Annotated in this window: 46 protein-coding genes and 1 tRNA gene (3 of these 47 cut by a window edge); 36 read left to right on the top strand and 11 right to left on the bottom strand. The window is 43.0% G+C overall.

The window, feature by feature from the left end; all coding sequences use genetic code 11:
* Position 1 carries a 1-nt sliver of a division/cell wall cluster transcriptional repressor MraZ gene (gene mraZ / locus CGC64_RS04885; protein ID WP_005679286.1) on the top strand. 470 nt of this gene lie to the left of the window's left edge, so just 1 of its 471 coding nucleotides falls inside the window; its start codon lies beyond the left edge, outside the window; the stop codon is cut by the window's left edge — 1 of its three bases falls inside, at position 1.
* Positions 1–902, top strand: partial view of a 16S rRNA (cytosine(1402)-N(4))-methyltransferase RsmH gene (gene rsmH, locus CGC64_RS04880; RefSeq protein ID WP_005679285.1) — the 3' portion only. 13 nt of this gene lie to the left of the window's left edge; the window shows 902 of its 915 coding nt (coding positions 14–915); the start codon falls outside the window, past its left edge; the stop codon is at positions 900–902. Before mraZ ends, rsmH begins: the two co-directional genes overlap by 14 nt.
* An 11-nt stretch (positions 903–913) precedes the next feature.
* The gene (locus tag CGC64_RS04875; protein WP_005679284.1) at positions 914–1,267 is read left to right on the top strand and encodes an FtsL-like putative cell division protein; all 354 of its coding nucleotides are present in this window, start codon (positions 914–916) and stop codon (positions 1,265–1,267) included.
* 72 nt (positions 1,268–1,339) lie between these two features.
* Positions 1,340–3,469 (top strand): penicillin-binding protein, encoded by a 2,130-nt coding sequence (locus tag CGC64_RS04870; protein WP_005682297.1) that lies wholly within the window; start codon positions 1,340–1,342, stop codon positions 3,467–3,469.
* 30 nt (positions 3,470–3,499) lie between these two features.
* On the top strand, positions 3,500–4,948 hold the full coding sequence (locus CGC64_RS04865) for a UDP-N-acetylmuramoyl-L-alanyl-D-glutamate--2,6-diaminopimelate ligase (protein WP_005679282.1): 1,449 nt from the start codon (positions 3,500–3,502) through the stop codon (positions 4,946–4,948).
* A gap of 102 nt (positions 4,949–5,050) precedes the next feature.
* A complete protein-coding gene (gene mraY / locus CGC64_RS04860; protein WP_005679280.1) occupies positions 5,051–6,319 on the top strand; it encodes a phospho-N-acetylmuramoyl-pentapeptide-transferase in 1,269 nt (422 codons plus the stop codon).
* A gap of 148 nt (positions 6,320–6,467) precedes the next feature.
* A complete protein-coding gene (gene murD, locus CGC64_RS04855) occupies positions 6,468–7,802 on the top strand; it encodes a UDP-N-acetylmuramoyl-L-alanine--D-glutamate ligase (protein ID WP_005679278.1) in 1,335 nt (444 codons plus the stop codon).
* 47 nt (positions 7,803–7,849) lie between these two features.
* Positions 7,850–9,169 (top strand): FtsW/RodA/SpoVE family cell cycle protein, encoded by a 1,320-nt coding sequence (locus CGC64_RS04850; protein ID WP_005682298.1) that lies wholly within the window; start codon positions 7,850–7,852, stop codon positions 9,167–9,169.
* Positions 9,170–9,242: 73 nt separating this feature from the next.
* Positions 9,243–10,358, top strand: coding sequence for an undecaprenyldiphospho-muramoylpentapeptide beta-N-acetylglucosaminyltransferase (gene murG / locus CGC64_RS04845; protein ID WP_032855517.1), 1,116 nt, complete (start codon positions 9,243–9,245; stop codon positions 10,356–10,358).
* Between the two features lie 11 nt (positions 10,359–10,369).
* Complete coding sequence (gene murC, locus CGC64_RS04840) at positions 10,370–11,746, top strand: UDP-N-acetylmuramate--L-alanine ligase (RefSeq protein WP_005679275.1); 1,377 nt, start codon at positions 10,370–10,372, stop codon at positions 11,744–11,746.
* Between the two features lie 5 nt (positions 11,747–11,751).
* Complete coding sequence (locus tag CGC64_RS04835) at positions 11,752–12,498, top strand: cell division protein FtsQ/DivIB (RefSeq protein WP_005679274.1); 747 nt, start codon at positions 11,752–11,754, stop codon at positions 12,496–12,498.
* 6 nt (positions 12,499–12,504) lie between these two features.
* A complete protein-coding gene (ftsA, locus tag CGC64_RS04830; RefSeq protein WP_005679273.1) occupies positions 12,505–13,950 on the top strand; it encodes a cell division protein FtsA in 1,446 nt (481 codons plus the stop codon).
* A 58-nt stretch (positions 13,951–14,008) separates the two neighbouring features.
* On the top strand, positions 14,009–15,319 hold the full coding sequence (ftsZ, locus tag CGC64_RS04825; protein ID WP_005679272.1) for a cell division protein FtsZ: 1,311 nt from the start codon (positions 14,009–14,011) through the stop codon (positions 15,317–15,319).
* Between the two features lie 21 nt (positions 15,320–15,340).
* On the top strand, positions 15,341–15,790 hold the full coding sequence (locus tag CGC64_RS04820; protein ID WP_005679271.1) for a GatB/YqeY domain-containing protein: 450 nt from the start codon (positions 15,341–15,343) through the stop codon (positions 15,788–15,790).
* A 756-nt stretch (positions 15,791–16,546) separates the two neighbouring features.
* The gene (locus tag CGC64_RS04815; RefSeq protein WP_005679270.1) at positions 16,547–17,506 is read left to right on the top strand and encodes a tyrosine-type DNA invertase cluster 3b; all 960 of its coding nucleotides are present in this window, start codon (positions 16,547–16,549) and stop codon (positions 17,504–17,506) included.
* Between the two features lie 350 nt (positions 17,507–17,856).
* On the top strand, positions 17,857–18,528 hold the full coding sequence (locus CGC64_RS04810) for a DUF3575 domain-containing protein (RefSeq protein WP_005679268.1): 672 nt from the start codon (positions 17,857–17,859) through the stop codon (positions 18,526–18,528).
* Between the two features lie 22 nt (positions 18,529–18,550).
* Entirely contained in the window at positions 18,551–19,609 is a 1,059-nt protein-coding gene (locus tag CGC64_RS04805) for a DUF3868 domain-containing protein (RefSeq protein WP_005679267.1), read from the top strand.
* 12 nt (positions 19,610–19,621) lie between these two features.
* Positions 19,622–20,185: a DUF3575 domain-containing protein gene (locus tag CGC64_RS04800; protein WP_005679266.1), complete on the top strand. Its 564-nt coding sequence runs from the start codon at positions 19,622–19,624 to the stop codon at positions 20,183–20,185.
* 13 nt (positions 20,186–20,198) lie between these two features.
* Positions 20,199–20,390, top strand: coding sequence for a hypothetical protein (locus tag CGC64_RS04795; RefSeq protein ID WP_032855499.1), 192 nt, complete (start codon positions 20,199–20,201; stop codon positions 20,388–20,390).
* Positions 20,391–20,431: 41 nt separating this feature from the next.
* On the top strand, positions 20,432–21,847 hold the full coding sequence (locus CGC64_RS04790) for a DUF3868 domain-containing protein (RefSeq protein ID WP_005679264.1): 1,416 nt from the start codon (positions 20,432–20,434) through the stop codon (positions 21,845–21,847).
* Between the two features lie 24 nt (positions 21,848–21,871).
* On the top strand, positions 21,872–23,368 hold the full coding sequence (locus tag CGC64_RS04785) for an Mfa1 family fimbria major subunit (protein WP_005679262.1): 1,497 nt from the start codon (positions 21,872–21,874) through the stop codon (positions 23,366–23,368).
* A gap of 34 nt (positions 23,369–23,402) precedes the next feature.
* Positions 23,403–24,377, top strand: a complete 975-nt coding sequence (locus tag CGC64_RS04780; protein ID WP_005679261.1) for a FimB/Mfa2 family fimbrial subunit — start codon at positions 23,403–23,405, stop codon at positions 24,375–24,377.
* Positions 24,378–24,671: 294 nt separating this feature from the next.
* Here the strand turns inward: CGC64_RS04780 and CGC64_RS04775 are convergent, their stop codons facing one another.
* The 6 genes from CGC64_RS04775 to CGC64_RS04750 all read right to left on the bottom strand — a co-directional run bounded on the left by CGC64_RS04775 (position 24,672) and on the right by CGC64_RS04750 (position 29,421).
* A complete protein-coding gene (locus CGC64_RS04775; RefSeq protein ID WP_005679260.1) occupies positions 24,672–25,865 on the bottom strand; it encodes an acyloxyacyl hydrolase in 1,194 nt (397 codons plus the stop codon).
* The gene (locus tag CGC64_RS04770; protein ID WP_005679259.1) at positions 25,862–26,806 is read right to left on the bottom strand and encodes a hypothetical protein; all 945 of its coding nucleotides are present in this window, start codon (positions 26,804–26,806) and stop codon (positions 25,862–25,864) included. The genes CGC64_RS04775 and CGC64_RS04770 overlap by 4 nt, the downstream gene beginning before the upstream one ends.
* 117 nt (positions 26,807–26,923) lie before the next feature.
* Entirely contained in the window at positions 26,924–27,652 is a 729-nt protein-coding gene (gene recO, locus CGC64_RS04765) for a DNA repair protein RecO (RefSeq protein ID WP_005679258.1), read from the bottom strand.
* Between the two features lie 60 nt (positions 27,653–27,712).
* Positions 27,713–28,291, bottom strand: a complete 579-nt coding sequence (locus CGC64_RS04760) for a preprotein translocase subunit SecD family protein (RefSeq protein WP_032855496.1) — start codon at positions 28,289–28,291, stop codon at positions 27,713–27,715.
* Between the two features lie 62 nt (positions 28,292–28,353).
* Positions 28,354–28,935 (bottom strand): hypothetical protein, encoded by a 582-nt coding sequence (locus CGC64_RS04755; protein ID WP_005679256.1) that lies wholly within the window; start codon positions 28,933–28,935, stop codon positions 28,354–28,356.
* A 12-nt stretch (positions 28,936–28,947) separates the two neighbouring features.
* On the bottom strand, positions 28,948–29,421 hold the full coding sequence (locus CGC64_RS04750; RefSeq protein ID WP_005679255.1) for an RNA polymerase sigma factor: 474 nt from the start codon (positions 29,419–29,421) through the stop codon (positions 28,948–28,950).
* Positions 29,422–29,839: 418 nt separating this feature from the next.
* On the opposite strand from CGC64_RS04750, the gene CGC64_RS04745 reads away from it, so the two are divergent.
* From CGC64_RS04745 to CGC64_RS04725, 4 genes are all read left to right on the top strand, one after another.
* A tRNA-Glu gene (locus CGC64_RS04745) sits at positions 29,840–29,911 on the top strand.
* 41 nt (positions 29,912–29,952) lie between these two features.
* Positions 29,953–30,207: a 30S ribosomal protein S20 gene (gene rpsT / locus CGC64_RS04740; protein WP_004309474.1), complete on the top strand. Its 255-nt coding sequence runs from the start codon at positions 29,953–29,955 to the stop codon at positions 30,205–30,207.
* A 198-nt stretch (positions 30,208–30,405) separates the two neighbouring features.
* Positions 30,406–32,364: a DNA topoisomerase (ATP-hydrolyzing) subunit B gene (gene gyrB / locus CGC64_RS04735; protein ID WP_005679252.1), complete on the top strand. Its 1,959-nt coding sequence runs from the start codon at positions 30,406–30,408 to the stop codon at positions 32,362–32,364.
* A 182-nt stretch (positions 32,365–32,546) separates the two neighbouring features.
* Positions 32,547–32,732: a hypothetical protein gene (locus tag CGC64_RS04725; protein ID WP_244288421.1), complete on the top strand. Its 186-nt coding sequence runs from the start codon at positions 32,547–32,549 to the stop codon at positions 32,730–32,732.
* 5 nt (positions 32,733–32,737) lie between these two features.
* On the opposite strand, the gene CGC64_RS04720 is transcribed toward CGC64_RS04725, so the two are convergent.
* Positions 32,738–33,319 carry a DUF3109 family protein gene (locus CGC64_RS04720; protein WP_005679250.1) on the bottom strand — a complete coding sequence of 194 codons (582 nt, stop codon included), beginning with the start codon at positions 33,317–33,319 and terminating at the stop codon, positions 32,738–32,740.
* 63 nt (positions 33,320–33,382) lie between these two features.
* Positions 33,383–34,897: a 2,3-bisphosphoglycerate-independent phosphoglycerate mutase gene (gpmI, locus tag CGC64_RS04715; RefSeq protein WP_005679249.1), complete on the bottom strand. Its 1,515-nt coding sequence runs from the start codon at positions 34,895–34,897 to the stop codon at positions 33,383–33,385.
* Between the two features lie 174 nt (positions 34,898–35,071).
* Here gpmI and CGC64_RS04710 point away from each other — a divergent pair, with 174 nt between their 5' ends.
* Positions 35,072–37,555 (top strand): TlpA family protein disulfide reductase, encoded by a 2,484-nt coding sequence (locus CGC64_RS04710; RefSeq protein ID WP_005679248.1) that lies wholly within the window; start codon positions 35,072–35,074, stop codon positions 37,553–37,555.
* A 216-nt stretch (positions 37,556–37,771) separates the two neighbouring features.
* Positions 37,772–38,701, top strand: a complete 930-nt coding sequence (locus tag CGC64_RS04705; RefSeq protein WP_005679247.1) for a magnesium transporter CorA family protein — start codon at positions 37,772–37,774, stop codon at positions 38,699–38,701.
* Between the two features lie 115 nt (positions 38,702–38,816).
* On the opposite strand, the gene CGC64_RS04700 is transcribed toward CGC64_RS04705, so the two are convergent.
* The 3 genes from CGC64_RS04700 to CGC64_RS04690 all read right to left on the bottom strand — a co-directional run bounded on the left by CGC64_RS04700 (position 38,817) and on the right by CGC64_RS04690 (position 43,439).
* Positions 38,817–40,358, bottom strand: a complete 1,542-nt coding sequence (locus tag CGC64_RS04700; RefSeq protein ID WP_005679246.1) for a DUF5723 family protein — start codon at positions 40,356–40,358, stop codon at positions 38,817–38,819.
* Between the two features lie 181 nt (positions 40,359–40,539).
* Complete coding sequence (locus tag CGC64_RS04695; RefSeq protein ID WP_005679245.1) at positions 40,540–41,142, bottom strand: ribonuclease HII; 603 nt, start codon at positions 41,140–41,142, stop codon at positions 40,540–40,542.
* A 92-nt stretch (positions 41,143–41,234) separates the two neighbouring features.
* Positions 41,235–43,439 carry a sodium-translocating pyrophosphatase gene (locus CGC64_RS04690; protein ID WP_005682393.1) on the bottom strand — a complete coding sequence of 735 codons (2,205 nt, stop codon included), beginning with the start codon at positions 43,437–43,439 and terminating at the stop codon, positions 41,235–41,237.
* A gap of 530 nt (positions 43,440–43,969) precedes the next feature.
* Between CGC64_RS04690 and CGC64_RS04685 the strand changes: the two genes are divergently transcribed.
* From CGC64_RS04685 to CGC64_RS04650, 8 genes are all read left to right on the top strand, one after another.
* Positions 43,970–46,159, top strand: coding sequence for an alpha-galactosidase (locus tag CGC64_RS04685; protein WP_005679241.1), 2,190 nt, complete (start codon positions 43,970–43,972; stop codon positions 46,157–46,159).
* Positions 46,160–46,343: 184 nt separating this feature from the next.
* On the top strand, positions 46,344–48,917 hold the full coding sequence (locus CGC64_RS04680; protein WP_005679240.1) for a M60 family metallopeptidase: 2,574 nt from the start codon (positions 46,344–46,346) through the stop codon (positions 48,915–48,917).
* 72 nt (positions 48,918–48,989) lie between these two features.
* Positions 48,990–49,889 carry an alkaline phosphatase gene (locus CGC64_RS04675; RefSeq protein WP_005682396.1) on the top strand — a complete coding sequence of 300 codons (900 nt, stop codon included), beginning with the start codon at positions 48,990–48,992 and terminating at the stop codon, positions 49,887–49,889.
* A 273-nt stretch (positions 49,890–50,162) separates the two neighbouring features.
* Entirely contained in the window at positions 50,163–50,732 is a 570-nt protein-coding gene (locus CGC64_RS04670; RefSeq protein WP_005679238.1) for an RNA polymerase sigma factor, read from the top strand.
* Between the two features lie 61 nt (positions 50,733–50,793).
* Complete coding sequence (locus CGC64_RS04665) at positions 50,794–51,879, top strand: FecR family protein (protein WP_005679236.1); 1,086 nt, start codon at positions 50,794–50,796, stop codon at positions 51,877–51,879.
* A 137-nt stretch (positions 51,880–52,016) separates the two neighbouring features.
* Entirely contained in the window at positions 52,017–55,433 is a 3,417-nt protein-coding gene (locus CGC64_RS04660) for a TonB-dependent receptor (RefSeq protein ID WP_005679235.1), read from the top strand.
* 17 nt (positions 55,434–55,450) lie between these two features.
* Positions 55,451–57,400 (top strand): RagB/SusD family nutrient uptake outer membrane protein, encoded by a 1,950-nt coding sequence (locus tag CGC64_RS04655; protein ID WP_032855492.1) that lies wholly within the window; start codon positions 55,451–55,453, stop codon positions 57,398–57,400.
* A gap of 8 nt (positions 57,401–57,408) precedes the next feature.
* A protein-coding gene (locus CGC64_RS04650) for an arylsulfatase (protein ID WP_005679232.1) crosses the window boundary here: on the top strand, positions 57,409–57,671 show its 5' end (the start). It continues 1,258 nt past the right edge of the window; the window shows 263 of its 1,521 coding nt (coding positions 1–263); the start codon lies at positions 57,409–57,411; its stop codon lies off the right edge, out of view.

Raw genomic sequence — 57,671 nt, 5'->3', positions numbered from 1 at the left:
AATTGACATACCACGTGCCTGTATTGCTAAAAGAGAGCGTTGACGGGATGAATATTCGTCCGGACGGAACGTATGTAGACGTTACGTTTGGAGGAGCAGGTCATTCGCGCGAGATTCTTTCGCGACTCGGAGAAGGCGGACGGTTGCTGGGATTTGATCAGGACGAAGATGCCGAACGGAACATTGTCAACGATCCTCATTTCACCTTTGTACGCAGTAATTTCCGTTACTTGCACAATTTTCTGCGTTATCACAACATTGAACAGGTAGACGCAATTCTTGCCGACCTCGGCGTCTCCTCTCACCACTTCGATGACAGCGAACGTGGTTTCTCCTTCCGTTTCGACGGAGACTTGGACATGCGCATGAATAAACGGGCGGGACTCACAGCGGCTGATATACTTAATACATATGAGGAAGAACGCCTGGCGGATATTTTTTATCTGTATGGCGAACTGAAAAATAGCCGCAAGCTGGCATCAGTAATCGTAAAGGCCAGAAACGGACAGCAGATTCGGACGATCGGTGAATTTCTGGAGATTATCAAACCGCTCTTCGGCCGTGAACGCGAAAAGAAAGAGCTTGCTAAAGTATTTCAGGCATTGCGGATTGAAGTAAATCAGGAAATGGAAGCGTTGAAAGAAATGTTGCTAGCCGCAACCGAAGCATTGAAACCGGGCGGAAGGCTGGTAGTAATCACCTATCATTCATTGGAAGACCGTATGGTAAAGAATATCATGAAGACGGGTAATGTGGAAGGTAAAGCGGAAAGTGATTTCTTCGGAAACCTGCAAACGCCGTTCCGTCTTGTCAACAACAAAGTTATTGTACCCGACCAGGCGGAGATCGAAAGAAATCCACGGTCGAGAAGTGCCAAATTACGAATTGCAGAGAAAAAATAATAAAAGGAAGTATGGAAGAAGCAGTAAACAAGAAGGCAGACGAAAGCAAGAAGAAGAAACGCACTTCACTGAAAAGTATCTTGGGCGGCGACATTCTGGCTACCGACTTTTTCCGTCGCCAGACGAAGTTGCTGGTACTGATTATGGTATTTATTATCTTCTACATCCACAACCGCTACGCCAGTCAGCAGCAGCAGATCGAGATAGACCGGTTGAAAAAAGAATTGACAGATATCAAATATGATGCGCTGACACGTAGTTCGGAACTAATGGAGAAGAGCCGCCAGTCTCGTATCGAAGAGTATATTTCAAGTAAGGAAAGCGATTTGCAGACTTCTACGAATCCTCCTTACCTTATTAAATAAGTGAAGAGTTGAAAATTGAGAGTTGAGAGTTTTTAAAAGACGAGCACTGTGGCAGTTAATAAAAAAAATATAATGACCCGTTACTTCTTCGTCATCCTTTTGATGGCGTTGATAGGCGTGGCAATTGTCGTAAAGGCTGGTATCACCATGTTTGCCGAACGACAATACTGGCAGGACGTAGCCGATCGTTTCGTTAAAGAGAACGTAACTGTGAAACCCAACCGTGGAAACATTATTTCTTCCGACGGAAAACTTATGGCAAGTTCTCTTCCCGAATACAGAATATACATGGACTTTATGTCCGGTGAAAAGGATGAAAAACGCAGAAAAAAGGATCAGGCACGGCGTGATTCTATTCTTACTGCCAATATGGATTCTATCTGCATCGGACTTCATAAGATATTCCCCGACAAAAGCGCGGCCCAATTCAAGGCGCACCTCAAGAAAGGGCGTCAGGCAAAGAGCCGTAATTACCTAATTTATCCGAAACGTATTTCTTATATACAATATAAAGAGGTAAAGAGATTACCCGTTTTCTGTTTGAACCGATACAAAGGCGGATTCAAAGAGTTGGCTTACAACCAGCGCAAAAAGCCTTTCGGTTCACTGGCTGCCCGCACGTTGGGAGATGTATATGCCGACACGGCAAAAGGAGCAAGAAATGGTATTGAGCTTGCCTTTGATACAATACTGAAAGGACGGGATGGATTGACGCACCGACAGAAGGTAATGAACAAATACCTGAATATCGTGGACGTGCCGCCGGTTGACGGCTGCGACCTGATAAGTACGATTGACGTAGGTATGCAGGATATTTGCGAGAAGGCATTGGTGGACAAGTTGAAAGAGTTGAATGCTTTTGTCGGAGTAGTTGTCTTAATGGAGGTTGCTACCGGAGAAGTGAAAGCAATCGTTAATATGACAAAAGGCAAGGACGGTAATTATTATGAAATGCGTAATAATGCGATCAGCGATATGCTTGAACCGGGTTCAACTTTCAAAACAGCCTCTATCATGGTAGCTCTTGAAGACGGGAAAATCACACCTGATTATGTGGTAGATACCGGCAACGGGCAGATGCCGATGCACGGTCGTGTAATGAAAGACTGGAATTGGCGCCGGGGAGGATATGGCAAGCTTACAGTGACCGAAATCCTGGAGGTTTCTTCTAATGTTGGCACATCTTACATCATCGATCATTTCTACGGTAGCAATCCGCAAAAATATATAGATGGACTGAGGCGAATGAGTATTGACCAACCTCTCCATTTACAGATCGCGGGAGAAGGTAAACCAAACATACGCGGGCCGAAAGAAAGAAGTTATTTCTCAAAAACAGCTCTTCCTTGGATGAGTATCGGCTACGAGACACAGGTTCCGCCCCTCAATATCCTCACATTCTATAATGCAATAGCAAACAATGGAGTAAGTATACGTCCGAAATTTGTGAAAGCAGCCGTAAAAGACGGAGAGATAGTAAAAGAATACCCAACAGAGGTTATTAACCCAAAGATTTGTTCGGACAAGACTTTGGCACAGATACGCGAAATCCTGCAAAAAGTGGTAGGAGAAGGACTCGCCAAACCCGCAGGAAGCAAGCAATTCCATGTATCCGGAAAGACTGGTACGGCACAAATATCACAGGGAGCAGCCGGATATAAAGCAGGAGTTACAAATTACCTTGTCAGTTTCTGCGGATATTTTCCTTCGGAAGCTCCCAAATACAGCATGATTGTCTCTATTCAGAAGCCCGGTCCTACCGCTTCGGGCGGTTTAATGGCCGGTAGCGTATTCAGCAAGATTGCAGAAAGAGTCTATGCAAAAGACCTCCGATTACCGCTTACCAGCGCGATTGACACAAACACCGTTGTCATCCCGCACGTGAAGGCTGGAGAGATGAGACAAACGCAACGGGTCTTGGAAGAACTGAATATCAATATACAAGGCAAGATTGCCGATTCCGGAAAAGAAGTTTGGGGAAGTACACACGCTGCTCCGCAAGCTGTTGTTTTGGAAAGTCGGGGAATCATGCAGAATTTTGTGCCGAGCGTAATCGGTATGGGAGCGAAAGATGCAGTTTATCTGTTGGAAAGCAAAGGATTGAAAGTCAATCTGGTCGGAGTGGGGAAAGTGAAAAGCCAGTCGATAGCCAACGGAACGATTATAAGGAAGGGACAGACAATTACCCTTACCATGAATTAAAAGTAAAAATAAGTATTATATAAAAAGAGTATGTTACTAAACAAGTTACTGAAAGCAATCCAACCGGTACAAGTGACCGGAGAGTCAGACATAGAAATCACCGGAATTAACATTGATTCCCGTTTAGTAGAAGCCGGACAACTGTTCATGGCTATGCGCGGTACGCAAGCTGACGGTCATGCTTATATACCTACCGCTATTGAGAAAGGAGCTGTTGCTGTTCTTTGCGAAGATATGCCGGAGGAACCGGTAGCGGGAATCACTTATATACAGGTGAAAGACAGCGAAGACGCCACAGGAAAGATTGCCACAACTTTCTATGGCGACCCGACTTCCAAAATGGAACTGGTCGGCGTCACGGGAACAAATGGAAAAACGACAATTGCCACCTTATTATATAATACATTCCGCTACTTCGGATATAAAGTGGGACTGATTTCTACCGTTTGCAATTATATCGACGATGAAGCAATTCCAACAGAACATACCACCCCCGACCCTATCACACTGAACCGGTTATTGGGAAAAATGGCGGATGAAGGATGCAAGTATGCCTTTATGGAGGTCAGTTCGCACTCTATCGCACAAAAGCGTATCAGCGGATTGAAGTTCGCAGGAGGTATCTTTACCAATCTGACCCGCGATCACCTCGACTATCACAAAACGGTGGAGAACTATCTGAAAGCCAAGAAGAAGTTCTTTGATGATATGCCGAAGAATGCATTCAGTCTGACCAATCTTGACGATAAGAACGGACTAGTAATGACACAAAATACACGTTCCAAGGTTTACACTTATTCATTAAGAAGCCTCAGCAACTTCAAAGGACGGGTACTGGAATCTCATTTCGAAGGAATGCTGCTCGATTTCAACAATCACGAGCTGGCTGTTCAATTTATCGGCAAGTTCAATGCATCCAATCTGTTGGCTGTATTCGGAGCTGCCGTATTGCTTGGCAAGAAAGAGGAAGACGTACTCGTTGCCCTTAGCACACTTCATCCGGTAGCCGGACGCTTCGATGCTGTCCGTTCACCGAAAGGAGTGACAGCAATCGTAGACTATGCACATACACCGGATGCGCTTATCAATGTATTGAATGCGATACACGGAGTGCTCGAAGGCAAAGGAAAAGTAATCACTGTGGTAGGTGCCGGTGGCAACCGCGACAAGGGTAAACGTCCTATCATGGCAAAAGAAGCAGCCAAAGCCAGTGACCGTGTGATTATCACCTCGGATAATCCCCGTTTTGAAGAGCCGCAGGACATCATCAACGATATGCTGGCAGGACTAGACGCGGAAGATATGAGAAAGACATTAAGCATTGCCGACCGTAAGGAAGCGATTCGTACTGCTTGTATGTTGGCAGAAAAGGGAGATGTAATTCTTGTTGCCGGAAAAGGGCACGAAAATTATCAGGAGATAAAAGGAGTGAAACATCATTTTGATGATAAGGAGATATTAAAGGAGATTTTTAAATAATGAAAACAATGTGCTCGTACGCCAATATGCGGTTCGGCTTCGCAAACCGTCCGTAAGGAAACCGGCATATCGACACATTAATAAATTGACAATTTATTTATCATGTTATACTATCTGTTTGAATGGCTGCATAAGCTCAATTTTCCCGGGGCGGGAATGTTCGGTTACACCTCATTCCGCGCCTTAATGGCGGTCCTCATCGCATTGCTTATTTCAAGTATATGGGGTGACAAATTCATCAACCTTCTGAAGAAGAAGCAAATCACGGAGACACAACGTGATGCGAAGATTGACCCGTTCGGTGTCAACAAGGTAGGTGTGCCGAGTATGGGAGGAGTGATTATTATCGTAGCTATTCTCATTCCTTGCCTGTTGCTGGGTAAGTTGCACAATATATATATGATATTAATGTTGATTACAACTGTATGGTTGGGATCACTCGGATTTGCCGACGACTACATCAAGATCTTCCGCAAGAACAAGGAAGGTTTGCATGGTAAGTTTAAAATTATCGGGCAAGTAGGTTTGGGATTAATTGTCGGACTTACCTTGTATTTAAGTCCGGATGTGGTAATCCGTGAAAATATCGAAGTACATACTCCGGGACAGGAGATGGAAGTGATACACGGAACGAATGACTTGAAATCGACTCAAACAACGATTCCTTTCTTCAAGAGCAATAACCTCGACTATGCCGACCTGGTCTCTTTCATGGGTGAACACGCGCAGACAGCCGGATGGATATTGTTCGTTATCATCACAATCTTCGTGGTGACCGCCGTATCAAACGGTGCCAACCTGAATGACGGAATGGATGGAATGGCCGCAGGTAATTCTGCCATAATCGGCGCCACGCTCGGTATCCTGGCATACGTATCGTCGCACATCGAGTTTGCAAGTTATCTGAACATTATGTATATTCCGGGGTCGGAAGAACTCGTAATTTATATCTGCGCCTTCATCGGTGCATTGATCGGCTTCCTGTGGTATAACGCTTATCCAGCACAAGTATTTATGGGAGATACGGGTAGCCTCACTATCGGTGGTATCATTGCCGTTTTCGCTATCATCATCCACAAAGAATTACTCATACCGATTCTTTGCGGTGTATTCCTGGTAGAGAATTTATCGGCTATCCTGCAACGGGTTTACTACAAGCTGGGAAAACGGAAAGGAGTGAAGCAGCGGTTGTTCAAACGGGCACCGATCCACGACCATTTCCGTACTTCCATGAGCCTGATAGAACCGGGATGTACAGTGAAATTTACCAAGCCCGACCAATTGTTTCACGAATCAAAGATTACCGTCCGTTTCTGGATTGTAACGATTGTGCTGGCAGCAATAACAATAATAACGCTTAAGATAAGATAACCTCCGGCCCTTGTCGGTTGCCGGAAGCGGGTTTCCGTTCGGAAATCCAACGATATATAGAGAGTATTAACCCGATTATTAACTTTTAAAAGATGTGCCCAACGAATAAGCAACTCAGCATATTGGAAACAAGAGCACATTATTGTAGATGAAAAGAATTGTAATATTAGGAGCTGGCGAAAGCGGCGCAGGTGCAGCCGTGCTTGCCAAAGTTAAAGGATTTGAGACATTTGTTTCGGACATGTCCGCTATCAAGGACAAGTATAAGGAACTTCTGGACAGCCACGCTATTGCCTGGGAAGAAGGACACCACACCGAAGAACTCATTCTGAATGCCGATGAGGTTGTCAAAAGCCCCGGTATCCCGAATGACGCTCCACTCATCCTGAAACTGAAAGCTCAAGGAACGCCGGTTATCTCAGAAATTGAGTTTGCCGGACGCTATACTGATGCCAAAATGATTTGTATCACCGGTTCTAACGGAAAAACGACCACCACTTCCCTGATTTACCATATTTTCAAGAGTGCAGGTCTGAATGTAGGTTTGGCAGGCAACATCGGCAAGAGCCTTGCTTTGCAGGTAGCCGAAGATCATCATGACTATTATATCATCGAATTGAGTTCTTTCCAGTTGGACAATATGTATAACTTCCGTGCGAATATCGCCGTATTGATGAATATCACACCGGATCATCTGGACCGCTACGACCACTGTATGCAGAATTACATTGATGCCAAATTCCGCATTACACAAAACCAGACACCGGACGATGCCTTCATCTTCTGGAATGACGACCCTATCATCAGACACGAGCTTGCCAAGCACGGTCTGAAAGCTCATTTGTATCCTTTTGCTGCCGTCAAAGAGGACGGAGCTATTGCCTATGTAGAAGACCATGAGGTAAAAATCACCGAACCGATTGCCTTTAACATGGAACAGGAAGAACTGGCATTGACAGGACAGCATAATTTATATAACTCATTAGCTGCCGGTATCTCGGCAAACCTGGCCGGCATTGCCAAAGAGAACATCCGCAAGGCTCTCTCCGACTTCAGGGGAGTGGAACATCGGTTGGAAAAAGTGGCGCGTGTCCGCGGCATTGATTTTATCAATGACTCAAAAGCGACGAATGTCAACTCCTGCTGGTATGCCCTGCAAAGCATGACTACCAAAACGGTATTGATTCTCGGCGGCAAAGACAAAGGCAACGACTATACTGAGATCGAGGATTTGGTACGTGAAAAGTGCTCTGCTCTGGTATACCTGGGACTCCACAACGAGAAACTCCATGACTTCTTCGACCGCTTCGGTTTGCCCGTAGCTGATGTACAAACCGGAATGAAGGATGCCGTAGAAGCAGCCTACAAACTGGCAAAGAAAGGTGAAACCGTATTATTAAGCCCTTGCTGCGCCTCTTTCGACCTCTTCAACAGTTATGAAGACCGTGGCGACCAGTTCAAGAAATACGTAAGGGAGTTGTAATACGAAGAAAGCCGTAATGTTGTAATCAATAATTCGTAATAGACAAAGTGGATTTATTAAAGAACATATTCAAAGGCGACAAGGTAATCTGGATTATCTTCCTCTGTCTCTGCCTCATCTCAATCATTGAGGTGTTTTCGGCAGCTTCGACACTGACCTACAAGAGTGGTGACCACTGGGGACCGATTACACAGCATTCCATCATCCTAATGGTAGGTGCCGTAGTAGTGGTGTTTCTGCACAATGTCCCCTACAAATGGTTTCAGGTATTTCCGGTATTTCTATATCCGGTTTCCCTTGTTCTATTGGCATTCGTCACGTTAATGGGTATCATTACGGGCGACCGTGTCAACGGAGCAGCCCGCTGGATGACCTTCATGGGATTACAGTTCCAACCGTCGGAACTAGCCAAAATGGCTGTCATCATTGCAGTTTCGTTTATCCTGTCGAAGAAACAGGATGAATATGGCGCCAATCCCAAAGCCTTTAAATACATCATGATTCTTACCGGATTGGTATTCATACTTATTGCACCGGAAAACCTGTCGACGGCTATGCTGTTATTCGGTGTAGTGTGCATGATGATGTTCATCGGACGGGTATCCGCAAAAAAACTGTTCGGAATGCTGGGATTGCTGGCACTTGTAGGTGGGGTCGCCGTAGGAATACTAATGGCTATCCCTGCCAAGACACTGCACAACACTCCGGGACTCCACCGTTTCGAAACCTGGCAGAACCGTGTTTCCGGCTTCTTCGATAAGGAAGAGGTTCCCGCCGCCAAGTTCGATATTGATAAAGACGCACAGATTGCACATGCACGTATTGCCATTGCCACCAGCCACGTAGTAGGCAAAGGTCCGGGAAACTCCATACAACGCGACTTCCTCAGCCAGGCTTTTTCTGACTTTATCTTCGCTATTGTAGTCGAAGAAATGGGACTGATAGGAGGCATATTCGTGGTCTTCCTTTATCTATGGCTATTGATGCGCGCCGGACGAATCGCACAGAAATGCGAACGGACTTTCCCCGCCTTCCTCGTCATGGGTATTGCCTTACTGCTAGTATCACAGGCCATATTGAACATGATGGTTGCCGTCGGACTATTCCCCGTCACGGGACAGCCGTTGCCTCTGGTCAGCAAGGGAGGAACAAGTACGTTGATTAACTGCGCTTATATCGGAATGATATTAAGCGTGAGCCGATATACCGCTCATCTGGAAGAACAGAAAGAGCATGATGCACAACTTCAACTGCAAATTGAAACAAATGCCGCAGATTCCGAAGCACAGGCAGCTGCCGAACCGACAGCACAGATTCTGAACAGCGACGCCAAGTTTGAAGATGAAAATGATATCAATAAAGGGTGAACAAGCTCTGTAAACGATGAATGGTGAATGATGAATGGTAAACGGAGAACAACGGATAGAAGAAAGGATTATTATGGAAAAAGAACTTAGAATCATCATTAGCGGTGGAGGTACAGGAGGACATATTTTCCCGGCTGTTTCCATTGCGAACGCTATAACGGAACTGCGTCCTGACGCAAAGATACTCTTTGTAGGAGCCGAAGGGCGTATGGAGATGCAGCGGGTTCCCGATGCAGGCTACGAAATCATCGGTCTGCCGATAGCGGGATTTGACCGCAAACGCTTATGGAAGAATATAGCTGTACTCGTGAAGTTGGCACGCAGCCAATGGAAAGCACGAAGCATTATCAAAAACTTCCGCCCGCAAGTGGCAGTCGGTGTAGGCGGATACGCCAGTGGTCCTACATTAAAGACAGCCAGCATGATGGGAGTTCCTACTTTAATCCAAGAACAGAACTCGTATGCAGGAGTTACCAATAAATTGCTTGCACAGAAAGCGAGAAAGATTTGCGTTGCTTATGACGGAATGGAGAAGTTCTTCCCTGCCGACAAGATTATCATGACGGGAAATCCGGTCCGCCAGAATCTGACGAAGGACATACCTTCTAAAGAGGATGCACTACACTCTTTCCACTTACAGCCGGATAAAAAGACAATCCTGATTGTAGGCGGCAGCTTAGGAGCAGGTACTATCAACAAAACGCTGACCACCGGACTGTCTGCTATCAAAGAGAACAGTGATGTCCAGTTTATCTGGCAAACCGGGAAATACTATTATCCGCAAGTAACGGAAGCCGTAAAAGCGGCGGGAGAAACCCCGAATTTATATGTGACGGATTTCATTAAGGATATGGCAGCAGCGTATGCAGCGGCCGATCTTGTAATCTCCCGTGCCGGAGCCGGTTCTATTTCCGAATTCTGCCTTTTGCACAAGCCGGTTATCCTGGTACCTTCGCCCAACGTAGCAGAAGACCACCAGACCAAAAACGCACTGGCATTGGTAAACAAGCAAGCGGCCATTTATGTAAAAGACAGTGAAGCGGAAACCAATTTATTGGATGTAGCCCTGTCTACAGTCAAAGATGAACAGAAACTGAAAGAACTAAGTGAAAATATTGCCAGATTAGCTTTACCCGATTCTGCAAAAATCATTGCACAGGAGGTTATCAAACTGGCGGAAAAAGAATAATAAAAAAAGCAATGAATATAGAAACGATAAAATCAGTCTATTTCGTAGGTGCCGGCGGCATCGGAATGAGTGCACTTGTACGTTACTTCCTTTTCAAAGGCAAAGTAGTGGCAGGCTACGACCGTACCCCTACTCCACTGACTGAAACCCTGATCGCCGAAGGCGCACAAATACATTACGAAGAAAACATCGACCTGATTCCGGAAGCCTGTAAGGACAAGGAAAGTACGCTCGTCGTATTCACTCCCGCCGTTCCGCAGGAACACGAAGAACTGGTTTATTTCCGTAACAACGGATTCGAAATACAGAAACGCGCCCAAGTGCTGGGAACAATCACTCATTCGAGCAAAGGCTTATGCGTAGCAGGAACTCATGGCAAGACCACCACGTCGACCATGACTGCCCACCTGCTCCACCAGTCGCACGTGGAATGTACCGCCTTCCTCGGAGGAATCTCAAAGAACTACGGCACCAACTTGCTGCTTTCTCAAAAAAGCCCTTACACGGTCATTGAAGCAGACGAGTTCGACCGTTCTTTCCATTGGCTATCCCCTTATATGTCCGTTATCACGGCCACAGATCCCGACCATTTGGATATTTACGGTACAGAACAGGCCTATCTGGAAAGTTTCGAGCATTACACAACTCTCATTCAACCGGGCGGCGCATTGATTATCCGTAAAGGCATCTCCCTACAACCGAAAGTGCAACCCGGCGTCCGTGTCTACAACTATTCACGTGACGAAGGAGACTTCCATGCCGAAAACATCCGCATCGGAAACGGAGAAATATTCATCGACTTCGTAGCCCCGGATACCCGGATCAACGACATCCAGTTAGGAATCCCAGTAAGTATCAACATTGAGAACGGAGTAGCTGCCATGGCATTGGCACACCTGAACGGAGTGACCGATGAAGAAATCAAAAAAGGCATGGCCAGCTTCCGCGGAGTAGACCGCCGGTTCGACTTCAAGATAAAGAACGACCGGGTAGTCTTCCTGAGCGACTATGCACATCATCCCTCTGAAATCAAACAGAGCGTGTTGTCCATGCGCGAACTCTATAAGGACAAGAAGATCACAGCTATCTTCCAGCCACATCTATATACCCGTACACGCGACTTTTATCAAGACTTTGCCGACAGCCTCTCGCTGCTCGACGAAGTAATTCTGGTAGATATCTATCCGGCACGCGAAGCACCGATTCCGGGCATCACCAGCAAACTGATTTATGATAACCTCCGCCCGGGTATCGAAAAAAGTATGTGTAAAAAAGAAGATATACTGAACATTCTGAAAGATAAAAACATTGAAGTATTAATTACTCTGGGAGCAGGAGACATCGACAACTATGTCCCCGAAATATGTAAAATCCTCGAAAACCGATAAAGCTTATGGTAAAGAGAATCCTTCTATCCATTGTCATGCTGGCGCTCATAGCCTACCTTATCGTAGCTATCACCGCCTTCAACCGCAAGCCTGCCGACCAGACCTGCCGTGACATGGAACTTGTCATCAAGGATACCGCTTACGCCGGCTTCATCACTAAAGACGAGCTGAAAGGGATCCTTCAGCAAAAAGGGATCTACCCTATCGGAAAGAAAATGGAACGTATCTCTACCAAATCATTGGAACGGGAACTGAGCAAGCACCCGCTCATCGACCAGGCAGAGTGTTACAAAACTCCCAGCGGCAAAGTTTGCGTAGAAGTAACCCAACGCATCCCTATCCTCCGGGTGATGAGTTCCAACGGCGAGAATTACTATCTCGACAACAAAGGAACTGTGATGCCGCCGGAGGCAAAATGCGTCGCCCACCGGGTAATTGTCACCGGAAACGTAGAAAAGTCGTTTGCAATGAAGGATTTATATAAGTTTGGTGTATTTTTGCATAACAATAAGTTCTGGGATGCTCTGATAGAACAAATCCACGTGTTGCCCGACCGCAACATCGAACTGGTTCCCCGTGTGGGAGACCACCTCGTCTATCTCGGCAAACTGGACAACTTTGAAGACAAGCTGGCACGTCTGAAAGAGTTTTATAAGAAAGGACTCAATCAGGTAGGCTGGAATAAATATTCACGCATCAACCTCGAGTTCAGCAACCAGATAATTTGTACGAAACGAGAAAATAAAAAATAAAGAGATATGGCAACAACAGAATTTATCGCCGCTATTGAACTTGGTTCATCGAAGATAACCGGTGTGGCCGGAAAAAAGAACAGTGACGGAAGTATGCAGGTATTAGCGTATGCCCAGGAAGACTCTTCTACGTTTATCCGTAAAGGGGTGATCTTCAACCTGGACAAGACGGCTCAAAGCCTGACTTCTATCATTAACCGACTGGAAGGTGAGTTGAAGAACTCAATTGCCAAAGTATATGTAGGCATCGGCGGACAGTCACTCCGCACAGTCCGTAATGTAGTAAGTCGCGATCTGGAAGAAGAAGCTATCATATCGGAAGAACTCGTAAGCGCTATCGGCGACGAGAACATTGCCGTTCCGGTGGTCGACATGGATATATTGGACGTAGCCCCGCAGGAATACAAGGTCGGCAACAACCTGCAAGCCAATCCGGTGGGCCTGGTAGGTAGCCACATCGAGGGACGCTTCCTCAATATCGTAGCCCGCACCTCTGTCCGAAAGAATCTGGAGCACTGCTTCCAACAGGCGAAAATCGACATTGCCGACCAATTGATCGCTCCGTTGGTAACTGCCAATGCCGTACTGACCGAAAGCGAACGTCGTTCAGGTTGTGCGCTCGTTGACTTCGGAGCAGATACAACCACTATCTCTGTATATAAAAACAATATACTCCGCTTCCTGACAGTACTACCGTTGGGAGGAAACAGTATCACCCGTGACATCACTTCCCTGCAAATGGAGGAAGAAGAAGCGGAACGTCTGAAAAAAGCATACGGAGACGCCTTCTACGAGGAGGAGGAAGATCAGGAAGAAGCTACCTGCAAACTGGATGACGACAGCCGCACGATCAAAGTAAGCGACCTCAACAATATCGTCGAAGCCCGTGCAGAAGAAATCATTGCCAATGTTTGGAATCAGGTTCAGCTATCCGGCTACGAAGACAAGCTGCTGGCAGGAATCATCATGACAGGAGGAGCCGCCAACCTGAAGAATCTGGACGAAATGTTGCGCAAACGCAGCAAGATAGAAAAGATCAGAATGGCGAAACTTCCACGTAATACAGTCCATGCTCCAAGCAACGTACTGAAAAAGGATGGTTCGCAGAACACACTGTTCGGCCTCCTGTTCGAAGGAAACCAGAACTGTTGTCTGACGGAAACTGCTGCTCCGCAGTCTCCCGTAACTCCGAAACCGGAACCGGAAGTACACAAAACTGTCGATATGTTTGAGGACGACCAGGAACTGAAAGAACAAGCCCGCATCGCCCGGCTCAAGAAAGAGGAAGAAGAAAGAGAGGCCAAGATAGCAGCTAAGGAAGCAGAAAAACTTCGCAAGCAGAAGGAAAAGGAAGAGAAAGAAAGAAGGAAAAGAGAAGCCGGTCCGAGCTGGATTCAGCGCAAGATCGACTCGTTGACAAAAGAGATATTCTCTGACGACGACATGAAATAACTCTCCGAAACGAAGCTTGTAATTTATAATTAGTAATCAGCAATAACCTATAAGAATTATGGACGAGATAGTACAATTCGATTTCCCGACAGACTCACCGAAGATCATTAAAGTAATTGGTGTAGGTGGTGGTGGCGGTAACGCCGTAAACCACATGTACCGGGAAGGCATACATGACGTGACGTTCGTTCTTTGCAATACGGACAATCAGGCACTGGCGGAATCACCCGTTCCGGTGAAACTGCAACTGGGCCGTAGCATCACCCAAGGGCTTGGAGCCGGCAACCGTCCCGAACGGGCACGCGACGCCGCCGAAGAAAGTATAGAAGACATCCGCAACCAATTGAACGACGGCACCAAAATGGTATTTATCACCGCCGGAATGGGAGGAGGAACCGGAACCGGAGCCGCCCCCGTCATTGCCCGCATCGCGAAGGAAATGGATATTCTAACGGTCGGTATTGTCACCATTCCATTCATCTTCGAAGGAGAAAAGAAAATCATTCAGGCACTGGACGGCGTAGAACGCATTGCCCAACATGTTGATGCCTTACTGGTTATCAACAATGAACGCCTGCGCGAAATATATGCCGACCTTACTTTTATGAATGCTTTCGGCAAAGCTGATGACACACTTTCCATTGCTGCCAAGAGTATCGCCGAGATTATTACGATGCGTGGTACAGTCAACTTGGACTTTGCCGATGTGAAGACTATTTTGAAAGATGGTGGTGTGGCAATTATGAGTACCGGATTCGGCGAAGGTGAGAATCGTGTCACCAAAGCTATCGACGACGCCCTGCACTCTCCGCTGCTCAACAATAACGATATTTTCAATGCCAAGAAGGTAATGCTGAACGTTTCTTTCTGCCCGTCGTCCGAGTTGATGATGGAGGAGATGAACGAAATACACGAGTTCATGAGCAAATTCCGCGAAGGTGTGGAAGTCATCTGGGGGGTTGCTATTGACAATTCATTGGAAACGAAGGTTAAGATTACCGTACTTGCCACCGGATTCGGCGTAGAAGACGTTCCCGGCATGGATAGCTTGCATGCTGCACGCAGCCAGGAAGAGGAAGAACGCCAATTACAACTTGAAGAGGAAAAGGAGAAAAACAAAGAACGTATCCGCAAAGCATACGGAGAAAGCGCCAGCGGCATCGGCAGCAAGAGCTTACGCAAACGCCGCCACATCTACCTCTTTAATACAGAGGACTTGGATAACGATGATATCATCGCCATGGTAGAAGATTCTCCTACTTATCAGCGCGACAAGACGACTCTAACCAAAATCAGGACAAAAGCCGCCCTCGAAGAGGAAGTAGCTACGGAAGAAGCTATGGACGACAACGGAGTTATCACTTTCTAAATTAACTTATAACATAAAGATATGGATTTATTTGATCAGGTCAGCGAAGACATTAAAAACGCAATGAAGGCGAAAGACAAAGTAGCCCTCGAAACTTTGAGAAATATAAAGAAGTTCTTTTTGGAAGCAAAAACCGCTCCGGGTGCCAACGATACATTGACGGACGATGCAGCTCTGAAAATCATCCAGAAACTAGTGAAACAAGGAAAAGACTCTGCCGAAATTTATATAGGACAAGGACGTCAAGACCTTGCAGATACAGAATTGGCACAAGTCGCTGTAATGGAAAAGTTCCTTCCGAAACAAATGACCGCTGAAGAGCTGGAAGCTGCACTGAAGGAAATTATTGCCGAGACAGGTGCTACCAGTGGAAAAGACATGGGCAAAGTTATGGGAGTTGCCTCCAAAAAATTGGCAGGACTTGCGGAAGGACGTGCTATTTCTGCCAAAGTAAAAGAGCTTTTGGGATAAATTCCCACTCTTTACAAGAGATTTTATTGGTTCTTCGTCAAATTTGGTGGTAATTTAACCAGTCGGTGGTATCTCCATTCCCCTCCTTCGGGAAGGAGAAATCGATTATCAAATTATTATTTTCCTAATTAATTTTACCACCAAATTTGAAGCAGAACTATTTTATTTCAGTTTTATCTTGCACCTTACACTAATCATGGGTTATCTATTTGATTAATAGCAGCATAATCCAGTGCAAGATACCGTTGCAGATGTGTGCAAGATGTTTTTACCTTACACACATCTGCAACTTTTTTTATAGTGGGAAAACTACTCCCACACTTACCTTTCCAATAAAGACATACGGATAAAGCATTAGTTCAGAGCGTTGAAACACTTTGTTTTAGCAGCTTGAAACAAAATGTTTAGTGCCTTGAAACAATATATTTCTCGGTGTGAAACAAAGTGTTTCTCTACGGGAAACAAATCTTGGCATGGCTGATTAAACAGCCCCAACCGACATTCGCCGTTTCAAAACCCGACAGTAGCAATTATGATCCCTCAAATTAAAACAATCACCAATATAAGGAATCCATTCCTTTTAGTTATGGAGATAATGATAAAAATAATCGAACAAACTTATTTTCCTCATTATCAATCCGGAACAAAATTTCAGAAAAAATGTATGGTATCCGAAGATATTTCATAGGTGTTAACAACAAAAAAGATAACTACTTTTGTTATAGTCTCTGACTAATATGTAAAATAAACAAGCTTATGAAACAAAAAGGTAATAAAAAAGGGTTTACCGGATGTGCCCAAGCCTATATCCGGAAGTTACAAGAAGAAGGCCGCTTTTCGACAGCGCACGTATATAAAAACGCGGTTCTTTCATTCACCAAATTTTGCACTACTCCCAACATTGCATTCGGACAGATCACCCGCGATAATCTGAGACGATACGGACAGTATCTCTATGAACACGGTCTAAAGCCGAACACCGTATCGACGTATATGCGTATGTTACGCAGTATATATAATCGTGGCGTAGAAGCAGGTATTGCCCGCTTCATTCCCCGGCTGTTCCGGGATGTGTACACAGGTGTAGATGTACGCCAAAAGAAAGCACTACCTGCCGGCGAATTGCATACGCTTCTCTATAAGCCTCCTCACTCCGAGCACCTGAAGCAGACACAAGCCATCGCACGGCTGATGTTTCAATTTTGCGGCATGCCATTCGCAGACTTCGCACATTTAGAGAAATCGGCATTAGAACATGGGATCCTCAGGTACAACCGCATAAAAACGGGTACGCCCATGAGCCTCGAAATTCTGGATGTATCAAAGCAAGAAATGAATAAGTTACGCAATAACAACTCACCGAAAGAAAATTATCCGGACTATCTATTTAATATAATGAAAGGTGACAAACAACGGAAAGATGAAGCTATTTATAAGGAATACCAGTCTGCACTCCGCCGGTTCAATAATCAACTGAAAAGCCTGTCAAGAGAATTACGCCTAAAATCAACCGTCACTTCATATACTCTACGACATTCCTGGGCAACAAACGCAAAATATCAAGGAATCTCCATTGAGATGATTAGCGAATCACTAGGACACAAATCCATAAGGACCACGCAGACTTATTTGAAGGGGTTCGGATTAAAAGAAAGGACAGAGGCCAACAAATTGAATTGTTCTTACATCGAATCTTATAAAGCAAGTAATTATTAACTCATAACACTCTAGATACAAACACTTTACCTTATCTGTTACTTCTTAGGTAACGGATATAAATATGGCACAAAGATATATAAAAAGAATCTCACAATCCAAATGAATCATACTTTATTTTAGTTTTTTCTTTGAAAAAATAAAATAACAGGCAAGAACATGAAGCATTCTTCTTTTCATGTTCCAACTTTCTATTACTGACCACCGAACAATTTTCCATCCGAAAGCAGCTAAGTATATTTTATTTATAAAAGACCGCTGTCTTTATCCTATTTTTACTTTGCACGTTCATGTCCTAATATCAGAATTCCGTTACCTAAGAAGTAACAGATACACATAAACAAAAAATTATGACACACAAGCCTAAAATCAATAAATATCTGTGGCTATCTGCCGGCAAAAGTTGGAGATTTACGACAAGCACAAGACATAAGCTGGTCGTCCTTTTTGTCTTTGCTTTATGCATCCTGCCCGCAAACCTCTGCGGACAAAGTTTGGCCATCAAAAGCAATCTGCTTTATGACCTTACTACCTCACTCAATTTAGGAGGAGAAATCCGTTGTGACGATACACACACTTTCAGCCTTTCTGTCAATTACAACCCATGGAATTTCAGTGGAAACAAAAAGATGAAGCATTTCCTCGTGCAACCGGAATACCGCAAATGGCTGAACGAGGCATTTACAGGAGGTTTTATCGGCTTACAAGTTCACTACGCCTTATACAATTTTGGGGGAATGCTCCCTTGGGGATTCGGAAATGGGAAAATGCTGGGCATAGAAAACCGACAAATTGCCAACAACCGTTATCAAGGCAATCTGGCAGGATTCGGGATTTCCTACGGCTATCAATGGATGATTAGCCCGCAATGGAATATGGAAGCAGGAATATCGCTGGGATATGCCCATCTCAACTATAAACGATACGGACAACCCGCAGGTGCCCCCCTGATAGAAAAATCAAACTGTAACTATTGGGGGCTTACACAAATAGGGATATCAGTCGTGTATTTCATCCAATAATTCAACCTAATAAACGCATAAAATGAAAACGAAAACATTCATCCTGCTCAGCTTATTGATATGCAATCTGCTTCCGGCCCAAAACGTCAAGCTGGATATCAAACCCCACTTCCTCGGAGTACGGGCAGACTCATTATTCGTATCAATGGACATATCAGTAGAAATAGAGGACATGAACCCGAAAAACGCCGTCATACTGACCCCCATTCTAACCGGGCAAGACCGGAAAATATTATTACCGGCCATACAACTGAACGGTAAACAGAAACAAAAATTATATGTACGCAACCAGATACTACGTAAAAAGAAAAACAGTAAGGAAAGCAATACAGCATACCTTGTGACAGGCATTGATGATGAAAATTCGCGTACCATAGCCTATCAAACCTCACTACCGGCAGAGCAGTGGATGAATGATGCCGCGCTCTATCTGAGAAGAACGATTGTCAGACCGGAAAGCGAACAGACTCTAAAAGATACATTAATTCTCGCACCACAATATGCAGTGCTTCCACCCAATGTAACGGCAACCGATATACCGGCTCAGGAAATATCTGCCACGACGATGTCCACCAATAGTATGCCCTCCATTTCGCCTACTCCGGTTAATAAAAAACTGAAGTATAAAGGTTCATATATTTCTCCGGCTTCGGACGACGTAGATATCCGCAATCAAAAAGAACTGAACTTCAATCTTGAAGAGGCCAAAATTATGGCTGATATCAATCCGCAGATGTTATCGCTCCGTGAATTATATACGGTAGCATTGTCATACGCGGACAATAAAACGAAATTCTATCAGATTATCAATATCAGTGTCAAGCTGTATCCCGTACATCCCGTTGCCAACCTTAATGCCGCTGCCGCCGCCATTGAACAGGGAGATACGAAATCGGCAAGCAAATTCCTTTCAATGGCACTACACGAGGGACTGGCCTATAAAAGTTGCCGGGGAGTATATGAATTGATGACCGGAAACACGTATGAAGGTATCCGTATATTGAAAGCAGCCAAAGCTGAAGGTTCTGAAGAAGCCGCATATAATCTGAATGTTTTTTTTGAGAACAATAAACGTCCTTAACCGGCAGACACAATGAGATATTTCATAACCCTACTCATATTATTTAGTTGTCTTGACGGCTATTCACAGAAAGTAGCCGTCAGGCTCAATGCGCTTCCGGCAACAGACGGAGCCTTCGGAGCCGGAGTCTCTTATGGGATAGGGAATAAAAGCACTGTCGAATTGGCCGGAAGCTTACGGCCATGGAAGCGAAGCGAAATGTACGTGAACCGTTACTGGTTGATACAACCTGAATATAAATACTGGACTTGCCAAAAGTTCAACGGATTTTTCTGGGGAGGGTATCTCAATGGAGCGCAATTCAACGTCGGAGGGAAAAAACTACCTTTCGGCATATTCGCTGACCTCAAGAAATATCGGTACGAGGGCTGGCTCATCGGGGGTGGCATCAGTTGCGGATACCACTGGATGCTAAATGATCACTGGAACGTAGAAACGAGTCTCGGAGTTGGATATGATTTCATCCGTTACAAGCAGTATAATTGTGTCAGGAAATGTGCAGGACTACGCAATAAAGGACAGTATCATTATATAGGGCCCAGCAAAGCCTCTGTAAGCTTAGTTTATCTATTTTAAAGAGAAGAACAGTATGAGAAGTATATGGAAAGTTTGGTTTTCAAAACGAAGAAAGATTTATTTTCGGATAGCACGCAAATTCCATACTACCCCATGGAAAGTCTATCAGTTGGGACATGGTGGAATGAGCAAGAATAAGAAAGATATAAAAATATTGGAAGAATTACAACGATATGGAGTAATCTCCTATATCTACCCTTGGTGATATTATCACATAAAAATGAAAAAATATAGTTTACTACAAGTATGAAAACAGGAGGTTCTTTTATTATTACGATTATTCTATCCCTTTCGATACAGGCTCAAACGGTTGTAACGAAAGAGACAGGAACTATTCGTACAACTTCCTCCAGTTTGTATAAGGCGGGGAAAGAACTGGTGGTTTCTATTTCAATAGATATCACACGGGATCTCTCGTCCAATGAATCAATGGTACTGGTTCCTATTGTCTGCGATACTTTGGAACATCGGTTGGAACTGCCTCCGATTTATATCAACAGCCGGAAACAACATATTGTTTTCCTACGGGAGACAAGTAAAAAAGAAAAGTCTGCCCAAGCATTACAAAGGAAAAACGGGAATAAGCAGACGATGCATTATTTGCAATCCGTTCCATTCGAGCAATGGATGAATCAGGCTACCCTCTCGCTAATAGAGAAGAGTTGCGGCTGTGGCATTCCCGACGCGGAAGATTTCATCTGCATTGCCCGTTTACATCCACGGCCTACATTCGTTCCGCAACTTGCCTTCCTGACCCCACAAGTTGAAACATCAAAGATCAGAACGGAAAAAGGTTCCGCATTCATTGATTTTCCGGTCAATGTAACTGCTATTCATAAAGAATTCAGCAATAACGTAATAGAACTGAATAAGATCATTGAAACAATCAACACTGTAAAAAACGACAGCAATGTAAGCATCACACGCATCAGCATTCATGGATATGCATCACCCGACGGTCCGCTTCAACTAAACGAGCGACTGGCTCGCGAACGTACCCGGACCTTGAAGGAATATGTATCCCAACTATATCCATTCGACGGCAAATACATACATACGACCTATACACCTGAAGACTGGGAGGGTTTTGAGGCACTTCTTAGCGACACAACTTTTCAAGACAAAGAAGCTATCATGAAAATTGTGACAAGCAATATGCATCCCGACCGTAAAGAAGAAATAATAAGAATGAGGTTTCCGGCATTCTACCGTTTTGTATTGAAACACTGGTTTGTCATACTGAGACATTCCGACTATACCGTCGAGTACCACGTACGTCCGTTTACAATAGAAGAATCACAAGTAGTATTCGATACAAATCCTAAAAATCTCAGTTTGGAAGAGATGTTTCGTCTCGCACTCACATATACACCAGGAAGTGCAACTTACAACAAGATTTTTATGACTGCCGTACAATTGTTTCCGGACAATCCTACGGCCAATCTGAATGCTGCCTGTATAGCATTGATACAAAAAGACACAAAAACCGCAGCCGTCTTTCTCGAAAAAGCTCCGCCATTACCGGAAACGACGCTGGCCAAAGGTGTCTTATGTTTCCTGCAAGGCAACTATAAAGAAGCAGAGGCACTATTCCGGCAGTCGAAAGACGCAGGACTGTTACAAGCCGACGATAACTTAAAACAGATTTTAGAAGTAGAATAATTATTCAATTAAACTCAAAACAAAATGAAAAGATTCACACAACTAATGTCACTGTTGTTTATGGCAGCAGTCACACAGTACAGTTGCATCAATGATGCAGATGTAGCTTTTTCCGATGAGAGCCACACGGATTCAAACGGCAATCTTGCCCTATTCTTTGAAATCCCCAATGAAAACCACACTCGCAGCGCCGAATCATCAGGCGTGACAGAGACTGGCTCAAAGGATGAATATGCAGTAAAAAGTCTGACAGTCTATCTGTTCGATTCGACTACTAAAAGTCTGAAAGACCAACAAGAACTGAAGAACATCAGACAGGTCAAAGGAGAAGGGAGAAATATACAGTATACCGCTGACAGAATTACCGTAAATCCGGGTACATACAATATCTTTGCCATTGCCAACGGGAAAGCAATCAACAAAGAAATCACCATGCAAGACGATTTCTTAAATGCTGTCGATGAAGTAACGTACAGTACAGGAAAGATTCCAAATGTACCCACAGAGGGCTTTGTTATGACAAACCGTGGTGCAGCCAACCTGAACATAGAGATAAGAAAGCCTACTGATTCGGACAAGATAACCAATGTATCTATCAGTCTTGAGCGTGCCGTTGCCAAAATCGAACTAACTCAAAAACAAGAGACTTTTCCCCTGAAAGATCCCAACGGAGAGGTGTATTGTACCATAAAACTCAACACATTCAGAATGTTGAATCTGGCAACTAAATTCTACACATTCCGCCACACAGCCACATTGAATAGCTTTCAGGAGCCGGCTTCGTATACGGAAGAAAACTTTGGTGACATTCCCGATGTCAACGGTTATCTAATCGATCCTTATTTCTTCAAGAAAACAGTGGAAGGTGCCAAAGATTTCACAAATGCCGACGGTTTCTTCGCACAAGCATTAGTAGATACTGACATCAACGACAATAACTGGGCAGGTATGGCACCAGCCAATAGCTGGTCATACATTTACTGTCTGGAGAACTGTATGTTCGTTGATGCACAATTGAATGCATACAGTACCGGAGTAATGTTCAAAGCCAACATGGACATCGCCACTAACCGCGTTTTCGACGAAAATGGTACCAATATAAACAATCCGTCCAACTGGCCTACCAAGATGTTCTATTTCAATTATAACTTCTACATCAGTGTAGATGCAATACGTAAACAGGTTCTGAATAACTTACCGTCAGATGTCACAGACGATTCGGACACAGAGACTCTTGCCAAATACAGTATCAAACGTTTCCAGAAAACAGAAAACTACTCATGTTACTACAACTACTGGATCAAGCACGAGGATAATTATGAATCTACAGAAATGGGTGTAATGGAATTCGGTATTGTTCGTAATAATATATATCGTCTGTCTATCAGTAAAGTGGCAGGACTCGGTAGTGGAGATCCTTACATTGAGCCGGAACAACCGGACGAATATAAGGCCGAACTGGACATCAATATCAATGTTTTTCCATGGGCCGTACGTAATCAAGATGTAGAACTTGAATAAGTAGTACCGGCCAACTGAATTAAAATCATCATAAATGCGTTCATTTCTACTACATATTATCTGCATTGTCGCGTTGTTCTCGTCCTGTGATTGGGTGAATGACGATTTATCAGACTGTCCTACAGGAACTTGGTTAAAGATATCATATACCTATAATATCCTGAACGTGGACGCTGCATCTACGCAGGTAGGCGACATTACCATTCTTGCCTTCGACAAGAATGACAAGTATGTGGATCGATTGGACGTAGACAGTATAACATTACATCAAGGCTACTGCATGGTAAGACTACCGTTTCCCGAAGAAACTTATCACCTGCTTATATGGGGAGGGATATCCGGCTACCAGTATCAGCTCCCGAATCTCAAGGCTGGACAAACTGAACGGAAATCTCTGAATATATCGCTGGCATGTGACAATAAGAATCAGTTTAACAGGAAACTGAATGCACTCTTTCACAGTAGCCTTGAAAATATTACTATCAGTGAAGAATATCAGGTCATCACTGCCGGACTAGTGAAAAATACGAATTACTTCTCGTGTATCCTACAGGATGAGAACAATCTTCCTCTACGACAAGAGGACTTCGCTTTCACCCTAGAATCCACCAACGGTGTAATAGACTATACAAATACTCCTGTCGGCACAACTCCGACCTGTTATCTTCCATATCGACAGGAACTGTCTCTGACTTCCGAACAAATCCCCATCATTCACGCCAGATTAAATACACTGCGCATCATGAAGGGAGACGACACAACATTATCAATAAAACATACACCAAGCGGGAAAACTATTCTGCACCTACCACTCACCCAATATTTATTGTTATCAAAAAATTATCCTAATAACATAGGTGACATAAGTGATCAAGAATATCTTGACCGAGAAGATTCTTACACACTCATGTTCTTTATACAATCATCGGACACGGGGATTCCGAGGATTCCAACAATGAAAGTAAACGACTGGATTATACGTCTGAATGATTCTGAACTAGGATCATAGAAAATTAAGAAATAAGTATTTATACAACATAATATAGGTGAGATGTAAAAAAGGCTACTGTGAAGTACCCAAGCGGGCTTTTGCCCTCATAGCATATAAATATTCCCACTCAAATAAAACGGCATAATCTTTGAGAAACCGTTTTATTCATTGTTTGTTTTGTTTGTATTAAGTGCATCCATTCCAAGAGAGGAACGGATGCACTGTTTGTTTTATAGATGACTAGAATATCAAAGCCTTATCAACTTCTGAAATAATAGAATTAAAGAAGCTATATGAAAACAATACAGCCTTTCATCTTTTGTCATGGAACCGATATCCAAGCCCCAGCATCAGATTGTTGGGATCCTTAAACTTGCTCAACTGGTATCCAACGTGCAGGAACAAGTGGCGTGTGACATAAGTTTTGAGAGCTAGAATCTGGTAGAATCCCTGCGTATCATCTCCATGGCATACCAGATTCCGTCCTAGCCCGGCATTGATTGAGAAAATGGGCATTACCAGTTCTGCACGGAGGGACAACCCCACTGCAAATTGCTCACGAAAAGGAGGACGATGAAACTTTAAATCGCCCGAATAACTTCCTTCCAATTTATAATCTTTGATATTGGCACTCTCGTCATACTGCGCATCCACAGAAAGGCCCGCCCGAAAATAGTTGTTGAAGTTATACATTGGAGCAAAGTTGAGACCTGCAATACCAAACGAACCGGGAACCAGACTCGGTATATTGTCCTTTACGAATCCCCTCTTACGAGTGGCACCGTATATTACCAGATCATAACTGACATGCGGCTTTATAAATACCCGCTTGGGGGATACTGTTCCGAGTGTCTCATCCGCATCTCCAAAGGTGCGTACAATGCCGACTCTCCCACCGATCACATTGAGTCCACCATTAGGATAATGCGTGTTTCCGTTAGAAAAATGTGTGAAGTCCACACCTGCGGCCAATTTCCATTGCGGATGAAGCTGCCAGTTCAAGATAAACCCCAGATTGATGTATGCATTGATTTTAGAACCGATAACCTCATTCTGCGGATTATATAGCCCGTCATATTTCTTCCAACCGAAAGAAGCACCGAAATTCCACTCGTAATCAAATGACAAGAGAGGCGAAAGTTGTACAATAGGTGCCCCCTGAAAAGCATATACCACCACCGGATTTCCAAGTTCAGCGGGAGAGTGGAAGGTATTATAAGATACACCTATCCCCTGATAGGCATGGGGGTACAGCCGGCCTAATCGGGAATCTTTATTGAACCGGAAAGCATACTTCAGATGTAGGGAAAGTGACTGGTCAATGGTCTTCTGCCGTGCATTATCTCCTTCCAGAAAGCTGTTTGTCGGAGCTACATACCCCGGACGAATATCAAAACCAATCTGATGCTTCACAATTGTCTGAGCCTTCAGATTCCCGCCAACTACAGAAATCGTCAACAGACAAATAATGTATAGTAACCGTCCGGTATTCATATCTTTAGTCATTTGATATTTTCTCGTGTTATGTAATATGCAGCAGGCATTTTACTTTGCAACGTGCCGTTTATGGTCCGCCGTTTCCCGGTCTTTGGGTGAACAGCATAGAGGGCGTATCTAGTTTCAAACCAGTAATACTCTATCAGCACAGTGATACGCTGGGTCGTATAAGGTGGAATAGAGACTTCTATCTGTTCCGTATTGGAAAAAGGTAATGTTTGCTGCTTGGAAGTATATCGCACCTGTTTACCGTTCATCTGCAAATGACCGTTTTCTACGCTTGGTATCTCTACTGTCAGGTTACTTTCTCCCAATAGTTGAAAAAGTTCCGGCATGTCGCTTCTGAACATCACTTCATGATAAACATTCTCGTAAGGAGACAGTAAACACGGATAGTCAATACCCCAGCCATTAGGTTGCACAAAACTCCTTTTTGCTTCGATTCTTTTCTCATAAGAATCCTCGTCTAAAGAATAATAAGTGATATGATCAATCACATACCTGTCCGATGGTGAAATATCAACGTATATCTCCTGAGACTCATATTCGTTGCTCACCGTGAGTTTGAATTGAAAATGAGTAGAACGGGCATTCTCTTCTACTGCAATCTTCAGTTCCCGGGGATTACTACGTTCGATAGTGAAACCGATCAATTCCTCATTGCACACAATCTTGCCCTGTCCTTTAAGATATGGAAATTGGTCCGTTGTTATCAGATCACCACCCGCATCATACACTGCATACGAATAGGTAAAACCTTCATCATACGTATACACTCCCAATACGTCCCAATTGGAAGAAGCAAACCGAATGATTTTGGTGTCGCCATTGCCATCCAAAGTCAGTTCGGAATCGGCAGACCGGAAATCGTCAACAAATACATCACCGTTACAACCATAAAACACCAATAGAATAAGAATATATTCCGTTAAGTTTATGAATATCTTCATGTTGTTTAGCTCTAGTCATTACATTGAGGACAAAAGTAATATATATTTTTAGAACTCAATGGCTTTAACCCATGTAAAAATATAACTAAAGTTACATACAACAAGCGAATAACAAATCTAATCAAACAATTCTTTCAATACTTCCAGTGATTTCAAAGCCGGGAAATCCGGCAGATGCAAGCGATAATAGTCATTCATAATGGTCAGGCAACGAGCACGTTCCGCACGACTCATGCCGAAAAGATGCATTGTTTCATAATTCATGCGCATCAACTGGCGGAGTCGCCCTGCCTCCTCAGGATTAATATAGGAAGAATGCAGTTGGGGACGAATGGAAGTGAAACAGGCATTCAGCAAATCAAAATAATCGCCTGTATGGTAGTCTTCCAAATTAGGGTAAAGCCCCAAAAAGCGGGAAAGTCTCATCAAAAACACCAGATGAAAATTGGCAAAACCTCCCCCACACTCATCCAGCCAAATAATTGAATGTTGCAAATAAGCGAACAAAGGACGATTCTCTGCCTCCTCCCGAACTGCCCGATAGAGGAACTCTGACAAGAAAAGTGCCATTGAAGATTTATACGGGTCATAGGGAATAGAAGAAAAGGGATAAAAAGATTTCGCCTCCTTGATGCGATAAAGTGTCGCATTCGGACGATAATCGGCCTCGAACTCAATGAAAGACAACGGTTGGAACAGAACAGACTTCACTGCCGCCTTTCGCGAACGAGGTACTGCGACAAGAAACGAAGCCCTTCCGGACAACTCCGTATACATATCTACAATGATAGAAGTATCATTATATTTGAGCGTATGAAGAACTATTCCTTTTGTCTTTTGCAGCATATACTTGCATATTTCAATCCGGTAGCAAAACTACAAAAAAAATGCGACCAATGCCCTATTTCATCCTGAAACAGTCTTTTTAATCTTCCGTACTTTTAAGAATCCAAAACACATAATAACCAGAAGTAAACCAATGAGCCCCCCTCTTATGAGCCAGAAAGTGAATGTAGATTCTCCTTGGCCTACTTCATCTGTAAAGCCGAACTCACTTTTACATCCGGCTTCCTGAAGAATCTGTTGATAAAGCAGTTTCATATCGTAGGCCTTATCCGTAGCAATAAAGAATTTGCCACTCTCTATCTTACAATTCACATAAGGAGCTGTAAGAATGACACCATTGAATAAGAATCCGATATGCTTGCCTATTGACTTTTCCGTCGCTTCAGCCCAAGTCGTTTTATGAGAGTCGTCCAATACTCCGAGAATACGGTAAGCCATATTGTCCTCGTTCGAGTCCGACACTGAATCCAGTTTTATCCTTGCGAAATCTTTCACTGTCACAATCGGGTCTGCCGACAAACTGTCATGCTCCATATCAATCACATAATACCAGCCGTTAGGACGGACAGAAGTACTCTCAAATGAAGAAAAGCCGCACCAAAGAAGCAACAAAAAAGAGATAAATAAAATAGTTCTCATAATATATTTAATTTAGAGTGATTATCGGAAATAGTTAGTAAATAGGAACATAAGCTATTCAATCAGTTATTTTGTATCATATCTTCCAGCCTTCTCAATTCTTTATTCGCTTCAAGGAGTTGTCCCACTTTCCGATATAAATGCCGGAATACAAAGATATCAAGAATGACCAGCAACAACACAATACCCACAATAATACATCCCCGTACAAGAGTAGCATAAATGATGGACCAGGCAAGGAACGGAACAAAAGCAACATAAGTACTGATGTATCCCCAATAAAGCGATGATTTATACTGCAAAACATGAAGAATCTGGCGTTCCAAATCATATTTCATGCATCCTGCTTGTTTGAGTTTATAATACTGAAACAGATTTATCCCGAAGGGTACCGAGATTGCAATAAAGAATACTATATTCGACATGGCCAGGAAAAAGGGGTCAATCAGAATGTAAACTAAAACATTCAAAAACAAAAAAAACAGAATCCCCAGAGAGATCCGTTCATACCATAATAACCGGTTATAGCTGGTCATTCTCTTCTTTGCGAGCATTTCTTCAACTTGCTGCCTTTCGACAACTTCCTGACAATTGATCTTATCATTAAATTGTCCCCATGCCTTTTTTAGTTCATCAAATTCCATATTATATTCTATTTATCGGTTCGACATCTTTTTCAGTTTCTCTTTAATACGATGAATACGGATGGCCACATTATTGCGACCCACTCCTACTATTTCCGCTATTTCATCATAACTTTTTTCATCCAACCAAAGCATAATATACATCTTATCTACATTATCTAATTGATGTATAAGCTGATACAGATGTTTCATGCATTCGTCATGTTCGCAATCATCCAGTATATCTATGTCTTGTTTCAATGGTACATAATCATAATTCTTCTTTTTCCGCAGGTTTGTGATGCAAGTGTTGAGTGTAATCCGATATATCCATGTGCTCACGCTACTATGACCTTTAAAGTTCCGAAAGCTCTTCCACAAACTAAGAACGACATCCTGATACAAATCATTAATATCATCATTGTCCCTCGCATACATAAAACATATCTTATAAATGATACGTTTGTTCTGCAATAGCATATCTATAAATTCTTTATTGTCATTCATCGTTCTTAGCATTTGTCCCGTTAGTCGTCAAAATAATCATTTAGTTACAAAGAGAAACATAAAAAACTGCATTTTTATGACTTTGCAGATTTCTTTTTTAAACCGGATTACATTCTTACAAAGAAAAAACAAGTTCGCGATTTAAATCGGAAATAAACTTTCCTATATATTAAGGTATACAAGTATATATACTTCCCGGTATTTTTAAGAGAGCGTACATTTTCTCACAAAAAAATCTGCCATTTATTCCACTGATTTTCAATATAAAACAAAACATCAAGAGAAAAAAACGACTATTTTATCGAAAAAAATTTAATGAATAGTTTGTCAGTTTCAAAAAAGTTCCTACCTTTGCATCCGCAATCGAGAAACAAACACTGATTCGAGAAAGCAAAATGCAGAAATGCAACAACAGGATGGCCCGTTCGTCTATCGGTTAGGACGCAAGATTTTCATTCTTGAAAGGGGGGTTCGATTCCCCCACGGGCTACAAGTAAAAAGAATAAAGAACTAAAAAATAGATTAGTCGAAATGGCAAATCATAAATCATCACTGAAAAGAATCAGACAAGAAGAGACTAGAAGACTTCATAACAGATACTATGGTAAGACCATGAGAAATGCTGTTAGAAAGCTTCGCGCAACTACAGACAAAGCTGAAGCAGTTGCAATGTATCCGGGCATTACAAAGATGTTGGATAAGTTGGCTAAAGTGAACATTATTCACAAAAATAAAGCTAACAATCTGAAATCTAAGCTCGCTCTTTATATCAACAAGCTCGCTTAATACATAGGAATTTAACAATTCTATATAGCATCAGGCTGAACTTTTAAGTTCGGCCTTTACTGTGTATAGACACTTGACTATCAAGTCTATCGTAAAAGTACAGAATCCACTTTCATTCTTCATTTTTCACGGTTTATTCTTCGCCAAGTCGACAAATTTCACTATATTTGCTCTGTTATTAAAGTTAGAAAGGCAATTATGAGCGAAGAACAAATCACTCCCAATAACGGGTCTTATTCTGCGGATAGTATCCAAGTATTGGAAGGTCTTGAAGCAGTGAGAAAACGCCCTGCGATGTACATCGGTGACATCAGTATAAAGGGACTTCACCATTTGGTATACGAAATCGTTGACAACTCTATCGACGAAGCTTTGGCCGGCTATTGCGACCATATCGAAGTAACGATCAACGAAGACAATTCAATCACAGTACAGGACAACGGACGCGGTATTCCGGTCGACTATCATGAAAAAGAAAAGAAGTCGGCACTGGAAGTAGCAATGACCGTCCTACACGCCGGAGGTAAATTCGACAAAGGTTCCTATAAAGTATCCGGAGGTTTGCACGGTGTAGGTATGTCTTGTGTAAACGCGCTGTCTACTCACATGACTACGCAAGTATTCCGCAACGGTAAGATCTACCAGCAGGAATATGAAATAGGCAAACCGCTATATTCGGTAAAGGAAGTCGGTACTGCCGACATTACGGGAACCCGCCAGCAGTTTTGGCCGGATGATACCATTTTTACAGAAACGGTATATGATTACAAGATCTTGGCTTCACGACTACGCGAGCTGGCTTACTTGAACGCCGGCCTGCGTATCACGCTGACAGATCGCCGGGTAGTGAATGAGGACGGTAGCTTCAAAAGTGAACAGTTCTATTCGGAAGAAGGACTGAGAGAATTTGTACGTTTCATCGAGTCTTCACGCGAACACTTGATTAATGACGTGATTTACCTGAACTCCGAAAAACAGGGAATCCCCATTGAAGTAGCAATCATGTACAATACAGGGTTCTCGGAAAACGTTCACTCTTACGTTAATAATATCAATACGATTGAAGGTGGTACGCACCTCGCCGGTTTCCGCCGTGCACTGACCCGTACACTGAAAAAATATGCCGAAGACAGCAAGATGTTGGAAAAGGTAAAAGTAGAAATCTCGGGAGACGACTTCCGCGAAGGTCTAACTGCTGTTATTTCCGTAAAAGTAGCTGAACCTCAGTTTGAGGGACAAACGAAAACGAAGTTGGGTAACAACGAAGTCATGGGTGCCGTAGACCAGGCCGTAGGTGAAGTTTTGTCATACTACCTGGAAGAACATCCGAAGGAAGCAAAAACGATTGTAGACAAAGTGATCCTGGCTGCTACAGCACGCCACGCAGCAAGAAAAGCCCGTGAAATGGTACAACGTAAATCTCCGATGTCCGGTGGTGGTTTGCCGGGTAAGCTGGCAGACTGTTCGGATAAAGATCCGTCAAAATGCGAGTTATTCCTCGTCGAGGGTGATTCGGCAGGTGGTACCGCCAAGCAAGGACGTAACCGTATGTTCCAGGCAATCCTTCCGCTTCGCGGTAAGATTCTGAATGTTGAGAAAGCGATGTATCACAAAGCGCTGGAAAGTGACGAAATCCGTAACATCTATACCGCATTGGGTGTCACTATCGGAACCGAGGATGACAGTAAAGAGGCCAATATTGAAAAACTGCGTTACCACAAGATTATCATCATGACCGATGCCGATGTCGATGGTTCTCACATCGACACACTGATTATGACGTTCTTCTTCCGCTATATGCCGCAGATCATTCAAAACGGTTATCTGTACATCGCTACTCCCCCGCTCTATCTCTGCAAAAAGGGTAAAGTAGAAGAATATTGCTGGACAGATGCACAACGCCAGAAGTTTATTGATACTTACGGCGGCGGTTCGGAAAATGCAATCCATACACAACGTTACAAAGGTTTGGGTGAAATGAATGCCCAACAGTTGTGGGAAACAACTATGGACCCTGAAAACCGTATGCTGAAACAAGTGAATATCGATAACGCTGCAGAAGCTGACTACATCTTCTCTATGTTAATGGGTGAAGACGTAGGACCACGCCGAGAGTTTATTGAAGAAAACGCAACGTATGCGAATATCGATACATAATATTAATTTTACGTTTTTATAAACCAACCTCACATCTTACAACGAGGAAACGCCGATGAAGAAGGAGCATTCTTCGATCGGCGTTTTTCTTTATCCATATCTTAATAAAGACTAAAGACAGTAACATTTTCAGTGCTAAATCACTATATTGCAAAAAAACATAGAAAACAGTAGCTATGAAGATGAAAACTACTAACCCGTTATTCGCAAAGATCAGACTATTTCTTATTGTCCTGACATTGTGCGTTATCGTTACCTGCATCTTTCTGGTCATCATTCATCCGGAAGCATGGATAGCACCAGTATGTGTAATGGCCGTAGCACTATGCATCTTGCTGTATCAGGTATTTGGCACACGTAAGAAATAGGAAGTTTAGATAAAATGTTGCTTTTTCAATTCTTCGGCAACAGCTTCAAGTTCTTTGTACCATTCTTCACCGAATTTACGAATCAAAGGTTCTTTCAGAAATTTATAGACAGGGACATTCTCTTTTTTTCCTAACAGAACCGCAGCCTTGCATACATCCCAACGATGATAATTCACCGCTTTATAAGGTCCGTAATCTCCAATGCGAATAGGATAAAGATGACATGATATCGGTTTATAGAAATCTGTTTTTCCTTCCCGGAAAGCTTTTTCAATAGCACAGTAGCAACATCCTTTCTCGTCATAACAAGTAAAGACACAGTCTTTGTTATTTACAATAGAAGTTACCAAGTCTCCTTCCTGGTCAGTATATACCACCCCCTGCTTTTCTATCACCGCACGCGCTTCCGGAGCCAGTTCATCCCAGATAACCGGCAACACTTCCTCCAGTTTCATCACTTCATCCAATTCTACCGGTGCTCCGGCATCTCCCTCAATGCAACATTCACCTTTACAGGCATCCAAGTTACAAAGAAATTTCTCCTGAAGTACATCAAGCGATACAACTACATCATTAATCTGAATCATAAAACTTATGTGAGACAAAAAGGGCGGAGTTCTACTCCGCCCTCCCAGTTATAGAAATCTAAATTACTTAATCAAAACATTCCCGTTCATTTCAGCCGGAGCTTCCAGTCCCATAATCTTCAGGATAGTTGGAGCAACGTCTGCCAGACGGCCATCTTCTACTTTCGCAGCTTTGTTTTCTGTTACGTAAACACAAGGAACCGGATTCAAAGAGTGGGCAGTATTCGGAGTACCGTCTTCATTCAAAGCATGGTCAGCATTACCATGGTCAGCGATAATGATTGCTTCGTAATCCCGTGCTTTAGCGGCTTCGATTACATCTTTCACACAAGCATCAACAGCAACAACAGCTTTTTCGATTGCTTCGTAAATGCCGGTATGACCTACCATATCACCGTTAGCAAAGTTTACTACGATGAAGTCATATTTGTTTTCATTGATAGCAGCCACCAGTTTGTCTTTTACTTCGTAAGCGCTCATTTCCGGCTTCAAGTCGTAAGTAGCAACTTTCGGAGACGGAACAAGAATACGGTCTTCGTTATCGTACGGAGTTTCACGGCCACCGTTGAAGAAGAATGTTACGTGAGCATACTTTTCTGTTTCTGCAATATGGAGTTGATTCAGTCCCTTAGCAGCAAGGTATTCACCCAACGTATTAGAAACGTTTTCTTTATCGAATAAGATGTGTACACCTTTGAAAGAAGCGTCATACGGAGTCATACAGTAATATTGCAGTCCCGGGATTGTACGCATACCAGCTTCCGGCATATCTTGTTGAGTCAATACTACTGTCAACTCTTTCGCACGGTCGTTACGGTAGTTGAAGAAGATTACTACATCTCCTTCTTTGATTGTTCCGTCGAAATTAGCATTTACAATCGGTTTGATAAATTCGTCTGTCACGCCTTCATCATAAGATTCCTGCATTGCCTGAACCATATCGGCAGCTTTCTTACCTTCACCTTTTACTAACAAATCATAGGCTTCTTTCACACGTTCCCAACGTTTGTCACGGTCCATAGCATAATAACGGCCGATGATTGAAGCAATCTTTCCTGCTGACTTTTCACAGTGCGCAGATAGTTCCTCGATAAAACCTTTACCGCTCTTCGGATCAGTATCACGACCGTCCATAAAGCAGTGGATGAATGTATTGTCGATATTATATTCTTTAGCGATGTCGCAAAGTTTGAAGAGATGAACGAGTGAGCTATGTACGCCACCGTTAGAAGTCAGCCCCATAAAGTGAACATTCTTTCCATTTTCTTTTGCATAAGAAAAAGCAGCGACAATCTCAGGATTCTTCAGAATACTATTATCAGCGCAAGCACGGTTGATTTTTACTAAATCCTGATAAACCACACGTCCGGCACCGATATTCAAGTGACCGACTTCCGAGTTACCCATTTGTCCGTCGGGCAAACCTACGTTTTCACCGCTTGCCTGAAGCTGGGAATGAGGGTAAGTATTCATCAGATAATCCCAATAAGGAGTGGGAGTGTTGAAGATTACGTCGTCTTTCTTTTGGTCGCCTAATCCCCAACCGTCGAGGATCATTAAAAGGGCTTTCTTACTCATAATATTTCAATATTTAAATTATCACTCTGATTTTCCGGCTGCAAAGGTACAAAAAAGATGATTACCTGAACGTTTAATCTATGTTAAGTTGCAGAGTAAAAGAATACAAGGCTATGGATATTTTCCTTACTTTGTAAGGATAGTATTAAACACGTTCATCAAAAAACTATTATTATGAAAGCAACCTTATTCTGCATTTTACTTGTATTATCAGGCATACTAAGTGCACAAACAATCGACAATCCTCCTTTCAAAGCCCGTTCGGGAAGTATCTCCAACATTACCCGCATAGAACGTACTCCAGAAAGTACACGAGTATACATACATGCTATTTTTCGTCCGCACTGGTGGATTAAAGAAAAAGGAACAAGTTACCTGGAAGATGCAACCACCGGAAAGAAATATAAGTTTAAAGGTGCAGAAGGTATCGAAATCAATAAAGAAGTATATATGCCTGATTCCGGTGAAAAAGACTACGTGCTTATTTTCGAACCCCTGCCTGAAGAAACTCAAACGATCCACCTTCTCAGCCCGACTAATTATGAAGGGAATACATACGATATTTCCTTGATTCCGCAGAAAGGAAAGAATACTCCTCCACTAGCTGCCGTCAAGGGTAACTGGTTCAAGACAGACGGCTCCGGTCAGTGGGAATACGGAATTTACGATTCAATCACGATCATGAATAATCGGATATACACCAATGAAAGTATCCGCAAGAAAGGGAAACGAATTGAGATGACCGTTAAAGACAAACAAAATGGGACTATCCGTACATTGTTGATAACCCCGCAAAAGAGTGGCAACTGTATTATAAAAACAGACCAAACAAATGAATTATCGTATACCCGCCAAAAGGCTGCCATAAGCACAATAGAGCCGGACAATGGTTTTCAACAGTTCTTCCGTAAAGATACCGCCTGTCTGCAAGGATATATCGATGGCTACGACCCGCGTTTGGGATTCGAGACAGGACTTGTTTATCTATCAAATGAACTCACCCGTGAAGATTATCCTACTGTTGTGCAAATTGATAAAGACGGAAGTTTTACATGCAAGTTCGTTATTCATCATCCGGTAGAGCAATCATTAACCCTCAACAATAACTGGATTCCATTCTATATTGAGCCTGGACAAACTCTCACCATGTACATTGACTGGGAAGCAATCATGGCTCGAAGCCGTGCACGCGATCATTATTTTCCGATTAACAATATAGCATATATGGGACCGACAGCTCCCTTCTCCTATATACTATCCGATTTTAGCAAGTCTATTCCTTATCGGTACGAAGATTTATCCAAATCACAAAAGACACTTACTCCCAACCAATACAAGGAACACATGAGACCTATCATCGCACAATGGAAACATATTGCCGATTCCGTATGCCGGGTCTACCACCCCTCCCTGAAGGCAGTTTGCCTGATTAAAAACAAGGTAAAACTGCAAACAGGAAATGCATTCTTCGATTTTGCAATGAGCAGGGATTATTATGCCAAACAAGATACGGCCAATCAAGCCTTGAAAGTAAAGGAAGATGATTCGTATTACGATTTCCTAAAAGAGATGCCACTTGACGATAAAACAATTCTCGCAGATGAGAAAGCGGACGTCTTCACCAATCGCTTTGAATTTATGGCTCCCCTCCGAAAAGCTTATTCGGACGAAGTCGAAGGATCGGTGGAGATTCCTTTTACTTACCCAGAAAAACCTCTCTTGACATTCCTGAAAGAAAAAGGAGTGAAACTTAATGCTGAACAAGAAGCGATAAGGCAAAAACAGGAAAAACTTGCCGGACAAGAAATAAAAATAACGCTTGCAGAACTTCAAGAAGATGACAGGAAGACCAGTGCTCTATTTAAACAAGAAGAAAAACTGGTAAAAGAATACATGGACTATATCAATAAACAGAAACCTTCTCAAAAAGAAAAGTCACAGCAAGAAGAAGATAGGGCCAGCATAGCAATGGAACAGAAATATGAAGAGAAGAAAAATGCCATTATCGCCCGGCTATGCAATACTCCCAATCCTCTGCTCTGGCAAATAGCCAAAGTACGCCGTCTCACTTATGACCTACAAAATATAAAAACAAAAACAATTGCCCGTGAATATATAGACAGCCTCAAGCAAGAATTTACTGCCCCCTTCTTAGTTGCCGAAACTGAACAATTGTTTGAAAATGCTTATCCTTCGGAAGATGCTAAATCATACCAACTCCCGGAAGGCAAAGCAACCGACATTTTCCGCAATATCATCAAGAATCATCCGGGCAAAGTACTCTTTGTTGACTTTTGGGCCACTAGCTGCGGGCCTTGCCGTAGCGGAATAGAAGCAACAGCAGACTTACGCAAGAAGTACAAAGATCATCCGGAGTTCCAGTTTATTTATATCACCGGAGAAAGAGAATCTCCGGCAGGAGCTTACAAACAATATGTCGAAAAGCATCTGAAAGGAGAAGCAAGTTATTATGTCACCGGAACGGAATATAATTACCTCCGCCAACTTTTCCATTTCAACGGCATTCCTCATTACGAACTCGTAGAGAAAGACGGCAGTATCTCCAATGAAAAATTAAGTAGTTACAGCATCGGACAATATCTGAAGAAACGTTTCGGTACTTCCGAACCTTCGGAAACAGAGCAGCACGCAGAGTAAGTGCGGACTGCAAACAGTAGAAATTCGAAAAAAACGGTGCAAAAGAATGGAAGCCAGCTTGATTTTCCGTACCTTTGCACCGCTTTTACATTAAAATCATAGAAATATGGACGATTCAAACCCGCGAACGTGCACAACTAGTATTAATTAAAGCGAACAGAGTCATTGAAATCTGATGTCTCTGCTCGTGCTAAACAAACGAAAGGAGACAATAAGATGAGAACGTATCTTTATTGTGAGGCCGGCTTTGTGGAAAAAGCACAATGGCTTCCTAATAGCTGGGTAAACGTAGTATGCCCGAACAATGATGACTTTGAATTTCTGACTAAAACACTCAACGTACCCGAATCATTTCTTGATGACATAGCCGACACGGATGAACGTCCGCGTACGGATACGGAAGATAACTGGCTGTTAACGATCCTGCGTATCCCTGTGCAAAACAAGCAGAACGGAAGCCTGCCTTTCGCCACTGTACCTATCGGCATAATCACAAACAACGAGATTATAGTATCCGTATGTTACCATAACACCGATTTACTACCGGATTTCATCGAACATACCCGTAGGAAAGGTATTGTAGTCCGTAATAAACTCGATCTGATTCTCCGGTTGATTTACTCTTCCGCCGTATGGTTCCTGAAATATCTAAAACAAATCAATATAGATATCAGTGCAGCAGAGAAGGAGTTGGAACGCAGCATCCGTAATGAAGACCTGCTCCGTCTGATGAGATTGCAGAAAACCTTGGTTTACTTCAACACCTCCATTCGTGGCAATGAAGTGATGATAGGTAAACTTAAGACTATTTTCCAGGATACGGATTTTCTGGATAAAGAGTTAGTGGAAGACGTTATCATCGAATTGAAACAAGCACTCAATACGGTGAACATTTACAGCGACATTCTCACTGGGACAATGGACGCCTTCGCCTCCATTATCTCAAACAATGTGAACACTATCATGAAACGTATGACCAGCTTGTCTATCGTCTTAATGCTCCCTACATTGATTGCCAGTTTTTATGGCATGAACGTAGATATTCATCTGGAAGAAGTGCCCTTTGCTTTTTCTTTGATTGTACTCTTCTCTATCGGATTGTCCACGCTGGCGTTTGTGATATTCAGAAAGATCAAATGGTTCTAACATACAACAGCCTGTCATCTACTATTGAGTAAATGACAGGCTGTAATTTAATAATACGTTTTTTCTTCTATAGAGAATTAATTAAAAGAGAATGTTTAGAGAGAGAAATTATTTTTTATCCTTGTTTACTTTTTCTTCCACCCAACGGAATAGAAACTCCAACAAATCCATTAACAGTGTTAGAGTTCTTTCCTAAGAACATATAGTCGGTTCCGAGGAACAACGGCCCTAATTTCAGACCAAGACCGAAAGATTTTCCTGCTGACTGAATGGCAGAATAGCTAAGTGCAACGTTAAACCAGCTTTTCGGACGATAATTTGCAGAGAATGTCAACTCTGTAAGAGCGTCAGGTTGTACAAAACGAGTGGTAGACAATACACCAACAGCTAATTTATTATTGAAGAAACCGTATTCTGCACCCAACACCAATGTAGAAGCCAGACGGGACTTACGAGATTCTTTTGCATCACCTACTTCGAGTTGCAACATATCATAGTCGAGCACATCACCGTTAGTTACACGATCCATATACCCTTGAGTATCATCCTGCAACTGCTTTACTGCATTCATCACAGATGTTTCAGGATTAGCGGGATCGACCATTGCTGCATAAGTACTTCCTTTAATATCAATAGGATCCGGATTGGCTGACGCAATCTTCGTACTTGATTTTGACCAAGAGATAAAACCTAAGTCAAGAATAGATGCAGATACAGTCAGATTATCCAATATTTTATAAGAAGCACCCAAATCAATACCAAAACCGTAACCAGCGATACCCAATTTGCCACTATCAAATTCGAAGTCTGTTACATAATCCTTACCCTCTTCTTCTTGTAATTCCAAACCTTTGAAAGAACTCTTCAATTCTGCACCAACATTCAAATTTGCATGGTAATTATCAAATTTTGTTTTCAATTCAGTAGCTTGTTTAATAGCTTCTTGTTGGCTTAAGCCACTCCAATAATTTCCATCTGACCACTTTGCAATCTCTGCATCACTGGGCAGATTAGCACTCATTGCCACATTTTTGAGTTTTAACTCCATATTACCGATACCCAACAAAGCTTTCACTCTGGCACCGACTGTCAAACGACTATTAATCTGACGTGAGAGTCCTAAACCAATTTCAGTATAAGCATTGATATTCAATTGCTGACCACTGATATCATAGTTACTGTTTCTCCAGTTTTCTTCAACAGTCTCCATCTCATTCAGGAAAGTAAACATAGATTTAGTCAAGTTCGCACCAATATCGGTACGAAGGCCAATGTTGAACGACCAGAAGTTCTTTCCTTTGTACCAACCGGCAGAAAGGATTTCCGTACTAAAGTTCACATTCAACTTATTGTTATCTTTCAGCCGGTTCATGAAATCCGGTTTCGTATAGAAATCATCTCCGTCATCAATAATATCAATAATATCCTGATATCCTAATGAAGTAGACCCCACGGTTGCATTAACTGCACCAACCACCGGAAGATTGAAGTAACCTTTAGTCGGTGTCAAAGCCGGATTCAGCTGTTGACGATAATGCGTACCTTCCATAAAATAAGAAGTACGCAAGAACTGTGCATTTGCAGGAAGTGCACAAACTAACATAATGAAAAATACCCCAATGAGCTTAGTAGAGCTTAGTAGCTTGTTCGTTGCCATGATTTTAAACTTTTTAATTCTTATTATTGTTTGCAAATATATAGCATTTCAATAACAATTAAAAGCACGAAGCAACACTTTTTTAGCCTAAACAGAACAATTCAAGCACTAAACAGGCTAAAATCGTGCTTATACTGCAAAAAAATGTAGAAAATATAATTTAAGAAAGGAACAACGGGAATTAAAAGTCCAAAGAAAGTTGTTCACCTCCCAACAAATTGAACGTCATCCGATGATAAGGAGTTGTTCCATGTTCGGCAATGGCGGCACGGTGTTTTTTGGTAGGATACCCTTTATTACGGTTCCAGTCATAATAGGGATACTCTTCGTGGAGACGGTTCATATAATCATCACGATACGTTTTGGCCAGAATAGATGCAGCAGCTATCGAAAGGTATTTTCCGTCGCCTTTGATTACCGTGGTATGCGGGATACCGGGATATTTATTGAACCGGTTTCCGTCAATGAGCAGGTGTTCGGGACGGGTGGACAGTTGATCGACAGCACGATGCATGGCCAGGAAAGAAGCACGCAGGATATTTATCTCATCTATCTCTTCGGGTGAAACGATACCCACCGCCCATGCTATCGCTTCACGTTCTATTACCTCACGCAGGGCATAACGTTGTTTCTCCGTCAGTTGCTTGGAGTCATTCAGTAACTCATTCTTAAAATCTTTCGGAAGAATGACGGCAGCAGCATAGACAGAACCCGCCAAACAGCCGCGGCCTGCCTCATCGCATCCTGCTTCTATCAGATTCTCATTTAAATAAGGTAATAGCATCTTTATCGTTTTTATCTCTGCAAAGGTAAATGAAATAAAAAAGGAGACCTAGATTCCGGTCTCCATTTTCTTATCTTTTTAACACAAAATCCTTAGAACAGACTCCAGGCAACCGTAAGTCCTGCCATTACAATGGCTACCATGCTCATAAGCTTTATCAATATATTCAAGCTCGGACCGGAGGTATCTTTAAACGGGTCGCCCACCGTATCGCCCACCACCGTTGCCTTATGAACCTCACTTCCTTTTCCTCCGAAATTGCCTTCTTCCACATATTTCTTTGCATTATCCCAGGCACCACCGGCATTTGCCATAAAGATAGCGAGCACGAAACCGCTGCTCAAACCACCGATCAACAAACCAAGCACACCGGGAACACCGAAGACAAGTCCCGTAAAGATAGGGGCAATGATAGCAATCAATGAAGGAACCACCATTTCGCGCTGTGCCCCCTTCGTAGAGATTTCCACACAACGTTCGTAGTCCGGTTCGGCTTCTCCCGTCAGGATACCTTTTATTTCACGGAACTGACGGCGCACTTCGTCCACCATGTGTCCTGCCGCACGTCCCACGGCATTCATGGTCAGCCCGCAGAACAGGAAAGCCATCATAGAGCCGAGGAACATCCCCGAAAGTACCTTCGGATTCATCAGGTTCACTTCATAATAGTTCATGAAGTCAATGAAAGTAGCATTTGCCACACTGATTGTATTTCCGTCCGAGAAAGTCAGATCCATATTGCCGAGACGAGTCAGTCCGATACGTATTTCTTCAATATAAGAAGCGAGCAAAGCCAATCCCGTCAAGGCAGCAGAACCAATCGCAAAACCTTTTCCGGTTGCGGCAGTCGTGTTTCCGAGAGAATCGAGCGCATCGGTACGTTTGCGGACTTCTTCACCCAAACCGGACATTTCCGCGTTTCCGCCTGCGTTATCCGCAATCGGGCCGTAAGCGTCCGTTGCCAAAGTGATTCCCAGCGTAGAAAGCATACCGACGGCAGCAATGCCGATTCCGTACAACCCCATACCGATATTGGCAAAATCGCCGGCAGCAGCCAGTAGATAAGAAGCAATGATACCCACCACAACTGCAATAACGGGGATAGCCGTAGAAAGCATTCCCAGACCGATGCCGGAAATGATGACCGTAGCAGGTCCCGTCTTCCCGCTTTCACTCAACTTCTGAGTAGGACGATAGGATTGAGAAGTATAATATTCAGTAGAACGGCCTATCACAATGCCGACAAGCAGGCCGACGACCACCGCACAGGAGATCCAAACCCAGTTCTGCAACTGCAAAAGCCACAGGATAAAGAAAGTAGCAACGACGATAAGTACAGAACTGAGGTTTGTACCGAACGCCAGCGAACCAAGCAGATCTTTCATCTTCGCATTCTCTTTGGTACGGACGGCGAAGATACCTATAATAGAAAGGATAATCCCGACAGCCGCAATCAACATCGGAGCAATAACCGCTTTGAACTGCATAGCCGTGTCCGAAGAATGAATAAAGGCGGCAGCACCAAGCGCGGCAGTTGCCAGGATCGAACCGCAATAAGATTCGTACAAGTCGGCTCCCATGCCGGCCACGTCACCCACGTTGTCACCTACGTTATCGGCAATAGTGGCAGGGTTGCGCGGGTCGTCTTCGGGGATTCCGGCCTCTACCTTACCTACAAGGTCGGCCCCCACATCGGCAGCTTTCGTATAGATACCACCGCCGACACGGGCGAAGAGTGCCTGAGTGGAGGCCCCCATACCGAAAGTAAGCATGGTGGTAGTGATTACACAGAGTTTATGAGTCGGTGTCAGTGCGTCAGCAGGAATCACTTCGTTCAGCAACAAATACCAGAAAGAAATGTCGAGCAGGCCGAGACCGACTACGACAAGTCCCATTACCGCACCGCTCCGAAAGGCAATCCTCAATCCGGCATTCAGCGAACCGCGTGCCGCATTGGCTGTACGGGCTGATGCATAAGTTGCCGTTTTCATCCCCAGAAAACCGGAAAGGCCGGAAAAGAAACCACCCGTCAGGAAAGCGATAGGCACCCAAGCATTCTGAACGTGGAAACCGTAGGCCATGATTGAAAACAAAATGACCAGCCCCAGAAACACCCAGCCTACAATCTTGTATTGCTGTTTCAGGTAAGACATAGCGCCTTTGCGCACAGCAGCGGCAATTTTTATCATTTGGGGAGTACCTTCACTCTCCTTCATCATTTGCTTATGGAAGTAATAAGCAAAGCAGAGGGCTAACACGGAAGCGACCGGAACCAGCCAGAAAAGAATGCTATCCATAGGATTAATTTTTAAAGGGTTTACGGAGGCTAAAAGTATGAAAATCAAACGAAAAAAGCAAGTAAGTAAGATTATTTTTTGAACAGTAGATGTACTCACTTTAATTGCCATGTCATTCCCCTCTTTCCGGCAAGCAGCTTGTCGGAGGGTTTGTTAAGTGGGACTTTATGGGAAGAGAAGCCGGTATAGTTCGATTGGAATACCGGTATAGTTAGGTTGGAGCACCGCTTTAGTTAGTCTGCCACGGCTGTGGAGAGTATTCGTCACACCCGTGGTAATATCTCGTCACGCTTGTGGAAAGAACTCTCCACGGCCGTGGCAAATTAACTAAAGCGGTATTCCGACAGAACAATACCTACCGGATAACAGATGTATAGCGGGTGTATAAGCTATGTTTAACGGTGACTTATTTACCGTAGAATTTAGCATCAGCATCAAAATCTGGCCCGTACATCATAAATTATCATTATCTTTGAGCGTTTTTATGCCTGTAAGCTAACTAATACCCAATAATTATTATTCAAAACAACATGAAGAAACTATTTCTACTACTAATGGCTTTGTTTACCTTGGCACAAGTGAAAGCCCAGGAAAAGAGTGTTATCCAAATCTCAACGGACAACACAGACCTAATCCTTCAAGTAGCCCCTAACGGCCGACTTTATCAGGCTTATCTGGGTGACAAACTACTAAATGAGCAAGATATCAAGCACTTTTCGCCTTATGTAAAAGGTGGCAGTGACGGCAGTGTTTCTACACGCGGCTGGGAAGTCTATCCGGGTTCCGGTGCCGAAGACTATTTCGAACCGGCTGTGGCTATCACTCACAGCGACGGAAATCCAAGTACGATTCTCCGCTATGTATCTTCCGAGCAGAAGGCCGTGACAGGGGGAACAGAGACAATTATCAACCTCAAAGACGACCAATATCCGGTAGAGGTAACTCTGCACTACATCGCTTATCCGAAAGAAAACGTCATCAAGACATGGAGCGAAATCAAGCACAACGAGAAGAAACCCGTCACCCTGTGGCGCTATGCTTCCACAATGCTTTATTTCTCCGACTCCAAGTATTTCCTAACCGAGTTCAGCGGCGACTGGGCCAAAGAAGCTCAAATGAGCAGCCAGCAGTTACAGTTCGGAAAGAAAGTAATCGACACCAAGTTGGGCAGCCGTGCCGCCATGCATACACATCCGTTCTTCGAACTGGGATTCGGACAATCGGCACAGGAAACACAAGGCCGCGTGATGCTGGGTACGATCGGCTGGACCGGTAACTTCCAGTTTACATTCGAAGTAGACAACGTTGGTAACCTGCGCGTAATCCCTGCCATCAACCCTTATGCATCTGATTATGAATTGAAAGCGAACGAAGTATTCACGACTCCCGAATTTATGTTCACTTTCAGCAATAACGGAACGGGCGAGGCCAGCCGTAACCTTCACGCCTGGGCTCGCAACTATCAGCTGAAAGACGGACAAGGTGACCGCCTCTCCCTACTGAACAACTGGGAAAACACTTACTTCAAATTCGACGAACAACTCCTTTCCGAACTAATGAAAGAGGCCAAACATCTTGGGGTAGATATGTTCCTGCTCGATGACGGCTGGTTTGGCAACAAGCATCCGCGCAACAGCGACAATGCCGGACTAGGCGATTGGGAAGCAATGAAATCCAAACTGCCCGGCGGTATCCCTGCTCTTGTGAAATCCGCTAAAGAAGCCGGAGTGAAGTTCGGCATCTGGATTGAGCCGGAAATGGTCAACCCGAAAAGCGAACTCTTTGAAAAGCACCCCGACTGGGCTATCACCCTGCCGAACCGCAAGACTTATTACTATCGTAACCAACTGGTTCTCGACCTCAGCAACCCGAAAGTGCAGGACTTTGTGTTCGGCGTAGTCGACAACATCCTGACTGAGAATCCGGAAGTTGCCTATTTCAAGTGGGACTGCAACTCACCGATCACCAACGTCTATTCTCCCTACCTGAAAAACAAACAGGGACAACTTTATATCGACCATGTACGCGGCATATACAATGTACTCAAACGTGTGAAAGAGAAATATCCCAATACACCGATGATGCTCTGCTCCGGTGGCGGCGCACGTTGCGACTACGAGGCCCTGAAATATTTCACAGAATTCTGGTGCAGTGACAATACCGACCCGATAGAACGTCTGTTTATCCAATGGGGATTCTCACAAATCTTCCCTTCCAAAGCGATGTCTGCACACGTGACTAGCTGGAACAAGAAGACAAGCGTGAAATTCCGTACCGATGTAGCCAGTATGTGCAAACTGGGCTTCGACCTCGGACTGAAAGAGTTGAATGCGGACGAACTGACTTACTGCCAGAATGCAGTTGCCAACTGGACACGTCTGAAGAAAGTGATTCTGGACGGCGACCAATACAGACTGGTCTCTCCTTATGACGGCAACCACATGTCCGTGATGTACACCGCACCGGATAAGAACAAAGCTGTGCTTTATACTTATGACATTCATCCGCGCTATGCTGAGAAACTGCTTCCGGTGAAACTTCAGGGATTGGATCCGAGTAAGAGGTATAAGGTGAAAGAAATCAACCTGATGCCGAATAAGAAGTCGAATCTGGGCGCTAACGAGAAAACTTATTCCGGCGACTATCTGATGAAAATAGGTATCAACGCCTTCACAACCAATCAGGCTTTCAGCCGTGTGATTGAGCTGACTGCGGAATAAGAGACAACTTCCCATTTCGCAGGCAACCTGTCCTTCTCGAGAGGTTAATCAGGTTGCCTGCGAAAAATTTCTTTAAAAAAGTGAGGAGTAAAACCGACTTCTCCCATTATGGTAATGTCACTGCTTGATAAATAGGGCCAACAATATAAGCAGTAATATTAATTTTAATCCAAAGAACATTACCATGAAAAACTCCGGATATTGTTTAAGCCTCATCTGCCTCTTTATATCGTTGTGTCTATACGGATGTAAAGATAACGCGGAAGAAAGTATAACGGAAATCTTTGAAATCGCGACAGAGGATCTGATACAGAACTTCAGTAAAGATGCAGCAAACGTCAGCATCTCTATCACCACAAACTTAAACGTAGATAATTGGGAAGCGAAGGTTACTGATAAATGGCTCAGGGCCACACAATTCAAAAACAGTCTGAAAATATCAGTAGACGCCAATATCGGTTCGAACAGACGTACCGCCAACGTTAAAGTATCCTCTGCAACTAAACATTATACCATTACAGTCACCCAATATTCCGCCAGTGACATTGTAATTGAAGAAGATATACAGGTAAAACCCTATGCCGGTAAGGCGAGCGAAGAGGAAACGGACCCGGACCGGAGCATCGAGCATTCCTTTGATGATAAATTTATTGCCGACGGCGGAGTACCTTACCACAGTAAATGGGGACAATCGGCCGATTTCCCGGTTATCCTGGAATACTATTTCGAGGGTAATACGGATATTGATTATTTCATCTATCACACTAATTCAGGAAACGGCACATTCGGGAAATTTAACGTATATACGCAGACGAAAGAAAACACGGAATACGTGCATCAGGGAAGCTATGACTTCAATATGCGCAACTCTCCCTCCATTGCCTCACTCAAAACTCCGGTAAAAGCCACCAAAGTAAAGTTTGAGGTTCATAGCGGGAAAAACGGACATGTCAGTTGTGATGAAATGCAGTTCTTCAAAAAGAACAAGAAAAACACTCTCGAAGAACAGTTGCTGACTGTCTTTACAGATATTACCTGTTCCGAAATAAAACCTGATGTCACGCAAGAGCAGATAGAAGCATTACCCGAATTCTTCATACAAACGGCATCGGCTTTAAAAGACGATAGTTATAATAAATGGGAAAAGGAATTCCGGATACGGGAATATTGTCCTTACAGCTCCGCCGACGAATGGGCGGATAAGCTGATGACGAGGAAATACGGAGATCTCGACAATCCTACAGGAATCTATGTGAACGAAGGAGATGAGGTAGTCGTACTGGTAGGAGACACTCACGGGCAAAGTATTTCAATCCAGAATATCGGGGAAGAAACAAGCAAAGGTTATGCACAAACTTCTGTCAACGGTGATATCTATCCCCTGAAGGAAGGAGTCAACAAACTGACAGCCAAGCAAACAGGTATGTTGTTTGTAATGTACAATACGAACATACAAAACCCCGATGCACAACCGATTAAAATCCATATCCCGTTAGGCGGAGGCAAAGTATGCGGATTCTTTTCCTTAAAAGAGCATCAGACCAATGAGAAATACAAGGAGTTAATAGACAAAGCCGACTATAAATATTTCTGTGTCATCGGCAACGCCATCATCCTCTATTTTCATCATAAGCAACTGAAAGCAGCAGTGCCGTATGATATCCTGTCGTCTATCGAACTTTGGGACAATATGATCCAATGGCAACAAGAATTGATGGGTATTGAAGACGTATACCCCAAACAAATGAATAATCATATTTTTGCCATATCTCCCGAAGGCGGATATATGTGGGCTTCGGAAGGCAGGATAGGATTTGTATATACCGTTCTGGGGGATATCCTGCGCAAATCTTATCTTATGGCCTCCAGAAATTCCTGGGGACCGGCACACGAGATCGGTCATGTACACCAAGGTGCCATTAACTGGGCCAGCACAACAGAGTCCTCCAACAATTTATTCTCCAATTACACGATTTATAAGTTCGGTCAGAACTGCTCCCGAGGGACAGAACTGGCTGTACCGGAATATGCGGCTAACGTCAAGAAAGCCACATTGGTATTCAGAAGATGTGTAGAAAATAAAGCCTGGTGCGACTTTGGAACCGACTATCAGGGAGAGGACCCGGAAATGCATGCACGCATGAACTGGCAATTATGGAATTACTATCATCGCTGCGGATATAATCCCCAATTCTTCCCTACTCTTTTCAAATTGATGCGCGAAAACCGTGTATCAACCCAAGACCCGGGAGAAAATCAAATGATGTATGCCAGAATGGCTTGCCGGGCTGCTAACGAGAACCTGACAGATTTCTTTGAAAGGTGGGGGTTCTTTGTCCCGATCTCTATGAAGGTCAACCAATACGGTACGTACAATTACATTGTCACGGACGCCATGATTAAGGAAACGAAAGAATTTATGAAGCAGTTTCCGGCTCCCAAACACGCTTTCTACTATCTGGAAGACAGAAAGAAAGGTGACCCCGGACTCGATACGACTCCACCGGATGTCGGTTACTTCACTCAATTTGCAGAGGACATGAAAATCACCAAGCAAATTACTTATACTATATCCGGACATCAGGTGAATGTTCAAAACGGAGAACAGGCAGTAGCTTTTGAAATAAAAGAGAATGATAACCTGAAATATTTCGGTACTTCTTTCCAGTTTGAAATTCCCAATACTATTTCACCGGATCGTGTCAAATTATACGCTGTACAAGCGGACGGTGTACGAATCGAAATGACTCGTAAATAAAATCAATGATTAGTATGGCCCTATTAATCAACAGTATATATTTATAATCAATAACAATCTAAAAAAAACACCATGAGAAAAGTCTTACTATTCGTGTGCCTGTTAATGGCAGGAATGACAGTCAACGTAAACGCTGCAAAACAAAAAGCCAAGCACGTCATCTTAATCGGTATGGACGGTTGGGGGGCTTACAGTGTCTCTAAAGCGGATATCCCGGCTATCAAAAGTCTGATGACCAACGGATGTTACACACTTCATAGCCGGAGCGTACTCCCTTCTTCGAGTGCTATCAACTGGGCTTCCATGTTTATGGGAGTGGGAACAGAGTTACACGGATACACCACCTGGGGCTCGAAAACTCCGGAGATCCCTTCACGTGAGGTCAACGAACGGGGGATCGCTCCTACCATTTTTTCTGTCTTGCGCGAACAGCGTCCTAAAGCCGAAATCGGTTGTTTGTATGAATGGCCCGGAATCAAATACCTGGTAGATACGTTAGCCATGAGTTACCAATATCAGACTCCGGGATACGCCAAAGCTCCCACTGCCTTATGCGAAGCAGCCGAGAAGTATATTATTGAAAAGAAACCGGAACTGCTAGCTATCTGCTTCGAAGAACCCGACCACACCGGACATACCAAAGGGCATGACACTCCGGCCTACTATCAGATGTTGAAAGAACTGGATGGATATGTGGAACGTATCCTGCAAGCTATTAAAAAAGCCGGTATATGGGATGACACCATTATTATTATGACGGCCGACCACGGTGGTATCAAAACCGGGCATGGCGGCAAGACACTGAGGGAAATGGAGATTCCATTTATTATTTCCGGCAAGAATGTCCGCAAAGGCATGGAAATCAAAGAAAGTATGATGCAATATGACACTGCGGCAATGATTGCCTATATACTAGGGCTGAAGCAGCCTCAATCTTGGATTGGACGTCCGGTAAAGACGGTTTTCAAATAAGATCATTACTATAATAGTTACTTATATTACAAAAAGAATATGGATACTGCAAATCACACAAGACGGAGAAAGTCCGGCCATGTTTTCTTGCAGTATCCATATCACATAAATATCCGTTCAAACTAGTCTTCTTTTTATAGTAAACAGAAATCATCATTAGCTCTCCGATATAATTTAATTTATTTTTTATACTTTTGCCACATGTTGCTACAAAATACAACAGTTGTTAATCATTCTAGTACAATTATAACAAAGTACACAGAGTACACGTGTATGAAGGAGAGTAAAATGCATTATCAAACTAAAGAGGATGCGGAATTATGGGTTCTGCTAATCAAAGGAGACAAGCTGGCTTTAGAAATAATGTACCGGCGTTACTTTCCGCACCTGTTGAATTATGGACATACAATCTCCACAAACGAAGAATTAATAAAAGATTGTATTCAGGATCTCTTTGTCAACGTATTCAACAACTCTAAATTCCGCCCCATAGACCATGTCAAATCTTACTTATATACAGCCCTTAGAAACAATCTCGTATATAAGATGTCCTCGATGAAAGAGACGTACCAGTTAGAAAATGCAGAGTTTGAGATTCCATTGACAGATGATGAACTGGAAGGACTCTTTGCACACGACGATACTTATCTGGAAAGAAGCAAATTGCTAAAGGAGGCCTACCGGAAATTATCCGCCAATCAGCGTCATGCCGTTTATTTGTACTATATCAAAGAACTTACATGGGAGGAAGTTGCCGAAATATTAGGTATTACAGTGCACTCATCCATGAACCTGATAGGGAGAGCTATTGTCAAATTACGACGTTTATTTGAAAATAAATAATTTTTTTCCATAAAAGTGAGGAGTAAATTCGTTTTTCCCATTATAATAACAGAACAGTCGAATGATGAAAGAAGAAAAAGGAAATATTGAACAAATGAGCGAACGGTTGTTCCACTACCTTCGAAAGAGAGAAAGTTCCGCTTCCCAAGAAGCAGAAGACGAGGTATGGAGCAAAATCAGTGAGCAAATAGACAAGAAGAAGCATATTCCCGTCTATCGCTGGCTTATACCGGTGACAGCTGTTGCTGCTGCTTCTCTCCTGTTTGTATTCTGGCTGAATAATCAAGCTTATGATACGATTCATTCGGCAGATGTTCAAAAGTTTGTATCTGCTGCAAATACTCCGGAGAAACATATTGAGCTGATTACGGCTACCGGAACGAAGATAAAAGTAGATGAAAAAGCTACCGTGGCTTATGCACAAGACGGTTCTTTATTAATCGACGAGAAGAAAATCGCGCCCCGACAGAGTACCGGGGAAGGAGAAGAAGAACATCCCATGAACCAGATTATTGTACCAATGGGGAAACATATCAAATTACAATTGTCTGATGGCTCTCAACTGGATATTAATTCCGGAACGAAGGTTGTTTATCCCCAAAAGTTCAAAAAGGAATATCGGGAAATATTCGTCGAAGGAGAAATATTCATAGATGTGACTCATAAGGAAAGTAACATCCCCTTTATAGTAAAGACATCACTCTTTACTGTAAATGTGCTGGGTACTGCCTTCAACGTAAAAGCTTATAAAGAAGATACTAAAGCCGAAGTCGTATTAGTACGGGGAAAGGTGGAGGTAAAAGACAAAAAGGAACAGAATTATACGCTGATGCCTAATGAGCTGATTGCTCTGAATGAAGGAACATATACTGACAAGAAAAAAGTCAATGCGCTCGATTATATCAGCTGGATTGACGGCATTCTGACATTGAATAATCAGGCACTAAGTATAGTATTAGAGCAGTTACACCGCTATTACGGAAAAGAAATTATTTATGATACAGGTATAGAAACAATGCCGATGCACGGGAAACTTGATTTGAATGAAGGGTTACAGAAAGTATTGTCAACTATTGCCATAACGGCACCTGTTACCATAGAAGAAAAGAATAATATATATTATGTCCACATGAGAAAAGAAAACTAATTATTAATCTTAAAAACATCGAATATGCCTATGATATGAAAACACACGAAAAATCCGAATAATATTCGTAGTATTATTCGGATTAGCTAAAAACATTACCTATCAACATTAAGTAGCGTTCTTAAAATTACAAAATTATGGAAAACTGTAAATTTACTACAAGCAGGAGTGTTAAAAGATACAAATTCCTGTTTGTACTGGCAATTTTTTTATCATCTTTCTTATCTGTCTATGCAGAAGACGTCTCTAACTATGTAGAGGAAAAAACATTCACATTCAGTTTCGAGAATGTACCTCTAAAACAAGTACTGAGCCATATTGAGAAAAATAGCGAATTTATCTTCGTCTATTACGGAGAAACCATTAATCCCAACCGCAAGGTATCTATTAAAGTAACGAACCAACCAATTCGTCCGGTACTCGACAAACTATTTAAAGGTATGTCGGTAGAATATACAATAGACAACAGGCAGATTACACTCAAAAAAGTAGCTCAAAAGAAAGTTCAACCGCAAAGTTCTAAAAGAAAAACAATACAAGGATTTGTATTGGATAAGGACGAACAACCGATCACCGGGGCAACTATTAAAATTAAAGACAGCACGACAGGTGCTCTGACGGACATTGAAGGTTTCTACAAGCTTGAACTTGAGGAAGAAAATCCGGTCCTGATAGTCTCATTTATGGGATATATCACCCAAGAAGTGAAAGTCGGGAAGAAGAGTATACTCAACATCCAACTGGAAGAAGACACTAAGGCATTGGATGAGGTTGTAGTCACAGCCTTTGGTATCGGGCAGAAAAAGGAAAGTCTTGTCGGAGCTATCCAACAGATACGCCCGGAACAGCTAAGAGTACCTTCCTCACGTTTATCTTCTTCTTTTGCGGGACGTTTATCAGGAGTTATCGCCGTACAACGAAGTGGCGAACCGGGAGCAGACGGCGCCAGTTTCTGGATTCGTGGTGCTTCTACATTCAGTGGCGCAACTGATCCTCTCATCATCCTGGACGGTGTGGAAATTGACGCAACCCAACTGAACAATCTCGATCCTGAAGTAATTGAAAGCTTCTCAATACTAAAAGATGCAACGGCAACAGCACTCTATGGAACAAGAGGAGCTAACGGAGTGATGGTAGTCACGACAAAGAATGGGGAAAATCTGAAAAAGCCGATCATTAACTTTAGAGTGGAAGGGGCTATATCACAGTTGACAAATGTTCCTAAAATGGTAGACGGTATCACTTATATGAGATTATACAATGAGGCACAGACACGTACTCCCGAGACTACCGATATCTATTCGGACGAAAAGATTAATGCTACAATAGACGGTGTCAATCCTTATATGTATCCCAACATCGATTGGTACAACGAGATGTTCAAGAAAAACACTTTTGCCGAACGGTTCAACTTTAATATCCGTGGCGGAAGCAGCCGGGTAGATTATTTTATGAGTGCAAGCGTCAAGCACAGCGACGGTAATCTTAAATCACTCAGTAAAGACTTCTACTCCTTCAACAACAATATCAATGTCTACAACTATGATTTTGTCAATAATCTGAATATCAAGGCAACCAATACAACTAAAATATCGCTAGGACTAAATGTGTCGGTACGAGACTGGAGCGGGCCTTATAGTAGTGCCGGAAGCGTATTCTCAAGTGCACTCAATGCAAATCCGGTAGACTTTCCGATCCGTTTCCCCGGCCAGGAAGATGACACTCACATCCGTTGGGGAGGAAGATCTGGTGCTCCGAACGGAAGTTATGTCAATCCTGTCGCCGATTTTGTATCCGGTTATAGTTCCACGTACTCTACAAGTGTAACAGCCAACCTGCGTTTTAATCAGGACTTGAAGATGATTATGAAAGGACTGAAACTGAATGCTATTGTTTCATATTACAACTATTCATATTCTAAAGTGTATCGTTATTGCAACGTCAACCAATATGAGACTTCCATGTATAATCCACAAGAAGATACATACGACTTAAACATCATCGGCAACGAACAAAGTACCGAGCTTAAAACCGGAGGTTCCAATAGCGGTAACCGTAGATTATATCTACAAGCCAGCCTGGATTATAACAGAACATTCAATGACGTGCACAAAGTCAATGTCATGTTCCTATATAATCAAGAACAGAATGACGTTAACAACCCTTCGGACTTGCTGACATCCTTACCTAGAAGGAAACAAGGTATAGCAGGACGTTTATCTTACGGATTTGCCGGCAGGTACTTAGCCGAGTTCAACTTTGGCTACAATGGTTCTGAAAACTTCCCGAAGAATAAGAAGTTCGGTTTCTTCCCTTCAGTAGCAATCGGATACAATCTGTCTGAAGAGAAATTCTGGGAACCGCTCAGAAACATCATCCCGCAATTTAAAATAAGAGCATCGTGGGGGCTTGTCGGTAATGACCAGACAGGAGCCGGACGTTTTACGTTCCTTGAGAACCTTACTAACTCCGGAGCCGGATTCACAACCGGGACCGGTAACCAGACACACACCAACTCCGGTCCTGTATGGAAAAGATATGCCAATCCGAACCTGACATGGGAGGTTGGTGAGAAATGGAATGCCGGTATTGATGTGAGAATATTGAAAGGATTCAGTTTCTCTGCCGACATTTTCAAAGAAGTGAGAAAGGAAATCTTTATGGATCGTGGAACAATTCCGACACTCATGGGACTTGGTAATGTTACAGTTCAAGGAAATCTCGGAAAGATGCGTAACTGGGGAATAGATACCAGTGTAGACTACAACAACCAGATTAACAAAGACTTGTTTGTCTCTTTCAAGGGAACGTTCACCTTTGCTCATAATAAAATACTTGAAATGGATGAGCCGGAATTCAGCTTATATCCCAACCGTCTGAAAGTCGGCCATTCACTCAATACAATCTTCGGATATGTAGCGGACGGATTATTTACCGACGAAAATATGATTAACAATAGTTTGCCGCAACAATTTGCCAATCTGCCGTTAATGCCCGGTGATATTAAGTACAAAGATATTCCGAATGCATTAGGAGGTACGGACAATGCAATCAATGAATATGACAAAGTTGCCTTAGGTTATCCCAGTGTACCGGAAATTGTATATGGTTTCGGCCCTTCCATTAAATACAAAAATCTGGACTTCTCTTTATTCTTTCAGGGAACCGGACGCGTATCATTAATGATGAGCGGATTCCATCCTTTCACCAACGATAACAATACCGCCAAAAGAGGTATATTAGATTACGTAGCAGATGGATGCTGGACAACAGATAATCCTAATCCCAATGCATCATACCCCAGACTCACGACGGCATATAACACAAATAATAACCAGAATTCAACATTCTGGCTGAGAAACGCCGCTTTTTTAAAGCTCAAGAATGCGGAAATAGGATATAATTTCAAGAATATGAGAATTTATGTCAGCGGCAACAACCTGCTAACATTCTCTAAATTCAAATTATGGGATCCAGAAATGGGAGGTGGCTCCGGTATGTCCTATCCTACTCAAAGAACATTTAATGTTGGTTTTCAGATGACTATTAACTGATAAATATATAATAAAATATGAAACTGAGATATATTTACATCATTGTATTATGCATCTTAACAAGCGGATGCAATTATCTGGATATAATGCCGGATGAACGTGCCAAACTGGAAGACTCTTACAACACTCCGTCCAAAACCGAAGGATTTCTCTATTCGTGTTATACTTATATGCCGATGAACCGCACTTCTCAAGATTCACAGCCGTACCAAAGCTGGTATCCGACAGCATTACTGACCGGAGGAGAAGTAACTACTTATTATAAAGCCAACGAACCGGAACAGTTGTTCACAATGGGGCTTTATAACCCGACTAACAATTCAATCGTTTCCCACCGTTGGTGGCCGACATGGAAAGGGGTCCGCCAATGCTATGAATTTCTGGATATTCTGGATAAAGCCCAAGTTTATACTGAAGCCGATAGGGAAATATATAGAGCAGAAGCTAAGTTTCTAATTGCTTATTATCATTTCTGTTCTTTGCAGGCATTCGGTCCCACTCTCATCATCAGGAAGAAATATGATTTGGATACCAAATTATCCGAATTACCGGCACGAAGTTCTTACGATGAAGTAGTAGCTTTTATTGATCAAATGCTTGATGAAGCAATGCCGGGGCTGGTTGAAGCTCATAATCCGATGTATTTCGGACGGGCAACCAAACATGTAGCACGCGCTCTCCGCTCCCGTGTACACTTATACGCTGCCTCACCTTTATTCAACGGAAACAGTGAGTTTTACAGTAACTTCGTTGACGAAAATGGGAAACATCTAATTTCACAGACATACGACGTCAAGAAATGGGAGAAGTGTGCGGAAGTGACATTGGATGCTATTCAGAATGCGGAAAAAGCAGGCTACAAACTATACGGAGATGTTGAAGCCGGAGCTCCAACCCAAGAAAAACCGGGATTCACAGACCAGACCGAAAGCGGAAAAGCTCAGCGCAGAGTCAGATATTGTACGATTGACAACCAGAACCTATGTGAAATCATCTGGGGAGATAATCGAGGCGAATCAACATACGGTGTACAAATTCGTTCGTCAGTCAGACAGACAAAACAGATCCCGTACACGCAGACTAACTCTACTGCACCTACCTTGCAGATGGTCGAACTCTTTTATACAGAGCATGGATTACCTATCGATAAAGACAAGACCTATGACTATCCTAACCGTTATCAAATAGCTTATCTACCTGCAAACTTTGACGGGAATAATTATGAAGACAGACCGAATGACCGCTCTATCAAACTACATTTTAACCGTGAACCACGTTTCTATTCATGGATAGGATTCCATAACGGTAACTACGAAATAGCACGATATAATGCAGAAGCACTTCCTTTGAACAAATCTTATGTACCCGGCGGATTAAGAATGTTGTTCAATGGAGCACATGGTTTCAAAAAAGATATGACGGTGCACTATTCGGTAACAGGATATCTTAACAAGAAATTCACACATCCCGGATTTACTAATGCCATTATCAAATATCCATTCCCCACATTCCGGCTGGCGGAACTGTACTTGAATTATGCCGAAGCCTTGATCGAGATTGGGGGAAGCAATAATCTCAAGATCGCTAAAGAATATATGGATAAAGTAAGGAAACGCGCAGGCATCCCGGGAGTAGATGAGTCTATTCAGAAATATGCAAATGATGAATGGAAAGGAAAAGAAAATGAACAGGAAACTTTACGCCAATTTGTCCGCCAGGAACGACAAATAGAATTCTATCTGGAAGGACAACGTTTTTGGGATTTGAGACGTTGGAAAATAGCGGAAAAACTGGATGAACCTTTCTTGTGCTGGAATATTGAAGGAGCCAGTGTAGAGGAATTCTTTAAAGCTCCACAACCCAACATGACATTAACGAATCATTTCTATAAATCACAATATCTGTTGCCAATCAGTGCCAGTGAACTGGAAAAGACTCCGCAAATCATTCAAAATCCATTCTATTAATATTCACCATGAAGAACAATCAACTTATGATTGGACTTGCTCTATTAGCTCCACTCTCTTCCTTTGCGGAAGAGAATGGAGCTAATAAGAAAAAGCCCAATATTATCTATATTCTTGCAGATGATCTGGGTATATCGGAATTAGGTTGTTATGGCCAGCAGTTAATTGAAACTCCTAATATCGACCGGTTATCACAAGAAGGAATGACATTCAGCAACCATTACTCCGGGACAGCAGTGTCAGCTCCATCGCGCTGTGTCCTCTTTACCGG

The sequence above is a fragment of the Bacteroides caccae genome (genome assembly GCF_002222615.2).
Classification (GTDB): domain Bacteria; phylum Bacteroidota; class Bacteroidia; order Bacteroidales; family Bacteroidaceae; genus Bacteroides; species Bacteroides caccae.
The sequence above is the reverse complement of the archived record's forward strand: the minus strand, read 5'-3'. Positions and strand labels throughout refer to the sequence as shown.

What these genes read in the sequence shown, in the direction of transcription:
- CGC64_RS04660 (WP_005679235.1), top strand. Translation starts at nt 52,017, where the DNA reads ATGGAAAACTGTAAATTTACTACAAGCAGGAGTGTTAAAAGATACAAA.
- CGC64_RS04725 (WP_244288421.1), top strand. Translation starts at nt 32,547, where the DNA reads ATGAAAACTACTAACCCGTTATTCGCAAAGATCAGACTATTTCTTATT.
- recO (WP_005679258.1), bottom strand. Translation starts at nt 27,652, where the DNA reads ATGCTGCAAAAGACAAAAGGAATAGTTCTTCATACGCTCAAATATAAT.
- CGC64_RS04695 (WP_005679245.1), bottom strand. Translation starts at nt 41,142, where the DNA reads ATGCTATTACCTTATTTAAATGAGAATCTGATAGAAGCAGGATGCGAT.
- gpmI (WP_005679249.1), bottom strand. Translation starts at nt 34,897, where the DNA reads ATGAGTAAGAAAGCCCTTTTAATGATCCTCGACGGTTGGGGATTAGGC.
- murC (WP_005679275.1), top strand. Translation starts at nt 10,370, where the DNA reads ATGAATATAGAAACGATAAAATCAGTCTATTTCGTAGGTGCCGGCGGC.
- CGC64_RS04760 (WP_032855496.1), bottom strand. Translation starts at nt 28,291, where the DNA reads ATGAGAACTATTTTATTTATCTCTTTTTTGTTGCTTCTTTGGTGCGGC.
- CGC64_RS04770 (WP_005679259.1), bottom strand. Translation starts at nt 26,806, where the DNA reads ATGAAGATATTCATAAACTTAACGGAATATATTCTTATTCTATTGGTG.
- ftsA (WP_005679273.1), top strand. Translation starts at nt 12,505, where the DNA reads ATGGCAACAACAGAATTTATCGCCGCTATTGAACTTGGTTCATCGAAG.
- CGC64_RS04875 (WP_005679284.1), top strand. Translation starts at nt 914, where the DNA reads ATGGAAGAAGCAGTAAACAAGAAGGCAGACGAAAGCAAGAAGAAGAAA.
- CGC64_RS04805 (WP_005679267.1), top strand. Translation starts at nt 18,551, where the DNA reads ATGAAAACGAAAACATTCATCCTGCTCAGCTTATTGATATGCAATCTG.
- gyrB (WP_005679252.1), top strand. Translation starts at nt 30,406, where the DNA reads ATGAGCGAAGAACAAATCACTCCCAATAACGGGTCTTATTCTGCGGAT.
- CGC64_RS04690 (WP_005682393.1), bottom strand. Translation starts at nt 43,439, where the DNA reads ATGGATAGCATTCTTTTCTGGCTGGTTCCGGTCGCTTCCGTGTTAGCC.
- CGC64_RS04680 (WP_005679240.1), top strand. Translation starts at nt 46,344, where the DNA reads ATGAAAAACTCCGGATATTGTTTAAGCCTCATCTGCCTCTTTATATCG.
- CGC64_RS04785 (WP_005679262.1), top strand. Translation starts at nt 21,872, where the DNA reads ATGAAAAGATTCACACAACTAATGTCACTGTTGTTTATGGCAGCAGTC.
- CGC64_RS04790 (WP_005679264.1), top strand. Translation starts at nt 20,432, where the DNA reads ATGAAAACAGGAGGTTCTTTTATTATTACGATTATTCTATCCCTTTCG.
- murD (WP_005679278.1), top strand. Translation starts at nt 6,468, where the DNA reads ATGAAAAGAATTGTAATATTAGGAGCTGGCGAAAGCGGCGCAGGTGCA.
- CGC64_RS04795 (WP_032855499.1), top strand. Translation starts at nt 20,199, where the DNA reads ATGAGAAGTATATGGAAAGTTTGGTTTTCAAAACGAAGAAAGATTTAT.
- rpsT (WP_004309474.1), top strand. Translation starts at nt 29,953, where the DNA reads ATGGCAAATCATAAATCATCACTGAAAAGAATCAGACAAGAAGAGACT.
- murG (WP_032855517.1), top strand. Translation starts at nt 9,243, where the DNA reads ATGGAAAAAGAACTTAGAATCATCATTAGCGGTGGAGGTACAGGAGGA.
- ftsZ (WP_005679272.1), top strand. Translation starts at nt 14,009, where the DNA reads ATGGACGAGATAGTACAATTCGATTTCCCGACAGACTCACCGAAGATC.
- CGC64_RS04870 (WP_005682297.1), top strand. Translation starts at nt 1,340, where the DNA reads ATGACCCGTTACTTCTTCGTCATCCTTTTGATGGCGTTGATAGGCGTG.
- CGC64_RS04675 (WP_005682396.1), top strand. Translation starts at nt 48,990, where the DNA reads ATGAGAAAAGTCTTACTATTCGTGTGCCTGTTAATGGCAGGAATGACA.
- CGC64_RS04705 (WP_005679247.1), top strand. Translation starts at nt 37,772, where the DNA reads ATGAGAACGTATCTTTATTGTGAGGCCGGCTTTGTGGAAAAAGCACAA.
- CGC64_RS04815 (WP_005679270.1), top strand. Translation starts at nt 16,547, where the DNA reads ATGAAACAAAAAGGTAATAAAAAAGGGTTTACCGGATGTGCCCAAGCC.
- CGC64_RS04710 (WP_005679248.1), top strand. Translation starts at nt 35,072, where the DNA reads ATGAAAGCAACCTTATTCTGCATTTTACTTGTATTATCAGGCATACTA.
- CGC64_RS04700 (WP_005679246.1), bottom strand. Translation starts at nt 40,358, where the DNA reads ATGGCAACGAACAAGCTACTAAGCTCTACTAAGCTCATTGGGGTATTT.
- CGC64_RS04820 (WP_005679271.1), top strand. Translation starts at nt 15,341, where the DNA reads ATGGATTTATTTGATCAGGTCAGCGAAGACATTAAAAACGCAATGAAG.
- CGC64_RS04655 (WP_032855492.1), top strand. Translation starts at nt 55,451, where the DNA reads ATGAAACTGAGATATATTTACATCATTGTATTATGCATCTTAACAAGC.
- CGC64_RS04810 (WP_005679268.1), top strand. Translation starts at nt 17,857, where the DNA reads ATGACACACAAGCCTAAAATCAATAAATATCTGTGGCTATCTGCCGGC.
- CGC64_RS04670 (WP_005679238.1), top strand. Translation starts at nt 50,163, where the DNA reads ATGAAGGAGAGTAAAATGCATTATCAAACTAAAGAGGATGCGGAATTA.
- CGC64_RS04835 (WP_005679274.1), top strand. Translation starts at nt 11,752, where the DNA reads ATGGTAAAGAGAATCCTTCTATCCATTGTCATGCTGGCGCTCATAGCC.
- CGC64_RS04685 (WP_005679241.1), top strand. Translation starts at nt 43,970, where the DNA reads ATGAAGAAACTATTTCTACTACTAATGGCTTTGTTTACCTTGGCACAA.
- CGC64_RS04665 (WP_005679236.1), top strand. Translation starts at nt 50,794, where the DNA reads ATGATGAAAGAAGAAAAAGGAAATATTGAACAAATGAGCGAACGGTTG.
- CGC64_RS04750 (WP_005679255.1), bottom strand. Translation starts at nt 29,421, where the DNA reads ATGAATGACAATAAAGAATTTATAGATATGCTATTGCAGAACAAACGT.
- CGC64_RS04720 (WP_005679250.1), bottom strand. Translation starts at nt 33,319, where the DNA reads ATGATTCAGATTAATGATGTAGTTGTATCGCTTGATGTACTTCAGGAG.
- mraY (WP_005679280.1), top strand. Translation starts at nt 5,051, where the DNA reads ATGTTATACTATCTGTTTGAATGGCTGCATAAGCTCAATTTTCCCGGG.
- CGC64_RS04780 (WP_005679261.1), top strand. Translation starts at nt 23,403, where the DNA reads ATGCGTTCATTTCTACTACATATTATCTGCATTGTCGCGTTGTTCTCG.
- CGC64_RS04800 (WP_005679266.1), top strand. Translation starts at nt 19,622, where the DNA reads ATGAGATATTTCATAACCCTACTCATATTATTTAGTTGTCTTGACGGC.
- CGC64_RS04865 (WP_005679282.1), top strand. Translation starts at nt 3,500, where the DNA reads ATGTTACTAAACAAGTTACTGAAAGCAATCCAACCGGTACAAGTGACC.
- CGC64_RS04755 (WP_005679256.1), bottom strand. Translation starts at nt 28,935, where the DNA reads ATGGAATTTGATGAACTAAAAAAGGCATGGGGACAATTTAATGATAAG.
- CGC64_RS04775 (WP_005679260.1), bottom strand. Translation starts at nt 25,865, where the DNA reads ATGACTAAAGATATGAATACCGGACGGTTACTATACATTATTTGTCTG.